Raw genomic sequence first — 55,624 nt, 5'->3', positions numbered from 1 at the left:
CACATTGCAGAACACGATCTCGTCTTTGGCAAAACGCAAGCGCACAACCTCGATGATCCCTTCGGGTTCAACGCGTTTGATTCCGCGGAAATCCTCGAGCGCAGCAGCAGGCACGAGAGCAAAGGGATCGCCATAGATCGCTTCGGCGGCATCGCTTTCGAGCATGATCGATTGCTGGGCGAGGATCACCATGTCTTCACGATTGCCGAGTGCACCGGCAGGCACATGAAGCGGCCAGTCTTCATAGGACTCGCCATGGGTTTCAGGGAATACAGTCAAGCGCTCGACCGCCACAACCGTCTGCATCCCGCCATCAAAGGTCAGAACCTGATCACCGGCGAAGACGCTTTCGACGGGACGCCAGCCGATGGGCGTGGCGACATTCGTGCCGGCGACGATACCATGGGCGACTTGGCTTAGTGCAAGTTCGGGTTGCGGGCGGCGGGCAACGCGATCTGCGGTCTTAAAGGCAGTGGTGTTCCAAGCAAACATTGTCTCTCATCCATTTTCAGCGGCGCGGGTTTTGCACTCTCGTTGGATTTGATTTGCGGGGATTCGTTGGGCCGAGATTGGGATGTATTCGGGCCGAATTGGGGCAATGACCCAAAAAGCGTAAAAATTGAATCAAACGGGATGGATTGTTGCACCCAACCGAAACAATGAGGGGGTGCCTCAGAAGGAATATCCGAAACGAGCGATGTCCTCGGCGCAATCCTCAGCGACGAGTCGCGCGAGGTCTTCGGTATAATAGGAGCGATAATCGGCGCGGCGCTCGGAACGGTTTACCGTCGGTAAGAGGAGCTGAAACCCCAAATGCGCCTCGAAGGGGGCGATGTCTTGGACAAAATGCTCGAGCCGCACGAAGTGGGCAGGCCATTCGATCCCGTCGCTCCGCTTCAGATAGCGGCCATAGGGATTTTGCCTGAGGCTCGTGCGGGTCTGCGGATGCGCGACAAAGCCCGCAAAGTCGAGCGTTTTGGCAAGCGTCACCGCAGGATGGTCAAAGCTCTGCATCCCGAGCCAATGGTAATAGCTCACCATCCGATCCCAAGGGTTGCGCACCAGCGCCACCTTGAACATCGAAGCAAGACGATCGGGCGCAACGACACCTTCGATATCCGCCATCGTCGAGTGCTTCCAGAGCCGCCCCCTTGGGCTTAGCTCTTTGAGCCGTCGCTTACGTTTCTGCGCTTTGGGTGTGTCACCGATCAGGATGTCGTCCTTGTGGGCGCGCTCCTCCAACGCAAGCGAAAGCGAGGTCCCCCCCGTTTTGGGGATATGCACAAAGATAAAGGAACGCGCGGGCGAAATGATCATGCGGCTTTCTAGCAAAGCCGAAATGACTTTGCACCTTGAGCGTGCGCCCGATGGGCTATTCAATCTCTCGCGGCTGGGTTAAGATAACGAAAACGCGAGAAGCGAGCAGATGACAGCACTCAAGCAATATGAACGGCTCGAAAGCCTCGGGCTTTGGCGCGAACACAGCGAGGCCCAACGACGCGAGGTCGTGGTGTCCTTCGGGAACGCCACGCTTGTGATTGCCGACAATGCGGAGCGTCCAATCGCCCATTGGTCGCTGGCTGCCATTGAGCGTCTCAATGCAGGGGAAATGCCCGCTCTTTTTGCCCCCGACGAAGAAGCAAGCGAAACGCTGGAAATCGAAGACGAGACAATGGTCAACGCCATTGAAACTGTTCGAAAATCCTTGCTCAAATCGCGGCCCAAGCCTGGTCGCTTGCGGCAGGTCAGCCTTGGACTTTCGGTGGCGGCTGTGCTTGCTTTGGGAGTCTTCTGGCTCCCCAATGCTCTGGTGCGTCAGACCATTTCGGTCGCGCCGATGACCAAGCGCGCGGAAATCGGCACCACCTTGCTGGGTCATTCACAGCGTTTGACAGGCTCCTCCTGTCGCAATCCGCTCGGGATGGCCGCACTCGAAAGGCTTCGGGTCCGCCTCTTTCCTGCGCAGCCGCGCCCGAGCCTTGTCGTGGTACCCGACGGCATTTCGGGAGCCATGCCGCTTCCCGGAAATATCATCATGATCAACCGCAAAGTGATCGAGAATACCGAAGATCCTGCGGTTACAGCGGGCTATATCCTTACCGCTCGGGCGATTGCCATGTCGGCCGACCCGCTCGAAGAAATGCTGCGCACGATGGGGATTAGAGCGACCTTCACGCTTCTGACCACGGGGAATTTGCCGCCCGATGCACTCAGCGATTACGCCGAGGCGTTGATCACCACCCCGCCAAGCAAGCTCGACAATGCGCTGCTCTACAAGCTCTTTGAAGAGACCCAAGTCGCAACGGGGCCCTTTGCCAAAGACATTGACCCCAGCGGTGCCAACACCCAAGAGTTGATCGAGTCCGACACATTGGGCGGAGAGCGCGGCCCCGTCATTTTGTCCGACGGGGATTGGGTCGCGCTTCAGGGGATTTGCGGCTAGCGCTTATTGCGTGACGTAAACCACGCCAAGATCACGCGGGCCGCGATCAGGGTTCAGCCGATCGTCTTTCCAGACATTGGCATAGCCTGCAGGCGGCTCTGCGGAAACAGGCGCAAGATAAGGCGCATTCGATGCGGGAACACTCGTGCCGAACAAACCTTCGGTCGAAGGGTTATAGGACGACTGGCTTGCGCCTTGGGACAGAGCTTGCCCCCCGCGCGGCGACCCACCCCACGGGCTCATCGCCTGAGGTCCGCAGCGCACACCCTCACCGCGAAGATAGGGCGACTGCGGGCAAACGGTAACTGCGGGTTCCGTGCTTCGGGTCGGTGTCGTGACAATCGTCGGCGCGACATAGGTCGGCGCAGTCGTCACCACAGGCGCAGAGACGATGCTCGGCTGCGCGGCGGTGATGGTCGGCACAATGATCTGCGGTGCGGTCACAGTCGGTGCAACGACAGTCGTCCCGATGCTGCCGCCTCCATAGCCCGAGGGGGACAGAACCTGAGGACCGCAGCGAACAGGAAGCCCGTCCGCAGTCGAATAGATCCGTGCGCTCGACCCCATATCCGCGCACATTTCCCTGCGGGTCATGGTCACGGGCGCAGCCGTTGCAACTGCGACAGGCGCGGTCGCGACAACAGGCGCAGGGCCGCAATCGATGGGTTGCCCAGTGCGCGAACCGATCAGGCTGCGCTGGATACCATAGCGACCTGCACAAGCCTCGGCCTTGGTCATCGTGGCGCGGGGCGCTTGGGTGACTTGGGGCGTTGCGATGATCTGGGGCGAAACGATAGCGGTCGTCGCAAGAGAGGCAACCGTGCGGATCGGGTCCTTGTTCGTGACGGGGAAGCTGGAATTCACGGTGCGCGTCGTCGGAATCTCGATCACAACAGGGGCAGTCGGGGTAACAGGCGCGCTCGCCGTGACGGTCGTTGTGGTCTCGGGCGTCGCTTGTGGAATGTTGATAATGAGGTCGCGGTCACTGGCCGACGCTGTCGAAGCTGCAGGTGCCGCCGACCCAAGCGAAGGCTGGAACCCGCATAGAGGCTTGCGGTCTCGCGACACGCGCGGCACCCAATTCACCATGCCGCTGATGCCCGCCCTGATAAAGACGCAGCCCTTGCTGTCGACATATTGGTTGCCGTCGAAACTCGACGGTGGGTATTCCGCCGGTGTCGCCGCATATTGGGCTTGCGCCACTGCGCCGCCCGCTTGGGAGATGAGTGCGACCACCGCCATGGCCACAAATGTTGCTCGCATCGTTCTGCGCCTCTTTTCTATTGGAGGCAGAATGCCAAACAATCACTATCCTGTAAAGCGATTGTCGATACGATATATGGCAAATTCTCCGTTATTTAGTGCCGAACATGCGGTCCCCCGCATCCCCTAGTCCAGGAACGATATAGCCTTTGTCATTGAGATGATCGTCCAGAGACGCGGTGACAATCGGCACATCGGGATGGGCCGCGCGCATGCGTTCTACCCCCTCGGGCGAGGCGAGAAGACACAAGAAGCGGATATTCGTGGCCCCCGCGGCTTTGATCTTGTCGATTGCGGCGACCGAGGAATTGCCCGTGGCCAGCATCGGATCAACCACAATGGTCAGGCGTTCGTCCAATGCATCGGGGACCTTGAAATAATACTCGACAGGCTCCAGCGTCACCTCGTCGCGATACAGGCCGACAAAGCCGACACGCGCTGAGGGGATGAGCTCCAGAATACCATCCAAAAGACCGTTGCCCGCCCGAAGGATGGAAATGAGCGCGAGCTTTTTCCCGTCGATCACAGGCGCATCCATCCGCATGAGCGGCGTCTCGATCTCGCGGGTGGTAAGCGGAAGGCTCCGCGTCACCTCATACGCCAGCAAGAGGCTGATTTCGCGTAGCAATTGCCGAAAGCCCGACGTCGAGCAACCCTTGTCCCGCATGAGCGACAGCTTGTGCTGAACAAGCGGGTGATCGACAATGGTAAGGTGCTCGGTCATAGTCTCTCCTCTATGCGTTTGGCCACGCGGGCGCGGGTCTCGTCATCGCAAAACGCAGCTTCGAGCGCGGTCTTGTTCAGCTCGGCAAAATCGTCCTCGTTCCACTGGAACGTCTTGGCGAGATGCTCGAATTCGGCCGTCATGGTGGTGTGGAAGAAAGGTGGATCATCGGTCGAAACAGTCACTTTCACACCGCGTTCGCGCAGCTTTTCGATGGGATGGGACTGCCACGAGGGGACGGCGTTCAGAAACACGTTCGAGCCTGGACACACCTCGAGAACGATCCCCTGTTCCGCGATCTGATCGACGAGGGCGAGATCCTTGATCGCATTGATGCCATGGCCGATCCGCTCGGGGCGCAGGTCGCGGATCGTGTCCGCCACCATGTCGGGCCCGCCCCATTCTCCTGCGTGGCAGGTGATCCGAAGCCCCGCTTCGCGCGCCATATCAAAGCTATAGGCGAAATCCTTGGGCTTTCCGACAAGCTCGGCACCGGCCATCCCGAAACCGCGGATAAACGGCCCCATCGTCTCGGCTGCACAAAGCGCAGCCTCTTTGGCCTTTTCCGGACCGAAATGTCGAATGCAGGTGATAATCCCGCGCAGGGAGATGCCCAACGTGCGCTCGGCCTGATCCGCAGCCTCGGTGATCGCGGCGAGATATTCGCGCCACGCCCCAAGATCACCACCGCCACAAAAATCGGGCGAAAGGAACGTCTCGGAGTAGACCACCCCATGCGAGGCACTTTCCTCCAGCACCGCGAGGGTCAGGCGATGGAAATCCTCGGGGGTTTGCAGGGTCGTGCAAGCGGCCTCGTAGACCTTGAGGAAATGGTCGAAATCCTCATAGGCAAAGCCACCCTGCTCATCGAATATCTTACTGATATCGATCGATTTTTCCTTGGCCAAACCGCGAATGAACGACGGTGGGGCCGCGCCTTCGAAGTGAAGATGCAGCTCGACCTTGGGATAGGACCTAAGGCTCATATGAAACTTCTCCCTGTTCCACGCGGCGCAATGCCGAGATGCTCGGCAACACTCGCCGCGACATCGACAAAGCCGACGTGTCCAAAATCCCGCACCCCTTTGCCATAGACAAGCACGGGGACGCGCTCGCGGGTGTGATCGGTGCCGATCCACGTCGGATCGTTGCCGTGATCGGCAGTAACGATCAACAAATCATCACTTTGCAAAGAACCGATCAAAGCACCCAGCTCCTTGTCGAACCATTCAAGATGCCGCGCATAGCCCGAAACGTCGCGGCGATGGCCGTATTCACTGTCGAATTCGACAAAATTGGCAAAGACAAACGAACCGTCCTCGGCCTCGCGGGCAAAATCCGAAAGATGCCGCATCAACTCGACATCCCGACCTTTGCGCACCTCTTTGATCCCGCGCATCGAGAAAATGTCGCCGATCTTTCCAACGGCATAGACCGAACGTCCCGCTTCGGCGGCCCAATCACAGAGCGTGGGCGCAGGGGGGGCGATGGCAAAATCCTTGCGGTTGGCGGTGCGTTTGAAATCGTCGGGACCGCTGCCCAGAAACGGGCGCGCGATCACACGGCCAAGGTTCATCTTGTGCAGGGTGGGCGCGATGTCCTTGCAAAGCGTGAGCAAACGCTCCAGCCCAAAGGTTTCCTCGTGCGCTGCAATCTGAAGGACGCTGTCCACCGAAGTGTAACAGATCGGTCGGCCGCTTTGCATGTGCTCTTGGCCGAAGGTCTTGAGCACTTCGGTGCCCGAGGCGTGACAATTGCCAAGGATGCCGTCCGTTCCCGCAAAAGCGCAGATCTGCGCCACAATGTCGGGCGGAAAGGAATTCGTCTTGTCGGGGAAAACATGCCAGTCCCACGGCACAGGCACTCCGGCAAGCTCCCAGTGACCCGAAGGGGTGTCTTTGCCTTTCGAGATTTCGGTCGCAACCGCAGCCCCGCCGATTTGGGGCACATGGCCAATCGGCGCGTCAAATCCGCTTGCCGCGCGCATGGCCTTCACCAGACCGAGCGAGGCCATGACAGGAACGGCAAGAGGACCCGAACGCCCCTCTTCTGCTCGGCCAGAAGCGCAGGCTTCGGCGATATGGCCGAGCGTATTTGCGCCGGTATCGGGCCGACCGTCATTAAAGAACTGATCCGCGTCGGGTGCACCGCCGATGCCGACCGAGTCTATGACAACCACAAACGCCCGCGCCATCAGTCGATCCTTTTCATGACGAGCGGCGTGATCTCGGGCACGTCCCCGATGGTAAAGGCCGCTTCGATCATCTCTGCGACCGCTTGGGCGGTTGTGTCGTCTGCGGCATGCACGATGCACAAAGGATCGCCCTTTTGCACAGGAGTGCCCTTGGGCGCGACACGATCCAGACCCGTGCGCGGGTCGATCTCGTCGGTTTCCTTGCGGCGACCGCCGCCAAGCGCGATCACGGCAAGCCCGAGTGCCTCGCCGTCGATCTCGCGGACATACCCCGCACCTTTGGCCTCGATGACCAAGGTTGCGGGCGCTTTGGGCAAATCGGTGCGCCATGACATGTCGAAATGCTTCGGGCCACCCATTTCGGCAACCATCTTGGCGAAATGCGCCATGGCCTCACCCGAGAGGATCGCCTCGTTCACCATCTCCTCGCCCTCACCCTCTGCCCAGCCCGCAAGCGCAAGGAGCCGCCCTCCGAGCGCAACGGTCAGATCGAACAGACGCGGTGCAGCGAGACGGTCTCCTTCGAGAAGCCGCATCACGGTCGCAACCTCGAGCGCATTTCCAAGCGTCGGGGCAAGCGGTTCGGTCATATCGGTCACAAAGGCCGCCGTTTTGCACCCTGCGCCCTTGGCGGTCGAGACAAGCGACTGCGCCAAAGCCTCGGCCTCGTCTTGGGTTTTCATGAAAGCGCCCGAGCCACATTTGACATCGAGAACAAGCCCTTCCAGACCTGCCGCCAGTTTCTTGGAGAGGATCGACGCGGTAATCAGGTCGATGCTTTCCACGCAAGCCGACACATCGCGGATCGCATAAAGTCGCTTGTCCGCAGGAGCGATTTCGCCCGTTGCGCCGACAATGGCACAGCCGACTTCGCGGGTAATCCGCTTGAGTTCGCTTTCGCTGATTTTGGCGTTCAGACCTGGGATGGCTTCCATTTTATCCAGAGTGCCGCCCGTATGGCCAAGCCCGCGCCCCGAGATCATCGGGACATAAACGCCGCAAGCTGCAAGCGCGGGGGCAAGAAGCAGCGAAACCGTATCACCGACCCCGCCCGTAGAATGTTTATCAAGAACCGGACCCGGAAGATCCCATTCGAGCACCTGCCCGCTGTCGCGCATCGCAAGGGTCAGAGCGACCTTTGACGGTTCGGTCAGGCCGTTGAGTAGAACAGCCATGGCAAAAGCCGCCGCTTGGGCATCCGTCACATCACCGTTGGCCAGACCCCGCGCATACCAACGCAATTCCTGCTCGGTCGGGGAAACACCCTCGCGGACTTTGGCGTTGATCGAACGGGCATCCATCAGGTGCGGCTCATGTGGTCTTGGCTGAACACACCCGGAAGAAGCGCGCCCACCGTTGTTTCCTGCAAAAGTCCGTCGGTCGTGGCGAGCGTGACCTTTACATCCGCCGAAGCGAATTCCGCCAGTTTCTGGCGACAGCCGCCGCAGGGAGAGACAGGCTCGGGACTGTCCGCGATGACGGCGACCTCTGCGATGCGGGTCTGACCCGCCGCGCACATGGCGGCTATCGCCCCCGCTTCGGCACAGGTGCCTTCGGGATAGGCGACGTTTTCGACATTGACCCCGACAAAGACCGACCCGTCGATGGTGCGCAGGGCGGCACCGACTTTGAACTTGGAATAGGGCGCATAGGCGTTCTCGCGCACCTTGCGCGCGTCATCGACCAAAGACATTGAAGCCACCTCTTTTAACCAGATGATCAAATATTTGCAGCCGCGCCGCGAGGGATGCAAGGGAAATGCGTTTTCATTTGGTAGCGCTAACTCCGCGTAATCGCGGAAATGACCCTAGGAAACCAATCAAAAATGGGCTAATGGGGAATTAGTTTAACACTAAACTATCTTTGCAAGGACATACTATGACCGATGATAGCCGCGATCTTCAGCGTCAGGCCGCACTCGATTATCACAAGTTTCCCAAACCGGGTAAGCTTGAAATCCGCGCCACCAAGCCGCTCGCCAACGGTCGCGACCTGTCCCGCGCCTATTCACCGGGCGTTGCCGAAGCCTGTCTCGAGATCAAAGCCAATGCCGATACGGCGCGCGACTATACCGCGCGCGGCAACCTCGTTGCGGTCGTCTCGAACGGAACGGCGGTTCTAGGTCTGGGAAACATCGGTGCTCTTGCCTCCAAGCCCGTGATGGAAGGCAAGGCGGTTCTTTTCAAGAAATTCGCCAATATCGATTGTTTCGACATCGAGTTGAACGAGCCCGACCCCTATAAGCTTGCCGATATCGTCTGCGCGCTGGAGCCGACCTTCGGCGCGATCAACCTCGAGGACATCAAGGCACCCGACTGCTTTATCGTCGAACAGATTTGCCGCGAGCGGATGGGCATTCCCGTGTTCCACGACGACCAACACGGCACCGCCATCGTCGTCGGGGCAGCCGCGACCAACGCGCTCCACGTCGCAGGCAAAAAGTTCGAAGACATCAAAGTCGTCTCGACCGGTGGCGGCGCAGCGGGCATCGCCTGCCTCAATATGCTGCTCAAGCTTGGGGTGAAGCGCGAGAATGTTTGGCTCTGTGACATCGCGGGTCTCGTCTATGAGGGCCGCACCGAAGAGATGACACCGCAAAAGGCGGAATACGCCCAGAAGTCCGACTTGCGCACGCTTGCCGATGTGATCGAGGGCGCAGATCTTTTCCTCGGGCTGTCTGGTCCCGGTGTTCTCAAACCCGAAATGGCCGCAAAGATGGCCGATCGCCCGATCATCTTTGCTCTTGCGAACCCCACGCCTGAAATCCTCCCCGAAGCGCTGAACGAGGTTGCGCCCGACGCGATCATGGCGACGGGCCGTTCGGATTATCCGAACCAGGTGAACAACGTCCTCTGCTTCCCGTTCATTTTCCGAGGCGCGCTCGACGTCGGTGCGACCGAAATCAACGACGAGATGAAAATCGCCTGTATCGAAGGGATTGCCGCCCTCGCCCGCGCGACAACCTCTGCCGAAGCCGCAGCGGCCTATCACGGCGAACAGCTCACCTTTGGCCGCGATTATCTCATCCCCAAGCCGTTCGACCCGCGCCTGATGGGCGTTGTCGCCTCGGCTGTGGCCAAGGCCGCGATGGAAACGGGTGTCGCAACGCGCCCGCTCGAAGACCTCAACGCCTATAAGCAAAAGCTCGACAGCTCGGTCTTCAAGTCCGCGCTGCTGATGCGCCCCGTGTTCGAGGCCGCACGCACCGCGGAGCGCAAGATCGTCTTTGCCGAAGGCGAGGATGAACGCGTCCTTCGTGCCGCCCAAGCCATCATGGAAGAGACCACGGATCTTCCGATCCTGATCGGCCGCCCCGAGGTCATCGAGCTGCGCTGCGAACGCGCAGGCCTGAGCATTCGCCCCGGCAAGGACTTCCAGATCGTAAACCCCGAGAACGATCCGCGGTATCGCGATTACTGGGGCACCTATCACGAGCTGATGGCCCGTCAGGGCGTCACTCCCGATCTGGCCAAGGCGATCATGCGCACCAACACAACCGCCATCGGTGCGGTCATGGTCCATCGCGGCGAGGCGGACAGCCTCATCTGCGGCACCTTCGGTCAGTTCCTCTGGCACCTCAACTATGTCAATCAGGTGCTGGGACGTGATGGTCTCCACCCTGTCGGCGCTTTGTCGATGATGATCCTTGAAGATGGGCCGCTCTTTATCGCCGACACACAGGTTCACCCCGAACCGACCCCCGAGCAAATCGCGGAGAGCGTCATCGGCGCAGCACGTCACGTCAAACGCTTCGGCCTCGTTCCCAATATCGCGCTTTGCTCGCATTCGCAGTTCGGCAACCTCGACACGGACTCGGGCCGCCGTATGCGGGCGGCTCTGGCGATCCTCGACAGTGCCCCGCGTGACTTCTGCTACGAAGGCGAAATGCACATCGATGCCGCCTTTGACGTCGAGCTGCGCAACCGCATCTTCCCGCAGTCGCGCATGACAGGTCCCGCCAACGTTCTGGTGTTCGCCAATACCGATGCCGCATCGGGCGTGCGCAACATCCTCAAGACCAAAGGCGGCGGCCTTGAAGTGGGCCCGATCCTTATGGGGATGGGCAATAAGGCGCATATCGTGACGCCTTCGATCACACCCCGCGGTCTCTTGAACATGGCCGCCATCGCAGGCACGCCTGTGACAACCTATGGCTAAGGCAATCGCGGCGCGGGTCAGACCTCTACGGTAAATGCGTTGCGGAAAGCGGCCAAGGCGGCCTCGGGGTCGCCTTTGGCAAAGGCTTCCATGCCGACGGGGCCGCGATAGCCCATGTCGTAGATCGCGCGGGCAATGTTCGGGTAATGCATCTCGCCTGTGCCGGGCTCAAAGCGGCCGGGATTGTCGGCAACCTGATATTCACCGACCCACGGCATGCAGGCCTCGGCCCAGCGGATCACGTCGCCCTCGCCGATCTGGGTATGATAAAGGTCCAGATTGATGCGTAGCTGCGGTCGGTTCACCGCCGATACGAGCGACAGAACATCGGCGGTCGAGCCGAACGGGCAGCCGGGGTGATCGACGGGATTGAGGTTCTCGAGCGTGAAGACCACGTCCAGTTCCTCGGCCATGTCGCAAATCCGGTGGAGCGTTTCGCGGGCACGAAGCTCCATCCCCGGCGCAAAGGCCGAAAGCTGCGGGATCGGAAGGCCGAAGTCTCCGAGACCCGTGCCGTGAAGGTTCAGGCGATCAACGCCCAGACGCTTGCCGACCAGTGCGGTTTCGCGGGCCGAAGCGAGCAGCATATCCGCGCCTTCCTTGTCGGACAGACGTCCAACGAGGTAACCGTTCATGATCGTGTAATGCGCACCGACCTTTTCAAGCTTGGCCAGATCGTGGTTCGGCCAATTCCAAAGGCCGACACCAAAGCCCATCTCGGTGAGCTTTGCGGCCCGCCATTCGATGGGCTTGTCCTGCCAGAGCATTTCGGCGCAAGCGGCAAGGGGAAAGGTATAACTCATAGTCAGATCTCGATCAGAACGCGGCCACTGTCCACCTTGACGGCGTAGGTGTGCAGGTTTTCGCAGGCGGGCGGGGTTTCGACCTCAGCTGTCTTGCAGTCAAAGATCGACGAGTGCTTGGGGCACGCTATCGTCGCTTCGACCATGAGACCATCCACAAGATGCAGACCATCGGTGCAATAGTAATTGTCCTCATAGTCGCGGATGATCGCCAAAGTCCGACCGTTGTGATCGAAGCGATTTTGTCACTCTTGGCGTTGATCCAATCGGATCAAAAAACGCCACGCGAGGGAGGCTCTACGCGGATTCGCAAAGCAATAGGGAAATTTTGCAAACTGTGCGTTGAATATTCAGAGAATAGCTAATTTACGCTAAGTTTGCAAAAATTTGCAGATAGCTGACCCACTATTCTGCAAATTTTCCGCGCCAATCTGACGCGCTGAACATCAAGGAACTTGTCCAGTGACGAGTGCATCCTCTAACACTTGAGCCAAGTGAGAGGAGAACCACCTATGACGTATAAAGAGGTCTACGAGAGCTGGAAGGCCGATCCGGAGGCATTCTGGATGGAGGCTGCCGAAGCCATCGACTGGGTCGAAAAACCCAGCAAGGCACTGTTTGACGAACATGCACCGATTTACGAGTGGTTTTCCGATGGCAAGCTGAACGCCTGTTACAATGCGGTCGACCGTCATGTCGAAAACGGTCGCGGCGAGCAGGCGGCGATCATCCACGACAGCCCGATCACCAAATCCAAGCACATCATCACCTATAGCGAGCTTCAGGCGCGCGTGGCTTCGCTTGCGGGCGCGCTGCGGGCCAAGGGTATCGAAAAAGGCGACCGCGTCATCATCTATATGCCGATGGTGCCCGAAGCATTGGAAGCGATGCTGGCCTGCGCCCGTATCGGTGCGATCCACTCGGTCGTGTTCGGCGGCTTTGCGGCCAACGAGCTTGCCGTGCGGATCGACGATGCAACCCCCAAGGCGATCATTGCAGGGTCTTGCGGGCTCGAACCGAACCGCGTGGTGCATTACAAGCCGCTGCTGGACGGTGCCATCGAGCTTGCCAAGCACAAGCCCGACTTCTGCGTCATTTTCCAGCGCGAGCAGGAAGTCGCCAAGCTGATCGAAGGGCGCGACTATGACTGGCACGGGTTCCAGGCGGATGTCGAGCCTGCAGAATGTGTGCCTGTCGAAGGCAACCACCCTGCCTATATCCTCTACACCTCGGGCACCACGGGTCAGCCCAAGGGCGTTGTGCGTCATACCGCAGGTCACTGCGTTGCGCTGCATTGGACGATGAAGAACGTCTATAACGTGAACCCCGGCGAGGTCTTCTGGGCGGCTTCCGATGTGGGCTGGGTCGTGGGGCACTCCTATATCACCTACGCCCCGCTTCTGAACGGCAACTCGACCATCGTCTTCGAAGGCAAACCCGTCGGCACCCCTGACGCCGGCACCTTCTGGCGCATCATCGAAGAATACGAGGTGCGCGCCTTCTTTACCGCCCCGACTGCCTTCCGCGCCGTGAAGCGCGAGGACCCCAAGGGCGAGTTCATCACGAAATACGATTTGTCCAAGCTGCGCACGGTTTATCTTGCGGGCGAGCGGGCCGATCCCGATACGATCATCTGGGCGCAAGAAAAGCTGAAAAAGCCGATCATCGACCATTGGTGGCAGACCGAGCTTGGCTATCCTGCGGTGTGCAACCCCGTCGGGATCGAGCTTTTGCCGGTCAAAATCGGATCGCCTTCGGTGTCGATGCCCGGCTATGACTTCAAAGTCGTCGATGAAACCGGCAAGGAACTTCCCCGCGGGGAACTTGGCGCGATCGTGACGCCGCTTCCGCTGCCTCCCGGCACCTTCCCGACGCTCTGGAATGCAGAAGATCGCTTCCGTAAATCCTATCTCAACAACTTCCCCGGTTATTACGAGACAGGGGATGCGGGTATCATCGACGAAGACGGTTATCTTTACATCATGGCCCGCACCGATGACGTGATCAACGTCGCGGGCCACCGTCTCTCGACGGGCGCGATGGAGGAAGTGCTTGCCTCGCACCCCGATGTTGCCGAATGCGCTGTGATCGGCGTTTCGGACGAGCTCAAAGGCCAGATGCCGCTTGGCTTTCTTTGCCTGAACAAGGGATGCAACCGCCCCCATGACGAGATCGTCAAAGAGGTGGTCAAGCTGGTGCGTGACAAGATTGGCCCCGTGGCCGCCTTCAAGCTTGCCGTTGTCGTCGACCGCCTCCCCAAGACGCGCTCGGGCAAGATCCTGCGTGCGACGATGGTCAAGATCGCCGACAGCCAAGAGTTCAAGATGCCCGCCACCATCGACGATCCTGCGATCCTTGATGAGATCCGCGAGGCGCTCAAACCTTTGGGTTATGCCAAATAAACAGAAACGGGCGGCAGGTGATCCTGCCGCCCGAATTCTTTGTAAAACAATAATTTAGTGCTTCAAAGACTCGGCGAATTCATCAACTTGGGCTTCGGCCTTGTCCTTGGCGATCCCGTATTTCAGCTGGATCTTGCCGATGAGCACGTCACGGTTGCCCTCGGCCTCGGCGATTTCGTCGTCGGTCAAATCGCCCCACTTGGCTTTGACGGTGCCGGTGAGCTGCTTCCAATTTCCTTCGATACGATTCCAGTCCATCATAATCTCCTTCTTCTTAATGCCGCCATCACTGGCGCTGTGATGAGACAACGCAGAAGAAACGGACGGGTTCCGAAATTAAGCAAGAAGGGCGAGCGAGACGAGAGAAAGGACCGATGTCCAGATGATCACGGGCGCGATCTGGTCGGTTCTGACGCCGTGCAACATGGCAAGCGCAAAGGCCATGGCGCCCGACGGTCCCGCCGATGTCAGAAGCACCAGATCATTCCACTCCTGCGGCCGCGTCCCGAGACGAAGCAAGAGCCAGACCACCAGCGGAAAGACCAGAATTTTGATCCCCGAAACCGTGAGGATCGTCGCGCTCGGCTTCATGGCATGGCCCGACAGGATCACACCCAGAGCAAAGAGCGTCAAAGGCGCGGCGGCGGCCCCTGCGAATTTCATCCCCGTCAGGATCGGTTCGGGCGTCGCGATGCCCAGCGCATTCGTGACCGCGCCGAGCAGGATCGCGATCAGCACGGGATTGCTCCCTACGCGCTTTAGGGACTGGAGCGCCGTTGCCTCGCGGTTCATCATAAGATCGGTTGTGACGATGAAGAAGGCGAACGAGAACGCAGAGTCCCATGCCACGATCCCCGTGATCGGAAGCACCGCCCCTGCCCCATAGATCAGGAACGAGATCGGCCAGACATAAAGCAACGTGTTCACAAAGATCGTCGCCATCGAAAGGAGCCAAGCTTCGGGCGTTTCGCGTTTGAAAACGCGGGTGGCAACGACAAAGGTAAGAACGAAGACGGCCACTTGCCCCAGCGCATAGAGGCCCAAAGCGTCAAGCCTGAACTCTTCCCAATGAAGACCGTTGATCAGCGGAAAGATGAGCGCGGGTTGAAGGACGAGAAAGGCCACACGGTTCACCGCCGCCGCCTCTTGGCGCGACACTTTCCCCAAGCGCCCGAGCAAAAAGCCGAGCGCAAGCATCGAAAAGACGGGGAGAATGTTGTGCGTGAGAACGTGAAGCATTGCGAACCTTGAACCGCTTATGCGCTTTCAAAGCATGCCCCGACTGGTATCACAAGTGCCTTAGACGAACTGTTCCTGCAACAGACGCTCTTCAAGCCCATGACCGGGATCAAAGAGAATGCGGTGGGTGATGTCCTTACGGCTCTCGATCTCGACCTTGACCACATTGCGGACCGAACGGCTGTCGGCATCGGCCATCACGGGCCGTTTGGCGGGGTCGATCACGTCAAAGACGACCTTGGCCGATTTAGGCAAGAGCGCGCCGCGCCAACGGCGGGGGCGGAATGCAGCCATTGCGGTCAGCGCGAGCACATCCGACCCGATCGGAAGGATCGGACCATGGGCCGAGTAGTTGTATGCGGTCGAGCCCGCAGGCGTCGCCACAAGAGCCCCGTCGCACACCAGCTCGGAGAGCCGCAAGCGGCCATCCACCGAGATACGCAGCTTGGCGGCCTGAGGACCCGCGCGCAGGAGGCTGACTTCGTTGATCGCCAAAGCCTCGTGCCGCGTCCCGTCGGTGGTATAGGCCACCATGGACAGGGGGTTGATCACCTCTTCTTCGGCGGCAGCGAGACGAAAAAGAAGATCGTCCTCGTGATATTCGTTCATCAAGAAGCCGACCGTGCCGCGGTTCATCCCATAGACGGGCGCAGGGAGCGCTTGGGTCGCATGAAGCGTCTGGAGCATGAAGCCGTCGCCGCCGAGCGCGACGATCACTTTGGCCTCTTCGAGCGGAACAGTGCCGTAGCGCTCGGTCAAAATCGCCGAGGCCTCTTGCGCGGCGGGCGCCTCGCTGGCGACAAAAGCGATCTTTTCCATGGGTCTAACTCCCCTGTGTTCCGATGCATGTGTAACAGCTTGGAGCAAACATTGAACACACGAAATCCGATCCCTTTTGTGACGATGGATGGAAATTTGTGCGGATAAGAACGAGGTTTTCCCAATTCACTTCGTTTTCATGAAGATTATGACGTTTTCTAGGGTTTATCCCGAAGCGAGTTGCCCATAATCAGGCGCAAACCAAACCCCTCAGCCAGAGGAATTCCAATGACTGCTACCGATTCCGGTTTCTTCACCGAAAGCCTTGAAACCCGCGATCCCGAGATCTTTGGCGCAATCCGCCAAGAGCTTGGCCGTCAGCGCCACGAGATCGAACTGATCGCGTCCGAAAACATCGTCTCTGCTGCCGTAATGGAAGCGCAGGGGTCGGTGATGACCAACAAATACGCAGAAGGCTATCCAGGCCGTCGCTACTATGGTGGCTGCCAGTTCGTGGACATCGCAGAAGATCTTGCGATCAACCGCGCCAAGGAACTCTTCGGTTGTGAATTCGCCAACGTACAGCCCAACTCGGGCTCGCAGGCGAACCAGGGTGTTTATACCGCGCTTCTCCAGCCCGGCGACACGATCCTCGGCATGAGCCTCGATGCGGGCGGCCACCTGACCCACGGTGCCAAGCCGAACCAGTCGGGCAAATGGTTCAACGCGATCCAGTATGGCGTGCGCAAGCAGGACAGCCAGATCGACTATGACCAGATCCAGGCGCTGGCCACCGAGCACAAGCCCAAGATGCTCATCGCGGGCGGCTCGGCCATTCCCCGTATCATCGACTTCCCCAAGATGCGCGAAATCGCGGATTCGGTCGGCGCGATCCTTTTGGTGGATATGGCTCACTTTGCGGGTCTCGTGGCTGCGGGCATCTACCCCTCGCCCTTCCCCTATGCGCATGTTGCCACCACCACCACGCACAAGACCCTTCGCGGTCCGCGCGGCGGCATGATCCTCACCAACGACGAGGACATCGCGAAAAAGATCAACTCGGCGATTTTCCCCGGCATTCAGGGCGGCCCGCTCATGCATGTCATCGCAGGCAAAGCCGTTGCGTTCGGCGAAGCGCTGCGTCCCGAGTTCAAATCCTATCAGAAGCAGGTCGTCGCCAACGCTCAGGCGCTTGCAGATCAGCTGATGAAGGGCGGTCTTGATATCGTCACCGGCGGCACCGACAGCCACGTGATGCTCGTCGACCTGCGCCCCAAAGGCGTCAAGGGCAACGACACCGAAAAGGCTCTGGGCCGTGCGCATATCACCTGCAACAAGAACGGCATTCCCTTCGATCCCGAAAAGCCGACCGTGACCTCGGGCGTTCGCCTCGGCACCCCTGCCGGAACCACCCGCGGGTTCGGCGAGGCCGAGTTCCGCCAGATCGCCGACTGGATCGTCGAAGTTGTTGACGGTCTTGCCGCCAACGGCGCAGACGGCAACGCCGAGATCGAAGCCAAGGTCCGTGCAGAAGTCGAAGCGCTCTGCGAAAAGTTCCCGCTCTACCCGAACCTCTAAGAGCAGCAACACACTAACGTTTAAGGGGGCTGACAGGCCCCCTTTTTCTATTTATGGCTGCACTATGCAGACAAGAACGCTCGAGAGGCGATTGGGCGACTGGCTCCGCGCCAAACTCCCGACCCCGATTACCGAATTCGTCATGTTCGTCGTCAAGATGGGCTGGGCCACGCTCTTTGGCGGTCTGCTTCTCGTCGGGATGATCGTCTCGAGCAAAATCTGGCAAGCCGATTGGCCGATTGCACGATACGACGCTCTGGTCGCCTATGCGTTGACGCTCCAGATCCTTTTCCTCGTTTTCAAGCTGGAGACCTTCTCGGAAGCCAAGGTGATCTTGTTGTTCCACCTTACAGGCACCATCATGGAGGTGTTCAAACTCCATATGGGGAGTTGGGATTACCCCGGAGCGGGCGTTCTCAAAATCGCGGGCGTGCCGCTCTTTTCGGGATTCATGTATGCGTCGGTGGGGAGCTTTATGGCGCGTGCCATCCGGCTCTTTGATATGCGTTTTGCACCCTTTCCGCCCTATGCGCTGACGCTCCTTTTTGCGGGGGTGATCTACCTCAACTTCTTTACCCACCACTTCATACCCGATCTGCGGATCGGTATTTTCCTCTGCTCCCTCCTTCTCTTCTGGCGCACGCGGATCTGGTTCGAGATCGGGCGCTGGTATTGGATGCCCCTTCCGCTTGCGGCTTTTCTGTCCTCATTCTTTCTCTGGATCGCCGAGAACGTGGGGACGGCCACGCAGACATGGCTTTATAACGGCCAATCCGCATCCGATCTGGTGAATTTCTCGAAGATGGGATCGTGGTATATGCTGCTCTATGTGGCGTTCGGCACTGTGACGCTTGTTCTGCGCGAACCATTGTCAAAAGGTCCGATCGACCCGAACAGACCCGCAGGCTGACCTTGCCGCCCAGAGGCGTCGCGCTAACTCTCTCCTTGCCAAGTCAGAGGGGAAGACGTGATCAACGTTGTCTGGTTCAAGCGGGATCTCAGGATCGAGGATCACCGGCCTTTGTTCAATGCGGCCGAGCGGGGCGCGGTGCTTCCCGTCTATATCGTCGAGCCCGAATATTGGCGGCTTGAAGACAGTTCCGCGCGTCAATGGGACTTTGTCCGCGACTGCCTGAGCGAGCTGCAAACAGCCCTGCGTGCAAGAGGCTCCGAGCTTTTCGTCCTGCAAATGGACGCAGTTGACGCGCTTGACCTCATCCACGCGCGGTTCGGTGGCGTCACCCTTTGGAGCCATGAGGAAACGGGCAACGCTTGGACCTATGCGCGCGACAAACGCGTGGCCGCCTGGACCAAAGGGCACCAAACCCCGTGGAATGAAATCACCCAGACCGGAGTGGTCAGACGGCTTGGGTCGCGTAACGGCTGGGCCAGCCACTGGGACCGCGTGATGGCCGAACCGATCACGCCCGCACCCAAGCGCCTCTCCACGCCGCAGTGTGACCTTCCCACCCATATTCCAAACGGGCGCGAACTTGGGCTCGCCTCCGATCCCTGCCCCGAACGTCAGAGCGGTGGGCGACAGGTCGCGCTCCGCACGCTGGACAGCTTCCTTCACGTGCGCGGGCGCAACTACCGTTTCGAGATGTCGAGCCCCGTCACTGCCTTTGACGCAAGCTCGCGGATTTCGCCGCATTTGACATGGGGCACGCTTTCGATGCGCGAGGCCGCGCAGGCTACATGGCGGAGGCTCAACGAATTAGAGCCGGGCCCCGCGACCAAGGCATGGCGGAACTCTCTGACCTCTTTTTCAGGTCGCTTGCACTGGCATTGCCATTTTATCCAGAAACTCGAAGACGATCCCGCCATCGAGTTTGCCAACATGCATTCGGCCTATGACGGGCTGAGACCCGAAACGGGCGACCCCGAACGACTTGCCGCGTTTATGGAGGGGCGAACGGGTTATCCCTTTGCCGATGCGTGCCTACGCGCCCTCGACCGACACGGTTGGCTCAATTTCCGCATGAGAGCGATGCTCATGTCGTTTGCGAGCTATCACCTTTGGCTGCCATGGCGGGAAAGCGGGCTTTTCCTTGCCCGCCGCTTTGTGGACTATGAACCCGGCATCCATTGGCCACAGGTGCAGATGCAGTCCGGCACAACGGGAATGAACACCGTCCGCATCTATAACCCGATCAAACAGAGCTATGACCACGACCCGCAGGGGGTTTTTATCCGCCGCTACGTTCCCGAACTTGACCGCGTGCCCGATGCCTTTGTGCACGAGCCGTGGAAATGGGGGGAACGGACGTCCTATCCCGTGCCCATCGTGGATCACTCCGCTGCGACCAAAGCGGCACGCGACGCGGTCTATGCGATCCGCAAGGCATCAAGGCACTCCGAGGAAACCGCGCGGGTCATCGCCAAGCACGCCAGCCGCAAATCGACTCCCCGCCGCAAGCCCTCCAAATCGGCAGACCCTTTGCAGCTTTCGCTCAAGTTCTAGACGAGATCACGCCAGACCATGACGCCGACCACCCCCGCGCCCGTCATGAGCACATAAAGCGCGATCAGAGCGGCAAGGTTCAAAAGACGGTTCTTGCGCTCTTGCGCGGGATCGAGATCGGCCAGATAGGCCGAGATTGCGCGGACTGCCCCCTGAAACCGCGTTTCACTGACCATGATGGCAAGATGGGGGTTCCGGGTCATGTAATCGGCCTGAAGGATGAACTCCACATCCTTGCGCAGACGCCGCGGGAGCCGATAACGTGCCTTTGACAGACGGTCGCGCAAATGTCCCGTCCTGAGGCGAAGCTTCTCCTCAAGCAGGCTCTCGAGCGGAATCAGATCGTTTTCGTAACTGGCGCGTTGCATGCGCCCAGATATCCTATCGGCGGTGATCCGCTCAAACCCTCTGGCTCCTTTTGCCGCTTATGACTATGGAGTGATGTATGTTGAACACGATCCGCCACGGCACCCCGACAGACCGACCGAACCTCCTGATTGCACATGGGCTTTTCGGTTCAGCCCGCAATTGGGGCGTGATTGCCAAGCGGCTTTCGGACGAGCGCGAGGTTGTCTGTGTGGACATGCGCAACCACGGCTCAAGCCCTTGGAAAGATACGCATTCCTATCCCGAACTCGGGGACGATCTGGCGGATGTGATCGACGGGCAATGGGATGTGGTCGGCCACTCGATGGGCGGCAAGGCGTCGATGCTCCTTGCGCTCCGTCATCCTGATAAAGTGCGCAAACTGGTGGTCGCGGATATCGCGCCCGTGGCCTACACCCACACGCAAACGGGCAATATCGACGCCATGCGCGCTGTCGATCTTTCCCGCGTGCAGAGCCGCTCGGACGCTGCCGAACAGCTTGAGCACCTTGGACCGGGGTTGCGGGATTTCTTTCTCCAGTCGCTCGATCTCAAGGAAAAGCGCTGGAAGCTGAACTTCGACGTGCTCGAGGCCGAGATGGACAAGATCGTCGGCTTTCCCGAGGTGACGGGCCAGTTCTCAGGACCGACGCTGTTTCTATCGGGGGCCGAGTCCGACTATGTCAAACCCGAATATCGCGCGCGGATCAAAGAGCTTTTCCCGAACAGCTATTTTGCGAAAATTCCGGGGACGGGCCATTGGCTCCATGCGGAAAAGCCCCGCGAATTCGAAGCCTCGGTGCGCAATTTCCTCAACGCCTAAAAGACCACCGACGAATAGACGGCCAAGCTGCTGAGCGTGGCGATCAAGGCGAGATAGATAACGGACAATCGGGTCATGGTAGCCTCCTGGTCTTGCAGGAGTGATACGCAGCACGCGGCATGTTCCGTCGCCTAGGCGGTCACGATCTTTTTCGCGACAATGAGCGAGGCAGGCACCGCCAGGAGAGCGCCAATCGCCGCCGCCGCCAAAATCGGCTCCAATGTGACCATCCCCATCGTCAGAGCCGCCACTACAAACGACCCCGCAAGCGTCGTCGCAATAAGGGAAAACAGAACAGTCGCAAGTCGAAGCATAGGCCTTCCTCCTCTACCGATTACCCTCAGTAGATCAGAGAACGGCAAAGAAGGGATTGATTTGAGTCAATCAGAGCTGAGCGAAGCCGAACAAGTGCAATAACTTGAATGGACCTAACTGGTTGGCTGGCCGTTCCCAAAGGCACTCTCTTCGATCGAATGCGGTTTGATCGCAGGACCACCTTTGTAATATGTGTCGGCAGGATTTTCGAGCGAGACGGTGTGATCTCTAATCCATAGTCCGTACTTTGCATTCGCCTTGGAGTAGCCGAGGATTGGACTGTAGACCCCCTTCGCCTCGTTCGCGTGAATCAGACCTTTTTCTTCATAGATGTAGATATACTTGTTGCGATCCAGAAGTTGGACAATCAAGGCTCGCATCTGGTTCTTGAGCATGTCGTTGCCGGGATAGAGCCAGGGTATACGGATCGTGATATCTTTCATCATTTGCGGATAGAAGTCTGCCGACTTTTGGGTATCCATATTGATAATTCGAACGTTCGAAGTCGTGGTATTCACAACGCGAACAATGTCGGTTGCGCTAAAGAACTCAGCATTCATTTCGTCTGACATTTCGTTCCCCAGTTCAAGATAAAGTGCAGCATTTCACCGCTTTCGGTGTTTTCTTTTAGCTACAACGTTCACCCCAATAGGCGGTCAGTCAACGATAATTTTCTCGTTAAAGTTACAAATCCGACAGCTTACCTCATCCCACTTCAAAAGATACTTAGGCCCAAACAAAAAGCCCCGCGTCTGCGGGGCTTTGTTTTAGTTGTCCATCTTGAGGGCCGAGATAAAGGCCTCTTGCGGGATTTCCACTTTGCCGAACTGGCGCATCTTTTTCTTACCCGCCTTCTGCTTGTCGAGCAGCTTGCGCTTTCGGGTGGCGTCGCCGCCGTAGCATTTGGCGGTCACGTCCTTGCGCAGGGCCGAAAGGGTCTCGCGGGCGATGACCTTGGCGCCGATGGCCGCCTGGATCGGGATTTTGAACATGTGGCGGGGGATGAGGTCCTTGAGCTTTTCGCACATGGCGCGGCCACGCATTTCGGCGCGGTCACGGTGCACCAGCATCGAGAGTGCATCCACAGGTTCGTCGTTCACAAGGATCGACATTTTGACGAGGTTATCCTCGCGGTAGCCCGTCACCGCATAGTCGAAGGACGCATAGCCCTTGGTCACGGATTTCAGGCGGTCGTAGAAGTCGAACACCACTTCGTTGAGCGGAAGGTCATATTCCACCATGGCGCGGGACACCCCTGCATAGGCAAGGTTGAGCTGCACGCCGCGGCGATCCTGACAGAGTTTGAGCACATCGCCGAGATATTCGTCGGGCACCATGATGGTGGCCTTGATGCGCGGCTCTTCGATGTGGTCGATGGTGGTCACTTCGGGCATGTCGGCGGGGTTGTGAAGCTCTTTAACTTCGCCCGACTTCATGTGGAGGTGATAGACCACCGAAGGCGCAGTGGTGATCAGGTCGATGTTGTATTCACGCTCGATGCGGTCGCGGATCACCTCGAGGTGCAAAAGACCGAGGAAGCCGCAGCGGAACCCGAAGCCGAGTGCGGCAGAGGTTTCCATCTCGAAGGAGAAGGAGGCATCGTTGAGCGCGAGTTTCTCGATGGCATCGCGCAGGTCCTCGAACTCGGAGCTGTCGACGGGGAAGAGGCCGCAGAACACAACGGGCTGGGACGGCTTGAAGCCGGGAAGCGCGACTTCGGCGCCCTTTTTCTCGCTGGTGATGGTGTCACCGACGCGGGTGTCACGCACCTGTTTGATCGAAGCGGTGAGAAAGCCGATTTCGCCCGGCCCGAGTTCCTCGACGGGGAGCATGCCGGGTTTGAAGACGCCGATGCGGTCCACATGGTGCACGGTGCCGTTCGACATAAAGCGGACGCGGTCGTTTTTCTTGAGCACGCCGTCGACGATGCGGACAAGCACGACAACGCCGAGATAGGCGTCATACCACGAGTCGACGAGCATCGCCTTGAGCGGTGCGTCACGCTCGCCCTTGGGGGCAGGAAGGCGGTGCACGATGGCTTCGAGCGTTTCCTTGATGCCGATACCCGACTTGGCCGAGACCTGAAGCGCGTTGGAGGCGTCGATACCGATCACATCCTCGATCTGGGCGGCCACGCGTGCGCAGTCGGCGGCAGGAAGGTCGATCTTGTTCAGAACGGGCACAATCTCGTGGTCAGCTTCGATCGCTTGATAGACGTTGGCGAGGGTCTGCGCTTCGACACCTTGGGTCGAGTCCACAACAAGAAGCGAGCCTTCGACCGCGCGCATGGAGCGCGACACTTCGTAGGCAAAGTCAACGTGTCCGGGAGTGTCGATCAGGTTGAGAACATAGGTCTCGCCATTATCCGCCTTGTAATCAATGCGGACGGTGTTCGCCTTGATCGTGATGCCGCGCTCGCGCTCGATGTCCATTGAGTCGAGAAGCTGGGCCTTCATATCGCGGTCGGCGACGGTGGCTGTGGACTGGATCAGACGGTCTGCCAGAGTGGATTTACCGTGGTCGATGTGCGCCACGATGGAAAAGTTCCGGATATGCGTAAGATCAGTCATTAACAGCAGCCCAAGAGCGAGAGTTTCAACGGCTGTCTATGTAGGGGAAACTGTTATTTTGCAAGTAGCAGAGCGCTCTTTCGCAGCGTTGTGAGGAAATGAGTGAGGGGATGCGCCTTGGCGCTTGTCCTTGCTCTCGCTAGAACAGCGGTCCGAGCAGAATCAAGGGGGGCCGAATGGCACAGGACACCGCACGTCGCATCGCACTCACGATTGCAGGGGAAATCGGCGCAAGGGGCGATCAGGTCGCAGCGGCGGTTGCTCTTTTGGACGAAGGCGCGACGGTGCCCTTTATCGCCCGCTATCGCAAAGAGGTGACGGGCGGGCTTGATGATACCCAGCTTCGCACGCTGGCCGACCGTCTCGGCTATCTGCGCGAACTCGAGGCACGGCGGGCTTCGATCCTCAAGGAAATCGGGGAGCAAGGAAAGCTCACCCCCGAACTTGAAAAATCCATCGTCGACGCCGAAACCAAGGCCACACTCGAAGATATCTACCTTCCCTACAAGCCCAAGCGCCGCACCCGCGCCACCATCGCACGCGAGGCAGGTCTCCAGCCTTTGGTCGATGCGATTTTGGCGGATCGGGGTGCCGACCCCGAGGTCTTGGCCGAGGGGTTCAAATGCGAAGCCTTTGCAGAAGCCAAAGACGTGCTCAATGGTGCGCGCGACATCATTGCAGAGGGGCTTGGCGAGAATGCCGAGCTTTTGGGTAAGCTGCGCAGCTACATGCAGGGCGCCGCAGTCCTCACCTCGACCGTGATCAGTGGCCAAGAGGAAAAGGGCGCAAAGTTCTCGGATTATTTTGCGCACGTCGAGAAATGGGCCAATGTCCCCAGCCACCGCGCGCTTGCCATGCTTCGTGCGTCGAACGAAGGGGTGGTCAGCCTTGATATCGCGCCGCCCGCCGAAGTCGGGGCAGAGGAAGCCGAAACGATGGTCCGCGCTGCGCTTGGTGTTCGCACGCAGGGCGCAGCCGATCTCTGGCTTGCCAAGGTCGCAGGCTGGACATGGCGCACCAAAATGTCGCTGACCATGATGCTCGACCTTATGACCGAGATGCGCAAACGCGCGCAGGAAGAGGCGATTGCCGTCTTTGCACGAAACCTCAAGGATCTACTGCTTGCTGCGCCTGCGGGTGCGCGCGCCACCATCGGGCTTGATCCAGGCATTCGCACTGGGGTCAAAGTGGCGGTCGTTGATGCGACCGGCAAGGTGCTTGAGACCGCGACGGTCTATCCGTTCCAACCCAAGATGGACCTTCGAGGTGCACAAGCAACGATTGCCGCTCTGATCAAACGGCATAATGTCGAGCTGATCGCCATCGGCAACGGCACCGCAAGCCGCGAGACGGAAAAGATGGTCGCCGACCTTTTGGCCCAGATCCCTGCGCCGAAACCCACCAAAGTCATCGTTTCCGAAGCGGGTGCCTCGGTCTATTCGGCTTCGGAACTTGCCGCCCGCGAATTCCCCGATCTGGACGTCTCCTTGCGCGGCGCGGTGTCGATTGCCCGCCGTCTTCAGGACCCGCTCGCCGAACTGGTCAAGATCGAACCCAAGTCGATCGGCGTGGGCCAATACCAGCATGACGTGGACCAGTTCCGCCTTGGCAAGTCGCTTGAAGCGGTGGTCGAAGACGCCGTGAACGCGGTCGGTGTCGATCTCAACATGGCCTCTGCCCCGCTTTTGGCTCAGGTCTCGGGTCTGGGTCAGTCGCTCGCCGAAGCCATTGTCGAATACCGCAATGCAAACGGTGCTTTTGCCACGCGCAAGGATCTCCTCTCGGTGCCGCGTCTTGGTCCCCGTGCGTTTGAACAGGCAGCGGGCTTCTTGCGGATTACGGACGGCGCAGAGCCGCTCGACGCCTCGGCCGTTCACCCCGAAGCCTATGATGTCGCTCGTAAAATCGTGGCGGCCTGCGGGCGCGATCTGCGCGAAGTGATGAAAGACCCCAAGCTCCTCGCCCGACTTGCTCCCGAAGAGTTCGTCACCGAGAAATTCGGGCTTCCGACGGTTCAGGATATTTTCTCGGAACTCGAGAAACCGGGACGTGATCCGCGTCCGACCTTCAAGACCGCGACCTTTACCGATGGGGTCGAGGACATCAAAGACCTCAAGGTCGGGATGAGCCTTGAAGGGACCGTGACCAACGTCGCGGCCTTTGGTGCATTCGTTGACATCGGCGTGCATCAGGACGGACTTGTCCACGTGAGCCAGCTTGCCGACCGTTTCGTCAAAGACCCGCACGAGGTCGTCAAAGCGGGCGACGTGGTGCGCGTCCGCGTGACCGAGGTCGATGTGCCGCGCAAGCGTATCGGTCTGACCATGCGCAAGGACGGCGGCGGCGAAAAGGCCCCCAAACAAGAGCGGGACAAACCGCTTCGTTCGAACGCCCCGCGTTCGGCAGCGCCGCAGAAAAAGAGCACCGAGACGACGGGAAGCTTCGGCTCGGCGCTCCTTGATGCGATGAAGAAGCGCTAGGCTAGGTCAGCCGCGCTTCGCAGGCACACGACAAAATAGGCAGCGCCTCGCTTTGGGCGCTGTCATAGAGATCTTCTGCTGCAAAGAGCAGCTGATCGCGTTTTTCGTCTTCGAGATCGGCGGCAAGCGCCAGAATGCTTTCAATCCGTGGGTCATTGCGCGCCTCGAGAAAGCTGCGCACAACGTCGGGATCATAACAGCGGACGATCTGCTCGACGAATTGTTCGACCAATTCGACCTGCGCACCGTTCAGGTTCGAGAGGGCATGTTTTACGCGTGCGGTATTCCCGTTCATGTCCAAAACAATGGTGTTCATTCCGTTTCCCAATCCGTTTTTAGGTCCTGCCCAAGCCGTTCAGCCTGACGCTTTCTTGTTCCGGTCACGATTGCAGCACAGGCAATAAGCGCGAGCGGATAGAAAATCCCCTCGACCCCGCGCGCAATCATCAGTCCCACTACCAAGGCCAGAGACAACACACCCAAAGCGCGGCTACCTTGACCGAGCGCAAGTTTCACAAGCGCGGCAGCTGCAATCCCGTAGATCAAAAGAAAGTTTTGCCCTGCCGCGACGAGAAGATTGCCCAAGTGGACGTCGCCAAGGCCCGAAATAACGGTGACAGTCAAAAGAACCGTGACAGTGAGCAAAACCGCTCGGTAAGGCACCCCATTGCGGAGCGTTCCGATCCAAGACGGAAACAGGCCCTCGGTCGCGCCCGAATAGACCATGCGCGACACAGCCCAGACCGCCCCCGAGAGGTTGGCAAAGACCATCAGGATAGACAGAACGCCGACCCCCGCACTTCCGACTGGGCCGAAATGTGCGCCGAAGATGGCCGAGAACGGCGCGGCATAGTTCGAAATGTTACCCGCGCCCGCGACGACCACCGCAAGAGCAACGTAGAGCACCACCGCAATCACGAAAGAAGCAGCAATCGCGGTCGGAAAATCGCGCTCGGGCCGTTTGAACTCGCCCCCGAGGTTCGCGCTCACTTCCCAGCCCGTAAAGGCGAAAAAGACCATCATGAACGCAACACCGAGGGTGGAGAGCGGCGGAATGTCACCCACCGACGTCGGAAGGATCGATGCATCGGGGCGGACAAAGGCCAGACCCAGACCCGCGATCACGACCAAGGCCAGAACCACGGTCGAGGCAATGATCGCATTCACGCGACCCGCAATTTCGGCCGAAAGGACATTGGCGAGCACCGCCAGCACCAGAAGGAGGACTGCATAGACATGGGCCGAGCCGCCAAAGGTCTGGGCGGCATAGTGGCCCCCCGTGATGGCGATGGCGGGAAGCCCGAAGATCACCGCCCCCAGCAAAAGAAAGGTGACGGTGACATAGCCGAAGCGCCCGAAGGCGATCTGCGCGATCGAGGCCAGACCGCCCGCGTCCGAATAGCGTCGACCAAGCAGGTAGAACACCGCCAACAAAGGGATCGCAGCAAGCGCACAGGCGCCCCAAACAAGGAGCGCCGACGAGCCGACTGTTTCAACGGCGAGACCGGGGAGGGACAAAAGCCCCGCCCCCAACACGATATTGAGCATCAAAGCCGTCCCGCGGCCAGCGCTCAGGGTTTTCGATAGTTCAGCCATTCTTGGGAAGGTCCACTTGATGGAATGCGATGAGATAGGTCGCCCCGCCGTCAAGCGCGACAGAACCATGAAGCGTGCCCGCAGGAAGCGTGATCACGGTGCCCGGGCCGCAAATCTTTTCGCCTTGGTCCCAATAGAAGCGCACGTTTCCTTCGAGGATGACGAGCGTTTCATCGGTGGTGTGACGGTGCCATGCGTGTTCCTTGCCCGCCACGTCCCGTTGCACCTCGATGCACCCCTGATCGGGGAGCATATGCGAGATCAGGGCTTTCCATTCGGTGGTGTCGATCTGGGTCGAGAAAATGCGGAAATCGCTTTCAACTGCGTCAGTGATATCAAGTGACATCCTAGGCTACCTTTCCTTTTGAACTTGGGTGAACGGCCGCATCGGGGCGCGGCATGTGATGGAAGGGGCACTTGGGTGCCTCGTTCGTATCTTCCAGGAAATACTGCTGGAACTCGCGGTTCTCGACATCGCCATAGGCCCCCAAATAGGGAGAGGTATCGATGGCATCGAACTTCTCGAGGCGCTCGCGCACGATCCGCAGCGACCGCAAGACCGCAGGATCTTCGCTGTCGGTGATCCCTTCGAAAACCCAGCGCGGTTGCAGGGTGATCATGAACGAGGTCGAGCGACGGCTCTGGCGCAGCACATGGGCGGGCGAATTGCAGACCACAAAGATCGGCTCTCCGTTGAAGCAGAACTCCCAGCTCGGGCTGTCCAGTTCGGGGCATATTTCGGCGGGGCGCGCTTTACCGTCGATGGCTTCAAGCCCAGCAAGGAGAGACCAGAACCGATCGCGGTAATCCTCCATCGGCGTGACGGGACCCGGTCGGCCAAAGACCACAAGCGAAGTCATCGTGCCGAAGCTTCTCGCGTTTTCGAGATAGTCCGCAAGGATCGGAGCAAGCGCCTCGGGCGTCATCGGATCGGGGAAGGCATAGCGCACATGCCCCGCCTTGAGCCCGCTCACACCAAAGACACACGGAAAAGGACGTGACTTACTGGTTAAAGTTGATTCAAACTCAGAGAAAACGACCCTCTGCCAGCTTGGCTCATTGAACGTGGTGAAAACGTCGTCTTTTGTGAAGTACCCTGTCATGGCGTTCCTCTATCTGCCGTTTTGTAAAGATTGAGATAGATTTCTTCGCCAATCATCTTTCGAATTGAAAAATCTTCTACGTTTTGTAAAATCTACCAAAGATTGTTTTAGCATTTTGGATTCCCGTTGAAGCTTACCCAAACAGATCGAGTGATTCTCGAGTTGCTCCGAGAGAACAGCCGCAGGTCGATCACCGAGATCGCCGCGTTGCTGGATTTGTCCCGCCCGACCGTGAAGCATCACGTCGAAAAACTTTGCGATGCCAATGTCATCAGGCGCTTTACCATCGAGGTGGATGCGCCCGAGGAGGAACGGCCTCAGGGGATCAGGGCGATGTTCGATGTGCGGCTGCGGCGCAATGTCTGCGGGATGGTTTATTCGTCGATCTCGCACTGGAGCGAACTCGTCAGTTGTTGGTCGACTTCGGGCTCCACCGACATGCGGGTTCTCGTCGAAGCGGCCAATCAAACAATCCTTGAGGACCTTAGAGACAGACTTGCCCGACATCCCGAAGTGGCTGCGCTGACAACAACTGTCGTTTTGAAAACCTGGTGTGAACGAATTTCCGGCATACAGGAACGCGCTCCAGAAGAATTTGTAATCACGCGCAAGGGGGTGCCAATCGCATGACAAATACTGCGAACCATATAGATCAGGCGATGGGTATGCTGCTTCGCATGCACCGCAAGGCCGCGGGCCTGAGCCAATCCGAGCTTGGGGAAGCGGCGGGAATCTCGTTCCAGCAGATCCAGAAATACGAAAGCGGCGGCAATCGCGTTTCGATCAGCCGTCTGTTCGTTCTGGCCAAAGCGCTCAAGATTTCGCCGACCCAACTCATCACCGAACTCGAAGAAAGCGTTGAGCGCGAGGAAAGCGGCGGCACTGCAATGGATTCACGTCTCGAATTCCTTGCGTCCGATGGCGGGCAGCGCGCGATCAACGCGCTCATGGCGATCAACAATCCACGTATTCACGACAGCTTTGCCGATTTCCTCTCTGCGCTTGTGAACGAACAGCAGCGGCGCACGCCCTAAGCCTTGCGACGCGCCTCGGCGCGCGTGACGAGCATGAGGCCCACCAGCAAAAGCCCTGCCCCTAGTCCCGTCGGCAGGGTGACGCTTTCCCCGAGCAGAAACACGGCAAGAAAGAACGCGGTCATCGGTTCGACCAGCGCAAGAGTAACGGCTGTCGAAGGAAGGACATGCCGAAGCCCCCACGTATAGAGCGCATAGGCCACACCCGTCGACAAAACGCCCAAACCCAAGAGCGGCCAAAGCGCCTCGGCCTGCCAGATCCAAGCGGTATCATAAAGGAAAAGCGCGGGCGCGGTGACGAGCGCGGCAACGGAAAAGGTCGCCGCGGCAATCGCGCTGCTGTCGAGATCGGTTTTGATTGCGCTCGTCGCTTGGGAATAAAAAGCATAGCTCGCCCCCGCCCCAAGGCCGAGAAGCACCCCGAGCGGGTCAGGGCGCACATCGGCACTGAGCCCCGCGAGAAGGACAACCCCGACAAGACAGAGCCCAAGGCCAAAGGATTTGGCCTTCGTCGGGATAATCCCGCGCAAGATTTCGTAGCCGATCACCCAAAGCGGCGCACTGCCGATGGTGATCGCGGTCCCGACCCCGACACCGGCAAGAGCGACACCGCGAAAAAAGAGAAGGTTATAGAGCCCGATGGAACATCCCGCGAGGAAGACGCCCCCTAAGGGCAACTGCGCGAGAGTGCGCGGGCGTGCGCCTGTTGCCAAGGCCAGAACGCAAAGCGCAATCGCCCCAATGACCAGTCGCACGACGCCGACCACCACAGGGATACGCTCTGCGGGCATCTGCGCCTGAAGCGTGCCTGTCGATCCCCAGAGGATGGCGGCAAGCACCACAGCGAAAACACCAAGGATCGCGGGTCTTTGGTTCATCTATTTTCCCTCGACAAGCTCTAGGAGCCTTGTGACGTTATCCCTGACATCGAATTTCGATTGCGCCAAGGCGCGGCTTCTCTCGCCCATAGTCCGATAGAGGTCTTCATCGGCAGCAAGCGCGGCGATAAAGGCAAGCGCTTCGGCCCTCCAGCCCGAAGAGCCGAGATCGACGGACACGCCGTTTGCTTCGCCGACGAGATCGTCACACCCTCTGATTTTGGACATGAGAATGGGACATCCCGCCGCCAAAGCTTCGATCAGGGACCGCGGTTTGCCTTCGCCATATTCCGAGAGCAGACATCCCACCGTCCGCCCCTGAAACAGTGGCCTGACGTCATCAAGCGCCCCGTGATAGGTGATCTCGCCGCGTGCCTCGGCCGCTTTGATTTCGGCAATGGGAAACCCGCCTTGGGTTTCGGGGATCGCAAAGCCTGCAAGGTGGAAGCGCGTCGCTAGCCCCTTCTCGCGGGCAATCTTGGCGAGCGAGAGGAAATGCCCGATGCCCTTGGCCCGCAAAAGCCTTGCGTGACAAAGGACGTTGATCGGGCCTTCGGCAGGATGCACGGGACGCCAAGCAGCAAGATCGACGCCCGATCCCGCCACAAGATGCGCGCGGTTGGGCGGCACCAGACCTGCATCGGTCCATTCGGCAAGATCGACCTCGTTCTGGAACACGACAGCGGAGGCCTTTTGCATCATAGGCCGAAGAAGCCCGAGGGTGAGCCTTTGGCGCAGTGCGCCATATTGGGCCAAAGCGCCCTGCCCCGCGATTACCGCAATCCAGCGGCTTGCTTTGGGACCCCAAAGCCCGACGTGCACATTGGCGAGCAAGGTAAATCCCAGAACGACATCAGGCCCGAAATCGTCCAGTTGGGACCGCAGCGCTCTTTGTGTTTGCCAAAGCGTTCCGATCCTGACCCGCCTTGGACCGAATTCCACATTCCGAACCTCAACCCCAAGACGCGAGAGCCGTTCGAAGTAATCGCGATTGCCGCAAAAACAAATCACCTCGTGCCCCGCTTCGCGCAGCGCAACAAGCGTCTCTTTGCGGAAATTCCAGAGATACCAGCTATTGGTGGCGACAACGGCGATTTTCAAACGGGGGCCTTTTTGCTTTTTCGGCACTCTAGCTCAGGCGGCATTGGATGTTCACCCGAATTGCATATACTTGCACAACTTTTTCCAAAGGACGCCATGGGTCTCGTTTTCCAGCATTCCGTGCACAGCCGTATTTTGATCGGCGACATTGCGCCCGTTTCCGCTTTGGCGGGAATGGATCATCTGTTGGTGCGCACGTCGGGCACAAGCGGACATCCCAAAGTGATCAAGCGAAGCGCGGCGAGCTGGATCGCAAGTTTCGAGGCGAACCGCACCCTGTTCGATCTTGAGCCAGACGACACCTATGCGGTGCTCGGCGGGTTCGAGACATCGCTCTCTCTTTATGCGGTGAGCGAGGCACTACATCTCGGGGCCGACGTCCTGGCCTTGGGCGGGCTCGGGGTCCACGCGCAGAAAAGCGCTTTATCGGACCATTCGGCGACGGTGCTTTATGCCACGCCCACCCAGCTCAGGCTTTTGGCACGGGACCGCTCGGAACCGATCCCCGCTCTGCGGCTGATCCTCTGCGGTGGCGGTCGGCTTGATCCGCACACACAAGCGATGACGCAAGACCTTTTCCCAAATGCAACCTTCTACGAGTTTTTCGGGGCCGCAGAGACGAGTTTCATTACACTTTCCGACATGAACACGCCCCAAGGCGCTGTCGGGCGTCCCTATCCAGAGGTCGAGATCAACCTCGAAGGCGGCGAACTTTGGGTGAAAAGCCCCTATCTCTTTGACGGTTACGCCCAAGGAGAGGCACCCGACACACGATGGCGGGACGGGTTTCTGAGCATCGGGGAAATGGCCGAGATGAGAGAGGGCTATCTTTTCCTCTTGGGCAGGAAATCCCGCATGGTGACGGTCGCCGACACGAACGTCTTTCCCGAAGACATCGAAGCCGTCCTTGCTTTTGCTTCGGGGGGCCGGCTCGTGGCGGCGGTCACGGCACTTGATGCGATGCGCGGCCATAGCATCATCGCGGTGATCGAAGGGGCCCCCGATCCCGACCTCCTTGCGGAACTTCAAAGCGCCGCGCGGGACGGTTTGCCGCCCGTTGCGCGGCCAAAGCGTTTCTTGTTCCATCCGAGCTTTCCATTGCTGGGGTCAGGTAAACCCGATCTCGCCGCCCTTACGATTTGGGCTAAGGACCAGTTATGAGCGTCATCGTTTCGGCATATCGCACGGCTGTTGTCCCGCGCGGCGGGGCATTCGCCGCATACGACGTCCATGACCTCGCCGCCCCCGTGATTGCGCGGCTCCTGCACGACGCTGGCCTTTCTACGGATCAGGTCGGTGAGATCATCGTTGCGAACGCCATTGGCGAAGGCGGCAATCCTGCACGTCGGGTTGCTCTTGCGGCAGGGCTTCCCGAGACCGTTGCGGGATTAAGCATCGACAGACAATGCGCAGGCGGGCTCGATGCGCTTTTGCTGGCTGATGCGATGATCCGCGCGGGACTGCATGACATTGTCATCGCGGGCGGGGTGGAAAGCTATTCCCGTCGCCCGCTTCGCTCGCGTGTGTTCGCAGATGGCCGTCCCCCCGAACCCTATGACCAAGCACCCTTTACCCCGTGGACGGATCGCGACCCGATGATGGCCACCGCCGCCGAGGCCTTGGCCCAAGAGCTTGGCATTTCCCGCGAGGATCAGGACCTTTATGCGGTTCAAAGCCATGCCAAGGCACTCGCCTCAAACCCGTGCAAGGAGATCGTCGCGATTGCGGGACAAGAGCGCGACCCCTTTGCCCGCGACTTGAGCCAAGCCCATTGCAGACGCGCCAAGGTCATTGACGGCACCATCACCGCCGCGAACACGGCCGTTGCTGCGGATGCGGCGGCCTTTTGTCTTGTCATGTCCGAGGCGCGGGCGGCTGCGCTCGGGCTCGGCGGCATGCGGATCACCAAAGGACTGACAATCGGCGGGCGGCCCGACCTTCCCGGACTTGCCCCTGTTGCGGCGATCGAACGCCTGCTGACCGAAACGGGATTGCGACCCGACCAGATCGACCGCGCCGAAATCATGGAGGCCTATGCGGTTCAGGCCATCGCCTGCATCCAAGGGGCAGGATTGCCGCAAGAGTGCGTCAACCGAAACGGCGGCGCTTTGGCGCGCGGGCATCCCATCGGGGCCTCGGGCGCGATCCTTGCGGTGCGGCTTTTCCATGATCTGGAACAGGGTGAAAAGGGCTTGGCCGCGATTGCCGCGGCGGGCGGCCTTGGCACTGCGCTTTTGGTCGAGCGTTAGTCAAAGCCCCGAAACGTGGCGAAGGTGCTGAGTTCGTCGCGCTCGGTTCGGAAGCCGTTGACGGGATGACCCGTATCTTCGCGACCGATGGCAATGCCGCACACCACAAGCTGATCCTCGCCCAATCCCAAAGCCTCGAGCGCGGTCGGACCGTAATTGGCAAGCGCGCCGATCCCTGTTGCGCCGTATCCAAGCTCTTTCGCCGCAAGAAAAAGCGCCATGAGTGACATGCCGAGGTCTATAAAGCACCCCGCCCCCATGTTGCGGTCAATCGTCACCACGATGCCGACGGGCGCATCAAAGAACCGATAGTTCAGCTCGAATTGGCGACGGCGACCTTCGAGGTCGCGTTTGTCGATGCCGAGCGCGTCATAGAGAGCAAATCCTGCCGCACGTTGCCGCGCCTTGCGATCTGCGGGCATCGGGTTCGGGAAATAGCTGTATTCCTGAACATGGGGCACATCCTGCGCAATCGCTTGCGCAAAGGCAGCGGAAAGCTGTTCGAGCGCCTTGCCCGTCAGCACATGGAAATGCCCGGGCTGAAGGTTCGCACCGCTCGGGGCACGCCGCGCCGCGCGAAGCATGCGTTCAAGATCGGCTCGCGCCACGGGCTCTTTGGTAAAGGCACGAACCGAATGCCGCTCCTCGAGCAGTTTTTCGAGCGGCGACGGGCTCATGCCCGCGAGAGCACGCTTGCAGGGCGCGCTTTGTAGAGCGTTGCGGTCAAAACGCCTGCGATGATCGCCTTGATCAAATCACCAGGGATAAAGACGCCCATGACCATCGTCGCCTCGGCCAATGTCTTTTGCGCGATAAGCGAGAAGCCGACGATCCCGAAGGCATAGAGGACCACGACACAGCCCACGATCGAGGCCGCGCCCGCAACCAGAGCAAGGTTCCCCGAGCGGAGCCTTTCGGTCACGAGGCCCGTTACGAATGCGGCAAAGGGAAAGCCGATAACAAAACCTGCCGAGGGTGCGGAGAAAACGCCAAGACCACCGCGACCGCCCGACAAAAGCGGCAGACCGAGCGCCACCAGCACCACAAAGAGCAACACGGCAAGACCGCCGCGCTTGGCCCCGAGCACTGTCCCGCAGAGCATCACCCCAAGGCTTTGCGCCGTGATCGGCACGCCGAAACCAAGCATGATCTGGGGCACAAGTCCCAAGACCGCGATGAGCGCTGCGAACAGCGCGACGAGTGTTACATTCTTTTCCAAATCAGTCTCTCCCCGACCGCGACACCAGCCCGCCACGGGCCTTGAGTGCTGCTGCCATATCATCTGCGTCGTCAATTGCCATGATCGCAAGCGGCAAGACAACCCTCCAGTTGCCCTTCGATTTGGATCGCGCGCGCCATGCATCGACGACGTGACGGCCCTTGAGTATCAAAGTGGGAACGAGACGGATGACCATGGCGATGGCGATCTCGATGGCGCGGGTGTTGATCCCGAGCGCCCTCAGCGGGGTCATGAGCCGCCTGAGCACCTCGATCATATCGGTCAGCCGCGTGGTCATGGTGACAAGGTTCGCCAAAGCGACGCTTGTGATCATCCGCATAAGGATCACAACGCCACTTTGCATCTCGCCTGTGACAAGATGCCAGACCGCGACGACAAGAACAAAAGGCCAAAGCACCCAAAGCCGTTTGACCCCCGTGCGCGAGAAAACCCCTCCTCCAAGCGCATAAAGCAGGCCTGTGACCACAAGGGCCACAAGTTGCGCCAAGGGAGACTCAAACGAAAAGAGCAGAACGCTTGCCACACACAGCCCGACAAGCTTTGCCCCCGCAGGCCAATCATGGGCACGGGTTCTAACGGGAGAGGTCAGCGATATCATCCGAAGCCCCAAGCTCTGTCATTGCCTCAAGATAAAGGGCAAGCGTTTCACCCGTCGGTCCCTTGTGGCGCAGCGTTCCACCGTCGATCCACAGCACCTCGTCATAATCGCGGATGTCGGCAGGATCATGACTGATGTGCAGAAGCTGGCCTTCGAACTTCGACAGATAGCGACCAAGCTGCAACTTGGTCGGAAGATCAAGCCCCGCAAAGGGTTCATCAAGGATGATCAGCTTGGGCTTCATCAGGACGACCGCCATAAGGCACAAAAGATGTTTTTGCCCCTGCGATAGCGTGTGCGTCGCGGCCTCTTCCCAATGGGCTTTGCCAAAATCCCGCAAGAGTGTGCGGGCCTCTTCGATGGCCGCACCCTTGGGCCGCCCGATCTGGATCAGGCCAAAGATCAGCTCTTCGATCACGGTCGGGAAAATGATCTGGTGATCGGGGTTCTGGAACAAGACGCCCACGGTCTCGATGGCCGTGGCGCGGTCGGCAAAGGGGTCGATGCCGCCAACTCTGATCTGACCCCGCGTCGGGGCCTCAAGACCCGAAAGGAGTTTGGCCAGAGTGGATTTGCCGGAGCCATTGCGCCCGACGACGCCGATCCGTCGCGCTTTGGTCGAAAACCCGACAGAGGTCAGAATGCTGCGGCCTTCGACTTCATACCCCAGATCGCGGATCGAAATCTCTATCAATTCGGGTTGGGTCAATGACGGCTCCGCACGAAACTTTGCGGCAACCTAAGTCGAAGCCCCCCCAAGATCAATGCGACCCAAATGCAGCAATTGCACAAATCCAAGCCGCGAACAGGCGATTTTCTTGGACCTGACACGAGCCAGAGGCTATCGCATGGGGCAATCAGGGCGGGCACAGAACCCGTTCGACAAGACGAGCAGACGGAAAAGGTGTCCACATGAAGATCGCAGTGGCAGGACTTGGCTATGTTGGATTGTCCAACGCAGCGCTTTTGGCCCAAAACCATCAGGTTGTTGCGACGGATATCTCGCAAGCGCGTGTGGATGCTGTGAATGCGCGGCGCTCGCCGATCATCGATCCCGAGCTCGAGGATTTTTTGGCGAACAAGGAGCTCAACCTTTCGGCCACGACCGATCCCGAGGACGCTTATTCCGCCGCCGATTTCGTGATTGTGGCGACGCCCACAAACTATGATCCCGAGACGAACTACTTCGACACCTCCAGCGTCGAGAGCGTGATCGGCTTTGTGCTGCGCTTCAATCCGCGCGCGACGATCGTCGTCAAATCCACCGTCCCCGTCGGCTTTGTCAGCGGCATCCGCGAGCGGCTCGACACCGACCGTGTGATGTTCTCGCCCGAGTTCCTACGCGAGGGACGTGCGCTTTACGACAACCTCCATCCCAGCCGTATCATCGTCGGCGACCAGAGCGGCGAGGCCCGCCGGTTTGCCGATCTCCTCCTCGAAGGGGCGGTCAAAAAGGATGTGCCCCTGCTCTTTACCGGCCCTGATGAAGCCGAGGCGATCAAGCTTTTCTCGAACACCTATCTCGCCATGCGCGTCGCCTATTTCAACGAGCTCGACAGCTATGCCATGGCCGGCGGGATGGACACGCGTCAAATCATCGACGGGGTGAGCCTCGATCCGCGGATCGGTTCGCATTACAACAACCCCTCCTTCGGCTACGGCGGCTATTGCCTCCCCAAGGACACCAAGCAGCTCCTCGCGAATTACTCCGAGGTGCCACAAAACCTCATCCGCGCGATTGTCGATGCCAACCGCACCCGCAAGGATTTCCTCGCCGACCAGATCATCGCGCGAAAACCAAAAGTCGTCGGGGTCCACCGCCTTGTGATGAAGGCAGGCTCCGACAACTACCGCCAATCCTCGATCCAAGGGATCATGAAGCGGATCAAGGCCAAGGGGATCGAGGTCATCGTCTATGAACCCGTGCTGACCGAGCCCGAGTTTTTCAAATCCCGCGTGGTGAGCGACCTCGCCGCCTTCAAGGCCGAGGCCGAGATCATCCTCGCCAACCGCCTCACCGACGAGATCCGCGATGTGGCGGACAAAGTCTTTACCCGCGATCTGTTCGGAGCCGATTGATGCCCACTGCTCTTGTCACCGGCGCGGCCGGCTTTATCGGGTTCTTTGCGGCGCAACGTCTCTTGAAAGACGGCTACCGCGTGGTCGGGCTCGACTGCATGTCGGACTATTACGATGTCTCGCTCAAGGAGGCGCGGCTTGCGCTTCTCGAGGCGAACCCCGACTTCCGTCATGTTTTCGGCAAGGTCGAGGACCCCGGTCTTCTGATGTCGCTCTTCGAGGAAGAGCGCCCCGATGTGGTCATCCACCTCGCCGCCCAAGCGGGTGTGCGGTATTCCATCGAGAACCCCCGCGCCTATATGGAAAGCAACCTGATCGGGACCTTCGAGCTTCTTGAAGCGGCCCGCGCCTTTCCGCCCCGCCATATGCTTCTTGCCTCGACTTCTTCGGCCTATGGCGCGAACACCGAGATGCCCTATCAGGAAACGCAAAAGGCCGACCATCAGGTGTCGTTCTATGCGGCAACCAAGAAATCGACCGAGAATATGGCGCATTCCTATGCCCATCTCTTCGATCTTCCGATCACGATGTTCCGCTTCTTCACGGTCTACGGACCTTGGGGACGGCCCGATATGGCGCCTTATAAGTTCACCAAGGCGATCCTCGCCGGCGAGACTATCGACGTTTACAATTACGGCGATATGAAGCGCGACTTCACCTATGTGGAAGACTTGGTGGAAGCGATCCGACTTTTGATAGACGCGGTGCCAGTGCGCCCCGCGGACGGCGTTGTGCCCCACGGCGACAGCCTCTCCCCAGTCGCGCCATGGCGCGTGGTGAACATCGGCAATTCCGACGCCGTGCAGCTTACCGATTTCATCGAAGCGATCGAAGAGGCAACGGGCCTTAAAGCCACCCGCAACCTCATGCCGATGCAGGCAGGCGACGTGCCCGCCACATGGGCCGATGCCTCGCTCCTCAAATCGCTCACGGGGTATCAGCCGAAAACCGACGTCCGCGACGGGATGAAGGCGTTCGTCAAATGGTATCGCGAATTTTACGGCAACTTGGGGCCCGAGGCCTAGCGCTTGCCTGGGATCACGAGGCTCGGATCATAGCGCTCGTTTAGCCATTCGGGAAAGGCGATCTCGGTCGCGAGATAATCGCGCTCATAGGCGTCGATCACCTCGTCCAGCACCGCTTTGCGGCCCCTGCGTAAGTGTAGATATTTCGCGCTGAGCTGGGCGCGGGCGTCGGCGATAGTGCCGCCCTTGTAGAGCACATAAAGAGCCGCCACGAGGCCCGTGCGATCCGCCCCCGATTTGCAATGGAAGATGAGGGGCTTTTCCGCTGTTTCAATCGCCTCGATCACCGCTTGGACCTCTGCGCGGGTCGGGGCGCGATGCGAGTCAATCGGCACATCAAGTAACGTCAGCCCAAGCTCTTTGCACAGTTCCACTTCGAAATAGTGTTGCGGCTGGCGCACCTCGCCCCGAAGGTTGATGACCGTTTGAAGCCCGTCGGCGGCATATTTGCGGAAACGCTTGTCCGTGGGGTGGTTGGTGCGCATCACGCCCGGAAAAATCTCGACTTCATTGGTCCAGATGTCGCGCAAAAACCCGTGGTCGATCCATTTGACGAAAAACCGCGCGCGCTCGATCTCGTGCGGGGCGTAGGTTTCGGCTTCGAAGCTTTGATGCCATTTCGCCTCGCAGGCCTGACCGTGTTTATAGAGCGTCGAGACGAGGGCTTTGATCTGGTCCCAAAGGCTGCTTTGTGCCGCCCGCAACCGATAGGCCGCGACCGCTTTGTCGGGATCATAGGCGGTCTTGACCCAAGTGAGGAAATCCACGCCTTCGCCCGCCTCGGCGTATTGATCGAGCACTTCGTCAAGGACGCCCGTATGACCCTCGCGGATATGCAGGTAAGCGGCCGAAAGCTGCTTACGCGCCTCGTCGAGAGGGAGCTTTTCCTGGGTCAATTGCCAGATGGCTGCAACAAGCCCCGTGCGGTCCGCGCCCGATTTGCAATGGATCAACAGCGGCTTTTCCCAGTTCGGCATCTCTTCGATGAGGGAGACGAGTTGTTCGCGGCTCGGAGCTTCACGCTGTGAAAAAGGGCGATTGAGATAGGTGATCCCGCGCTCTTTGCACTCCCATGCAACAAGCTGAGACGGTGAGCGGTCGGAGTCGTTGCGCAGATCGACAATGGTTCTAAGGCCGAGCGGCTCCAACTCTGCGAACCGCGCAGGGTTCGGGTTGTTCGACCTGTAAACCCCTTGGGCGATTTCCCATTGGTTGCGCCACTTGACCCGCAAGAACCCCGCATCAAGCCACTTGAGATAGGTTTCCGCCGAGGCGCGGTCTTCGAGGGTCTCGACACGATGGGTGAAACTGTTCTTCCAAGCGCGGATGGGATTGTAGGTCACAAGAAAGGTTCCGTTCAAAGAAGTCGTGCCGATAGCGCGTCAAAGCCGCTTTTGATGACGCTTGCTATCGTGTTCTCCCCTTTGGTGCAATCGAGTGGTCCTTTTGCATCCACAAAGCGCTGGCCTTTTCAGCGCTTTGCCGGAAAGATATGGCTGGTTCAGCCCATTTGCCGAAACTGTCCAAGCGCAACGGAGTCCCATGGCGGTCACACTTCAAGATGTAGCCAAACGCGCGGGCGTCTCGAAATCAGCGGCTTCGCGCACCTTTACGGTTGGAGCGTCTGTTTCCAAAGCCACGCGCGCCAAGGTCGAGAAGGCCGCCGCCGAGCTTGGCTATACACCCAATGTGCTGGCCTCGAGCCTGACCACGGGGCGCACCAAGTTGATCGGCCTGATCTCGAACAACTTTACCAACCCCTATTTCCTCGAGATTTTCGACCGCTTTACCTTTTCGCTTCAAAAGGCGGGACTGCGCCCTTTGCTTGTGAACCTGTCGCACACCAAAGACGCTGCCGAAGCCCTCGACATGCTCAGACAATATAGCGTCGACGGCGTGATCGTGGCCTCATCGACGCTCCCCCCCGATTTTGCCGAGACCTTTCAAGGCGCAGGGCTTCCTCTTGTTCACGCCTTCGGCTGGTCGCGGCCTTCGCCCGACACCTATCTCGTCAGCATCGACAACGTCGCGGCGGGGCGTTTTGCGGGCGAGGCTTTGGTTTCGCGCGGCTACGGATCAATCGGTTATATCGGCGGCCCCGAAAGCGCGACGACGACCCAAGACCGACTTGCCGGTTTGAAAGACGCAGTGCAGCGCCGATTTGCAGGCGCGTGCTTTGCCGAGGAATATTCCTTTCACGCGGGCCGCGCGGAAATGCAAAGTGTGATCGCGCGCGGCGAGGTGGCCGAGGCTTATTTTTGCGGCGATGACGTGATTGCCATCGGCGTGTTGAGCGCCTTGATCGATGCAGGCTACAAGGTGCCCGAGGATGTGGGCGTTCTGGGGCTTGATGATATGGAAATGGCGGGTTGGGCGAATATCGCGCTCTCCACCATTCGCCAGCCGACTGAGCAGATCGTCGAGACGGCGGTTTCCCTCATGCAACAGGCCGTCAACAAAGAAGACGCGACCGAGCGGACGCGTCTTCTTCCGTTTTCCTTGGTCGAGCGCGGAACGCTGCGCCCGCTGCCCTAGCGGAACATCGGCGGACGGGCGTCTTTCCAGACACCGTTTTCCTTGCCGCTTTCGGCAACCGCAAAGACCGCCGCCATGGAACGCAAGCCGTCCTCGGCCTTGGGAAAGAGGTTGGCAGCGGGGTCGATCTCGCGGCCCTCTTTGCGCGCACGGATCGCTTCGGAGAGGTCCGAATAGATGTTGGCAAAGGCCAACGGCATCCCCTCGGCATGGCCGATGGTGACGCGGGTGCTTCGGTCTGCCTCGGGCGAGAGGTTCGCCTCGCCGCGCTCGATCACTTCGAGACGCCCACCAAGCGGCATGTGGTAAAGCTGGTTCGGTTGTTCCTGCGCCCAGCGCAGACCGCCCTTTTCGCCAAAGACCTGAAGCGTGAGGCCATGCTGACGGCCGAGCGCGATGGACGAGGTCCAAAGCCGCCCGACGGTGCCTCCGTCGAACCGCAAGTTCACCATCGCATCGTCTTCAAGCTCGCGCCCTGCCACGCAGGCGACGGTATCGGCAGAGAGTTTCTCGACCTCTTGGCCGAGAACAAAGCTCGCCATATGGAGCGCATGGATACCGCAGTCCGCAAATTGCGCGCTCACGCCTGCCTGTTTCGGATCATAGCGCCAGCGCACGCGGGGGTTGTCCATGTCGGCCGCGTCCGAGTGGTGGCCATGGGCAAACTCGGCCTTGACCAATCGGATGGCTCCAAGGTCGCCGCGCTGCACCATTGCCCGCATGTGACGGACCAGCGAATAGCCTGTGTAGCCGTAATTCACTGCGCAAATATTGCCCGTCGACTTGGCCAGTCGGACGATCTCTTCGCCCTCTTCCACGGTCATGGTCATCGGCTTTTCGCAGAGCACGTGAAACCCTGCTTCGAGAAAGGCTTTGGTGATCTCGAAATGGGTCGCATTCGGGGTCGCCACAGTCACGAGGTCGATGCGATCCTCGCGGTTCCGCTCGCCTTCGAGCATCTCGCGCCAATCACCATAGGAGCGATCCGCCGCAAGTCCGAGGCGCTGCCCATAGGCGCGACCCTCGGCGGGGCGGTGATCCAAGGCCCCAGCAGTGAAGTCAAAGAGACCGTCTAGCCCAGCGCCAAGACGATGTGCAGGTCCGATCTGGCTGCCTTCACCGCCGCCGATCATGCCCCAACGTAGTTTTCCCATTCTTCGGGTCCTTCTCAGTTAAATCCGATGGAGTGTAGGTATTCGCGGTTGGCCCGCGCATCGTCGAGCGGGTTCACGTCCAAGGTCGGATCACAGTCCTGCTCGACCGTGCACCAGCCGTCAAAGCCGCTGTCGAGGAGCACTTGGCGCACTGCTTTGAAATCGACGTCACCGCGTCCGAGGTTGCAGAAGATCCCCTGCCCGCAGGCCTCGTAGAAATCCGTGCGGTTCTCGACGACCTTGGCTTTGACGACGGGATCGATGTCCTTGAAGTGCATATAGCTGATGCGGCCGACATGACGCTTCATAAAGGCAACGGGGTCGAAGCCCGCATAGGAATGGTGCCCTGTGTCGAAACAGATCTTGAGAACGTCCTCGTCGACCTCGTCCAAAAGGCGCTCGAGCTCGGGCTCGAAGTCCATAAAGCCGCCTGCGTGGGCATGGATACTCACCGTCAGACCGTATTCCTCTCGGCCCATGCGCGCGACATAGGCGATCCTGTCGCGAAAGGCCGCCCATTCGGCCGCGTCCATCTGCTCTGCCTCGTCTGCACGTCCTGCCGTCGGGGCGCGGCGCGGCGAAATGCTGTCGATGAGCACAAGATGTTTGGCCCCGTGACTGGCGAGCGATTTGCACGTGCGCCCCGCTGCGTCGATCACATCGGCCCATTGCGAGCGGTCATGAAACGGCTTGAAGACAACCCCGCCGATCAACGTCAGACCGAACTCGTCCAACGCATCGCCAAGCAAATTGGGGTCTTCGGGCATAAAGCCTACGGGGCCAAGCTCGATCCCGCGATAGCCTGCGGCGGCGCATTCCTCGAGCACCTTGCGCCAATTCGGATTGCGCGGATCATCCGCAAATTCGACACCCCATGAACAGGGGGCATTTCCGATACGTATCGTCATCTTTTAACCTCTACCCATTGGCCGCTTTGTGATGAGTCAAAGACCGCTTCCACCACTTCGGCGACGGCCAGCCCGTCGCGGAACGTCGGCCAAACACGGGCGCCCGTTTCAATTGCGGTGAGAAAGTCTTTGGCTTCAATGATGATCTGGTCCTGATAGCCCGTTCCATGCCCGGGCCCGAGACAGAAGGGTTTGTAGTCGGGGTGCTCTGGCCCCATCAGGATCTTGCGAAAGCCGCGTAGCGCTTCGGGACCTTCTGCTTGATAAAGCCAGAGCGCATTCTGATCCTCTTGATCAAAGCGGATCGCGCCTTTGGTGCCGAAAATCTCGTAGACATAGCCCATCTTGCGCCCTGTCGCGACGCGGCTCGAATAGATGTGGCCCATCACGCCGTTTTCGAAGCGGCACATGATCTGGGCGTGATCGTCGTTGGTCACTTCACCGCCTTCGCGGGTTTTGATCGTGGTCTCGCAGACCGCATTGACCCGTGCAATCGGCCCCATGAGCGCCATGGCCGCGTTGATCGGATGGGGGGCCAGATCGCCCATATTTCCCGTTCCGCGCCCATTACACCGCCAGCTATAGGGGGTTTCGGGATCGGCAAGGAAATCCTCGGTGTGTTCGCAGCGGAACCAGTTGATCTCGCCAAGCACACCTTCTGCGATGAGCTTGCGGGCGAATTGGGTGGCGGGCGTCCGAGCATAATTGAAACCGACCATATTCGGCACGCCGCTTGCTTCGGCGGCGGCGGTCATGGCGCGTGCATCCTCAATGGTTTCGGCCAGCGGCTTTTCGCAAAGCACAGGCTTGCCCAGCGCCAAGGCGGCTTCTGCGATCGGGCGATGGGTGTCTTGGGTCGAGGCGATGACAACCGCTTCGACCTTGGGATCGTTGACCAGCTCTTGCCAGTCCTTGGCCGCGCGCGCAAAACCGTAGGCATCTCGATAGCGCTCGGCGCTTTCAAGCGAGGTGGCAGCGACCATTTCAAGCCGCGGGCGGAGGGCTGTGTTGAAAATCGCACCCACCGAGGACATCGCGACCGCATGTGCTTTACCCATGTATCCCCCGCCCACGATGCCAATTCCAATCGTCTTCATCGCTCCCCCTCGACTCATATTGCAACCGGTTGCAAAATTTGTAACTTTGCTCAAACAGGACCGCAACATCAATTTAGGGGTGGAGGGATGGCGGATCTCACGCGGCTGCGCGGGCAGCGCTTTTTGATCATCGGACGGGCGGGGATGGACTTTTATGCCGATCCCCCCGGCACACGTCTCGAGGAGGCCACACGCTTTACAACCGCGCTCGGCGGGTCGTCGGCGAATATTGCGGCGGGGCTGACGCGACTCGGGTGCAAGGCCGCTTTGGTAACGCGGGTGTCCGACGATGCGGTCGGGCGGTTCTGCCTCAATCAGCTTGACCACTACGGGATCGATCGCCAGTTCGTTCGCCCCGTGGGCGGCGAGGCTCGCAATTCGCTCGCCGTTGTCGAAACACGCCTCGAGAACACACAGTCGGTGATCTATCGCAACAATGCCGCCGATTTCGCCATGTGCGCAGAGGATGTGCAAGGCATCCCCTATGATGAGTTTTCCGCGCTTGTGACGACGGGCACCGTCCTTGCGGCAGAGCCGTCTCGAAGCGCGACATTCGACGCCTTCGCGCGTGCGCGTGACGCGGGCCTGCCGCTGATCTTCGATGTGGACTACCGCCCCTATAGTTGGGCCTCGGCGGAAGAGGCCTCCGAGGTCTATTCCAAAGCCGCCGCGCTTTGCGATGTGATTATCGGCAATGATGTCGAGTTCGGCTTTATGGCGGGGCAAGGCAAGGATGGCCTTGAGAAAGCCCGCGATCTGGTGCGCGAGGGCGCAGGTATCGTCGTCTATAAAATGGGCGAGCTTGGCGCGATCACGATCACCAAAGAGGGCGAAACGCGCACAGGCATTTTCCCGACCGAGGCGCTCAAACCGACGGGCGCGGGGGATAGTTTCATGGCGGGGTTTCTCGCCGCTCTCGCCCAAGACCGCCCGCTTGCCAAAGCGGTGACACGCGGCTCGGCCGCGGCCGCGATGGTCGTCGCCCGCGTCGGCTGCGCCCCCGCAATGCCGACCCAAGACGAACTCGACCAGTTTATCGCTGGCGCGCAGATGCAGACCCCAACCTAGGAGGCCAAGATGCACATTCCGCCCTTTGACAACCATAACAAGCCCATCGTCGATGTGGGTCATGACCTTGTCCCGCTCAATTACTTCAACATCGTCAAGCGCAAGGCGGGCGAAGTGTTCGACTATCGGCTCGAGGGATACGAGACCTGCATCGTCCCCGCGACGGGCACTGTGACGGTGGAAACCTCTGGCGAGACCTTTGCCGATATCGGCAATCGCGGCGTCGATGTCTGGGACGGCGAGCCCGAGGGGGTCTATGTTCCTTCGAACACGGGTGCGCGGATCACGGCCCGCACCGATACCGAGGTCTTTGTCGCAGGTGCGAAGTTCGGCGAAACGCTCAAACCCTTTGCCGTGCGTGCTGCCGATCTCGACGTTGTTCAATACGGCTCGGACGACACGAAAACCCACCGCAAGATCAAGCATATCCTCGGTGCGGCCTATCATGACCGCGTGGGGCGGCTTTTGGTGTCCGAGCTCTTCACCGTCGGTGAAGGAGGTTGGTCGGGCTTCCCCTCGCATAAACACGATACCGACCGTCTCCCCGAAGAAAGCCGTCATGACGAAACCTATAACTTCCGCTTTCGCCCGAACTACGGCTCGGGGCTCCAGATGCTCCAGCGCATGGATAATGAACCGGGGGATGCCTATCATATCATGGATGGCTCCACGGTGCTGATCGACAAGGGCTATCATCCCTGCTGCGCCCTACCCGGTTACGAAATGTATTACTTCACGATCCTCGGCGGTCTCAGCCAGCGCTCTCTCAAGCAGTATTTCCAGCCGACGCACGCCGAGCAGCTTCACACGATCCCCGGGATTATGGACATGGTGGCCAAATTCAAATGACCCGCGCCACGCTCTCCGAGGTTCTGACGCCTGCGCTGCGCGAAGGTTACGCCGTGGTGGGGTTCGTCTGTCTGGGCTGGGAGGATACCCGCGCCTATCTGCGTGCCGCCGAGGCCGAAGGTCGCCCCGTGATCCTTCAGGTCGGACCAGGAGCGCGGGCGCATATGCCACTGTCGGTCTGGGCGGAAATGCTCAAGGTCCTTGCGGATGAGGCAAGCGTCCCAGTGGTCAGCCATCTCGACCATGGCATGACTGTTGCCGACTGCGAAGAGGCGATCGCGCTGGGGTTCACGTCGGTGATGTTCGACGGCTCGGGGCTGCCCTTGGCCGAGAATATCGCGACGACCAAACACGTCGCTGCGCTTGCCCATGCGAAAGGCATCTCTTGCGAGGGCGAGATCGGCTATGTCGGCTATGCCAGCGGCGCCAAGTCCGAGGGCACCGACCCCGAGGAAGCCGCGCGTTTCGCCGCCGAGACGGGCGTCGATGCCATGGCCGTTTCGATCGGCAATGTTCATCTGCAAGAGGGACAAAACGCGTCAATCGATCAGACGCGCCTTGACGCGATTGAGGCGCTGACCCGCACTCCTTTGGTCATCCATGGTGGATCGGGCATTCCATCCGCCGAGCGTCGACGACTTGCCCTTCACAGCAACATCTGCAAATTCAACATCGGCACCGAACTGCGACAGGTCTTTGGCCGCGCACTCCGCGCCAAGCTTGACGCTGAGCCATTGCTCTTTGATCGGATTGATATCCTGAGCGCCGTCGAAGCCCCGCTTGAACAGGCCGCGCGGCGTGTTTTGCGCGAACTGGGCTAGGCCCTAGGGCGTCAAACACTCTTGGACCAACCCGCGAAGCCAGCGATGGCCGAGCGAGTTTTCAGCGCGACGGTGCCAATACATCATCAGCGGGATTTCGGGACGCTCCACCGCCAGAGGATGACGCGTGAAATTGCGCCGCCCCCCAAGCGCGTCGACGGTGTGGAAGGGCAAAGTGCCGATCAGGTCGCTTGCGTTCACCACATCAATCACCGCAGAAAAGGTCGGAACCGTCGCATGGATTTTGCGGCGACGCCCCATCTTTGCAAGGATCTGGTCCATGTCGTCCGCCGTGCGTCCATCGGGCGAAAAATGCACATGTGCAAGATCGCAGACCAGATCCACAGGGATCGGATCACCGTCCTTGATCCCCGCCGACACAAGGCGGCTGTGGCCGATACGCGCGATATGCTGGAACTGGGTGGTGAAGAGATACTGCATTGACACCCATTTGGGCATGTCCACACGCGGCCAGAAGGCAAGATCGACTTTGCCGTTTTCAAGCTCGCCGAGCGTGGTGCCGAACACCTGATCGACGAACACGATCTTAACGCTCGGTGCCTCGAGCCTCAGCCTTTCCAGCAATTTCGGAAGGAGGAGTTGGCTGAAAAAGTCGGACCCCGACAGCCAGAAGGTGCGGTCGAGCCGCGCGGGATCAAAGACGGACCCTAGTTCGAGCATTCCCGCTACGCCTTCAAGCGTTTGTTCCACTTGCGACCGAAGATCGAGCGCCACCTGTGTTGGTTCGAGCCTTTGACCCGTCCGCACGAAAAGCGGATCGCCGAACACCTCTCGCAAACGCCGCAATGAAGCCGAGGCCGCGGGCTGCGTGACGCCAAGCCTTTCGGCGGCTTTCGTGACGGAGCCTTCGGCAAAGAGCGCCTGAAAGGTTTTCAAAAGGTTCAGATCAAAGGTGTTTATATTCATCAGACTTATGAACGGTATAAGGAATAGAAGTTAGAATTATACCAGAGCATTGCGTTAATCTGAAGTCACTCAAGAGAAACGAGAAACACACCTCTTCTTCGGCAGGCTTCGGTCCGCCGTCCCGAGAGGCGACTTTGGAGGAAAAACAATGCAAAACGGACGAACCGATACGGTCAACTGGAACGGCTCCAGCTACCGCACACTCCTGACGACCGAAGAAACCAACGGGGCGATGTCCATCGTGGATTCCACCACCCCCGCAGGCGAAGGCCCGCCGCGCCACGTGCACGCAAACGAAGACGAGGTTTTCATCGTTCTGACGGGCGAGATCGAAGTCTGGATCGAGGGCGAGACCCGCCGTCTCGGGCCAAGCCAATCGGGCTTTATTCCGCGCGGCAAAGAACACACCTACCGCGTTTGTTCGGACACGCCCTCGCGTCATCTTGTCATTCTGACGCCCGGTGGTTTTGAAGGCTTTTTCTACGAGGCCGCAGATGGCGCGTTGCGCATCCCCGAAGATATGCCCGCGATCATGGAGGCGGCGGCGCGGCATCACCTCACCTTTACCGGTCCGCCGCTTGGCGCAGAGGGGTAAGGCCATGAATAAAACCGCATCCGCTTTCTTTGCCGTCGGTGCCGTCTTTGCGCTGATCGGGATGGCTTGGGGCATCCAGATGTCGGCGAGCGGCGATCACAGCCTGTCGCCTGCGCATGGACATTTGAACCTGATCGGCTTTGTGGCCTCTTCTGTCTATGGCGCGTTTTATGCGCTGAACCCTGACGCCGCGGCGTCTCGCTTGGCCAAGCTCCATCTCGGCTCGGCCATCGTCGGTGTTCTTCTCATCGTGCCGGGCATTGTGATGGCGATCACCCAGCATGGCGAAACCTTTGCCAAGATCGGCTCGATTGTTGTGCTCCTTTCAATGCTGATCTTTTTTGTTCAGACGGTAAGAGCGTTTACCCGCGCGGCCTAATCAAGCCGCCCGAGCCAAAGGCCGCTGCCCATCATCCTGCGCACCAGCGCAGGTTGGCCCGAAATCCCGAGCCGCGCGAAAATCGCCTTTGAGGTGGTTCGCGCGGTTTCTTCTGTCCAGCCGAGAGCCATTGCCGCTTCTTTTATGCTTGCACCATCGCAAAGCTGCATAGCCAAACGCGCCTCGCTCTTGCTGATGCCGAAATGCGCGGCAACGGTTTCGGGGGCAACATCGGCGGCGGGTTGCGCCACGCGAAGTGTGCCGAGGATCGTTTGATCCTCCCCCTGAGTGAGCACCAGTTCCGTCAGAGGCTCCACCCCGATCACCGCCACATCCCGCGCTGCCCCCGCAAGAACCTGTTGAAAGGCAGCGCGAAACGCCTGCGCCGCGCCATCGTCGGCCAATTCGAACCGGCGCCGTTCCGAAAGTCGCATGCCCCGCTCCTCGGCCCAAGCGCCGACCATCGAGGAATAGCTTGTGATTATTGCGCTCCGCTCGAACTGAACCCAGCCGAGCCCCGATTGCATTGCAACGGCATCCGTGCGCGCCGCCTCACGCCGTGTCTCTAACAGACGAAGCCACATCTCGGCCCCCTGCCCCAAGAACGGCGTCAGCGCCGAGAGGAGCTGGCCGTCGACACTCCGAAAGTCCTTGAGATGCGCGCCACGGGTGATCCAAAGCGTTACAGTCGCCGCCTGATCGATCCGCACTTTGACCGCGCGCACAAACCCGTGTCGCCACTCGAAATTCGGAAGGCCGTCTTGGTCATAAACCCGTTCGACCCGCAGTTTCAGCCGTAGCTCTGCGTCCACCAACGGCGCATCCCCGAACAGGCGCGGGGTCTCCGTGTCGATGACAAGCGCCGCCCCATCAGCCTGAGTGATCGAGCGCAGAGCGTGCAAGAACCCCGCCCAAGCCTCACCCTCTGCCGAGGCGTCACCTGCAGAGGCAAAAAGAGCGCGGATCAGTTCGGTTTGATCGTCAAAACGGGCCATGGCGCAAGATACCTCCCATTTGGGAGGTTATCCAGTCCCCTCCTCGCGCTATCACCAAGAAAAACCAAGACTGAAACGATTCGAGTATGACCCAGAAAACCCTGACCCACCTGCAACGCCTTGAGGCGGAGAGCATCCATATCCTGCGTGAAGTCGTCGCCGAGGCCGAAAACCCCGTGATGCTCTATTCGGTCGGCAAGGACTCGGCCGTTATGCTGCATCTGGCGAAAAAGGCGTTCTACCCCGCGCCGCCGCCCTTCCCGCTTCTTCACGTCGACACCACGTGGAAGTTCCGCGACATGTATGCGCTGCGCGACAAGGCCGCCAAGGACGCAGGGATGGAGCTTCACGTCTATCAGAACCCAGAAGCGAAAGAGCGCGGCATCAACCCGTTCGATCACGGCGGGCTTCATACCGACATGTGGAAAACCGAAGGGCTCAAGCAGGCGCTCGACAAATACGGGTTCGACGTAGCCTTTGGTGGCGCACGCCGCGACGAGGAAAAGTCCCGCGCCAAGGAACGCGTGTTCTCTTTCCGCTCGGCCAACCACCGCTGGGACCCCAAGAACCAGCGCCCCGAGCTGTGGCGGCTCTATAACGCCCGCAAAGCCAAGGGCGAGAGCGTGCGCGTGTTCCCGATCTCGAACTGGACCGAGCTTGATATCTGGCAATACATCCACCTCGAAGGCATCGAGATCGTACCGCTCTATTTCTCGGCCCCGCGTCCGACGGTCGAGCGTGATGGCCTGACCATCATGGTGGACGACGACCGCTTCCCGCTGCGCGAGGGCGAGACGCCCGTCATGAAATCGGTGCGCTTCCGCACGCTTGGCTGTTACCCGCTTACGGGTGCGGTCGAGAGCACGGCGACCACGCTCCCCGAAGTCATTCAGGAAATGCTGCTGACCACCACCTCCGAGCGCCAAGGCCGCGCGATCGACCACGATCAGGCCGCCTCGATGGAGAAGAAAAAGCAGGAAGGCTATTTCTAAGCCCCTGCTTTCTCAGCGCTTTTCAACCCAATTTACACCCCCAAGGTGATCCGCATGACGAACGACCCGATTTACAAGACCGACGCCCTTATTGCCGAAAACATCGACGCCTATCTCGAAGCGCACCAGCACAAGACAATGCTGCGCTTCATCACTTGTGGCTCTGTTGACGATGGCAAATCCACCCTGATCGGCCGTCTCCTCTATGACAGCAAGATGATCTTTGAAGACCAGCTTGCCACGCTCGAAGCAGACAGCAAACGCGTCGGCACCCAAGGCGGCGAGATCGACTTTGCCCTTCTCGTCGACGGACTTGCCGCCGAGCGCGAACAGGGCATCACCATCGACGTCGCCTATCGCTTCTTCGCCACCGAAAAGCGCAAGTTCATTGTGGCCGACACCCCCGGTCACGAGCAATACACCCGCAATATGGTCACGGGCGCCTCGACCGCCGATCTCGCCGTCATTCTGATTGATGCGCGCAAAGGTGTTCTGACCCAGACCCGCCGTCACAGCTATCTTGTGAACCTGATCGGCATTCGCCACGTGGTCCTTGCCGTCAACAAGATGGACCTCATCGGCTATGACAAGGCGACCTTTGACCAAATCGTCGAGGAATACGGCGCCTTTGCCCGCTCCATCGGCATCGAAGAGTTCACCGCGATCCCGATCTCAGGGTTCAAGGGCGACAACATCACCGGCCCGAGCGCCCACACGCCGTGGTATCAAGGCCCTGCGCTGCTGCCGCATCTGGAAAGCGTCGAGGTCGATGTCACCACGGATCAGGACCTCCCCTTCCGTCTCCCCGTGCAATGGGTCAACCGCCCGAACCTTGATTTCCGCGGCTTCGCAGGCCTTATCGCAAGCGGCTCGGTGCGCCCCGGTGATGCGGTGCGCGTCCTGCCCTCGGGCAAAACTTCGACCGTTTCGCGTATCGTGAGCCTTGAAGGCGACCGCGACATCGCTGTTGCAGGCGAGTCCGTCACGATCACGCTCGCCGACGAAATCGACTGCTCGCGCGGTCAGGTCATCGTCGCGGCCCAAGCCCCGCTCGAAGTCGCAGACCAGTTCGAAGCCACGGTCGTCTGGATGGATGAAGCGCCCCTCGTTCCGGGCCGCGCCTATTGGCTCAAGATCGGAACCCAGACCGTTTCGGCCACGATCCAGCACCCCAAATACGAGATCAACGTCAACACCCAAGAGCATCTTGCCACCAAGACGCTCGATCTGAACGCCATCGGTGTCGCCAATATCACCACCGACCGCGAAATCCCCTTTGCCGCCTATCCCGAGAGCCGCGATCTCGGTGGCTTCATCCTGATCGACAAGATCACCAACCACACGGTTGCCGCAGGGATGATCCACTTCGCGCTCCGCCGCGCCCAGAACATCCACTGGCAGGCCACGGATATCGGCCGCGAGCATCACGCCTCGATGAAACACCAGAAGCCTGCCGTGCTCTGGCTCACGGGTCTATCGGGCTCGGGCAAATCGACGATCGCCAATATCATCGAGAAGAAGCTGGCACGTATGAACCGCCACACCTTCCTTCTTGATGGCGACAACGTGCGCCACGGCCTCAACAAAGACCTCGGCTTTACCGAAGCCGACCGCATCGAGAACATCCGGCGTGTGGGCGAGGTTGCCAAGCTGATGACCGACGCGGGCCTCATTGTGATTACCGCCTTCATCTCACCCTTCCGCTCGGAACGCGACATGGTACGCAGCATGATGCAGCCCGGTGAATTCGTCGAAGTCTTTGTGGACACCCCCCTCGAAGTCGCCGAAGCCCGCGACGTCAAAGGCCTCTACGCCAAGGCCCGCTCGGGCCAACTCAAGAACTTCACAGGCATCGACAGCCCCTACGAGGCCCCCGACAACGCCGAAATCCGCATCGACACAACACACGTGACGCCGGAAGAGGCGGCGGACCTGATTATCGCGAGGCTGATACCGTAACTTTTTATCACGATTGAGGCCCAAAACCCGCGCTCACTGAACGAGCGCGGGGTCCTTGGCAAACGATACGCTAAGGAAGTCGCTTTTCGGCATTATTTGGATCTGCACTTCACGGCCTAAGCCGCTAACGACCTTTTTTCCTATACTTTCCGAGTTGAGATGCTAAATGCGCTGCAAGTTGCAAATAGGAAGTTGTTATGCCGAAGGACTACATCGTCAAAGACATCACGCTTGCGGGTTTTGGTCGCAAGGAATTGGACATTGCAGAAACGGAAATGCCCGGGCTTATGGCGTGCCGTGCCGAGTTCGGGGAGAGCAAGCCTCTGAAGGGTGCGCGCATTGTGGGCTCGCTCCACATGACGATCCAGACGGCCGTTCTGATCGAGACGCTGGTGGCTTTGGGTGCGGATGTGCGCTGGGCTTCGTGCAACATCTTCTCGACCCAGGATCATGCCGCCGCCGCGATTGCCGAAGCCGGTATTCCCGTCTTTGCGGTCAAGGGCCAGACGCTGACCGAGCATTGGGATTATCTCGACAAATCCTTCATGTTCCCCGAAGGCGCGAATATGATCCTCGACGATGGCGGTGATGCGACGCTCTATGTTCTGCTGGGCGCCCGCGCCGAGGCAGGCGAGGACATCATTCCCGTGCCCCAGTCCGAAGAAGAAGAAGTCATCAAGGCGCAGATCTACAAGCGCATGAAAGCCAGCCCCGGCTGGTTCACCAAGACCAAAGAGGCCATCAAGGGCGTCTCGGAGGAAACCACCACTGGCGTGCATCGCCTCTATGATCTGCACAAGAAGGGCCAGCTCCCTTTCCCTGCGATCAACGTCAACGACTCGGTCACCAAGTCCAAGTTCGATAACAAATACGGCTGTAAAGAATCGCTCGTCGACGGCATCCGCCGCGCCACCGACACGATGATGGCGGGCAAGGTTGCCGTCGTTTGCGGTTACGGCGACGTGGGCAAAGGCTCTGCCGCTTCGCTACGCGGCGCAGGCGCACGCGTCAAGGTAACCGAAGTCGATCCGATCTGCGCGCTTCAGGCGGCGATGGACGGTTTCGAGGTTGTCGTTCTCGAAGACGTGGTCGCGAGCGCGGACATCTTCATCACCACCACGGGCAACCGTGACGTCATCCGCATCGAGCACATGCGCGAGATGAAGGATATGGCGATCGTCGGCAACATCGGCCACTTCGACAACGAGATCCAGGTCGCGGCTCTTCGGAACCACAAGTGGACCAACATCAAGGATCAGGTGGATATGATCGAAATGCCCTCGGGCAGCCGTATCATCCTTCTGTCCGAGGGTCGTCTGCTGAACCTCGGCAACGCCACGGGCCACCCCTCGTTTGTGATGTCGGCCTCTTTCACCAACCAGGTGCTCGCACAGATTGAGCTTTGGACCAAAGGCGAGGACTACGCCCCCGGCGTCTATATCCTGCCCAAGCACCTCGACGAAAAGGTCGCGCGTCTCCACCTCGACCGCATCGGCGTGAAGCTCACCCAGCTGCGCAAAGAGCAGGCCGACTACATCGGTGTCACCATCGAAGGTCCCTTCAAGCCCGAACACTATCGTTACTAAGTTACCCCTTACATTTTCCCCGTCACAACGGCTTCCTGGCGTGGCGGGGACATTCCAATGGAGCACTTCCCAATGAGCCGACAGAACTACATTTTCACTTCGGAATCCGTGTCCGAAGGCCACCCCGATAAGGTCTGCGACCGGATTTCCGACGCCATCCTCGATGCGTTTTTGTCCGAGGAACCCGAAGCTCGCGTGGCCTGCGAGACCTTTGCCACGACCAATCGCGTTGTGATCGGCGGTGAAGTGGGCCTCTCCGATCAGGACAAGTTGAG

At 59.5% G+C, this 55,624-nt stretch carries 56 protein-coding genes, 1 pseudogene and 1 riboswitch (2 of these 58 running past the window's edge); of the genes and pseudogenes, 24 read left to right on the top strand and 33 right to left on the bottom strand.

Features of this window, described 5'->3' with window-relative positions; genetic code table 11:
* Together QQG91_RS03250 and QQG91_RS03245 are read right to left on the bottom strand one after the other, a co-directional pair.
* Positions 1-492: the 5' portion of a Hint domain-containing protein gene (locus tag QQG91_RS03250; protein ID WP_285771551.1), read on the bottom strand. It extends 162 nt beyond the left edge of the window; 492 of the gene's 654 nt are visible here — the first part of the coding sequence; its start codon is at positions 490-492; the stop codon falls past the left edge of the window.
* Positions 493-672: 180 nt separating this feature from the next.
* Positions 673-1,317, bottom strand: coding sequence for a sulfotransferase family 2 domain-containing protein (locus QQG91_RS03245; RefSeq protein WP_285771550.1), 645 nt, complete (start codon positions 1,315-1,317; stop codon positions 673-675).
* 109 nt (positions 1,318-1,426) lie between these two features.
* Between QQG91_RS03245 and QQG91_RS03240 the strand changes: the two genes are divergently transcribed.
* The gene (locus QQG91_RS03240) at positions 1,427-2,443 is read left to right on the top strand and encodes a hypothetical protein (protein ID WP_285771549.1); all 1,017 of its coding nucleotides are present in this window, start codon (positions 1,427-1,429) and stop codon (positions 2,441-2,443) included.
* Between the two features lie 3 nt (positions 2,444-2,446).
* Here the strand turns inward: QQG91_RS03240 and QQG91_RS03235 are convergent, their stop codons facing one another.
* The 6 genes from QQG91_RS03235 to QQG91_RS03210 form a co-directional block, all read right to left on the bottom strand.
* A complete protein-coding gene (locus QQG91_RS03235; protein ID WP_285771548.1) occupies positions 2,447-3,706 on the bottom strand; it encodes a hypothetical protein in 1,260 nt (419 codons plus the stop codon).
* A 91-nt stretch (positions 3,707-3,797) separates the two neighbouring features.
* Positions 3,798-4,430: a uracil phosphoribosyltransferase gene (gene upp, locus QQG91_RS03230; protein ID WP_285771547.1), complete on the bottom strand. Its 633-nt coding sequence runs from the start codon at positions 4,428-4,430 to the stop codon at positions 3,798-3,800.
* Entirely contained in the window at positions 4,427-5,416 is a 990-nt protein-coding gene (locus QQG91_RS03225; protein ID WP_285771546.1) for an adenosine deaminase, read from the bottom strand. Before QQG91_RS03225 ends, upp begins: the two co-directional genes overlap by 4 nt.
* Positions 5,413-6,624 carry a phosphopentomutase gene (locus QQG91_RS03220; protein WP_285771545.1) on the bottom strand — a complete coding sequence of 404 codons (1,212 nt, stop codon included), beginning with the start codon at positions 6,622-6,624 and terminating at the stop codon, positions 5,413-5,415. The genes QQG91_RS03225 and QQG91_RS03220 overlap by 4 nt, the downstream gene beginning before the upstream one ends.
* On the bottom strand, positions 6,624-7,925 hold the full coding sequence (locus tag QQG91_RS03215) for a thymidine phosphorylase (RefSeq protein WP_285771544.1): 1,302 nt from the start codon (positions 7,923-7,925) through the stop codon (positions 6,624-6,626). Before QQG91_RS03215 ends, QQG91_RS03220 begins: the two co-directional genes overlap by 1 nt.
* Positions 7,925-8,317, bottom strand: coding sequence for a cytidine deaminase (locus QQG91_RS03210; RefSeq protein ID WP_285771543.1), 393 nt, complete (start codon positions 8,315-8,317; stop codon positions 7,925-7,927). The genes QQG91_RS03215 and QQG91_RS03210 overlap by 1 nt, the downstream gene beginning before the upstream one ends.
* Before the next feature lie 185 nt (positions 8,318-8,502).
* Between QQG91_RS03210 and QQG91_RS03205 the strand changes: the two genes are divergently transcribed.
* Complete coding sequence (locus tag QQG91_RS03205) at positions 8,503-10,782, top strand: NADP-dependent malic enzyme (RefSeq protein ID WP_285771542.1); 2,280 nt, start codon at positions 8,503-8,505, stop codon at positions 10,780-10,782.
* Between the two features lie 17 nt (positions 10,783-10,799).
* Here the strand turns inward: QQG91_RS03205 and QQG91_RS03200 are convergent, their stop codons facing one another.
* Together QQG91_RS03200 and QQG91_RS03195 are read right to left on the bottom strand one after the other, a co-directional pair.
* On the bottom strand, positions 10,800-11,585 hold the full coding sequence (locus QQG91_RS03200) for a TIM barrel protein (protein ID WP_285771541.1): 786 nt from the start codon (positions 11,583-11,585) through the stop codon (positions 10,800-10,802).
* Positions 11,586-11,587: 2 nt separating this feature from the next.
* Positions 11,588-11,809, bottom strand: a pseudogene (locus QQG91_RS03195) (Rieske 2Fe-2S domain-containing protein); the annotation flags it as partial.
* A 288-nt stretch (positions 11,810-12,097) separates the two neighbouring features.
* Between QQG91_RS03195 and QQG91_RS03190 the strand changes: the two are divergent.
* The gene (locus tag QQG91_RS03190; RefSeq protein WP_285771540.1) at positions 12,098-13,987 is read left to right on the top strand and encodes a propionyl-CoA synthetase; all 1,890 of its coding nucleotides are present in this window, start codon (positions 12,098-12,100) and stop codon (positions 13,985-13,987) included.
* 54 nt (positions 13,988-14,041) lie between these two features.
* Here the strand turns inward: QQG91_RS03190 and QQG91_RS03185 are convergent, their stop codons facing one another.
* From QQG91_RS03185 to QQG91_RS03175, 3 genes are all read right to left on the bottom strand, one after another.
* Positions 14,042-14,245 carry a CsbD family protein gene (locus QQG91_RS03185; protein ID WP_285771539.1) on the bottom strand — a complete coding sequence of 68 codons (204 nt, stop codon included), beginning with the start codon at positions 14,243-14,245 and terminating at the stop codon, positions 14,042-14,044.
* Positions 14,246-14,323: 78 nt separating this feature from the next.
* A complete protein-coding gene (locus QQG91_RS03180; protein WP_285771538.1) occupies positions 14,324-15,226 on the bottom strand; it encodes an AEC family transporter in 903 nt (300 codons plus the stop codon).
* 60 nt (positions 15,227-15,286) lie between these two features.
* Positions 15,287-16,045, bottom strand: coding sequence for an NAD kinase (locus tag QQG91_RS03175; protein WP_285771537.1), 759 nt, complete (start codon positions 16,043-16,045; stop codon positions 15,287-15,289).
* A 228-nt stretch (positions 16,046-16,273) separates the two neighbouring features.
* Here QQG91_RS03175 and glyA point away from each other — a divergent pair, with 228 nt between their 5' ends.
* The 3 genes from glyA to QQG91_RS03160 all read left to right on the top strand — a co-directional run bounded on the left by glyA (position 16,274) and on the right by QQG91_RS03160 (position 20,027).
* Complete coding sequence (gene glyA, locus QQG91_RS03170; protein WP_285771536.1) at positions 16,274-17,563, top strand: serine hydroxymethyltransferase; 1,290 nt, start codon at positions 16,274-16,276, stop codon at positions 17,561-17,563.
* Positions 17,564-17,627: 64 nt separating this feature from the next.
* Positions 17,628-18,473: a DUF817 domain-containing protein gene (locus tag QQG91_RS03165; RefSeq protein WP_285771535.1), complete on the top strand. Its 846-nt coding sequence runs from the start codon at positions 17,628-17,630 to the stop codon at positions 18,471-18,473.
* A 57-nt stretch (positions 18,474-18,530) separates the two neighbouring features.
* Positions 18,531-20,027, top strand: coding sequence for an FAD-binding domain-containing protein (locus QQG91_RS03160; protein ID WP_285771534.1), 1,497 nt, complete (start codon positions 18,531-18,533; stop codon positions 20,025-20,027).
* Here the strand turns inward: QQG91_RS03160 and QQG91_RS03155 are convergent.
* A complete protein-coding gene (locus tag QQG91_RS03155; RefSeq protein WP_285771533.1) occupies positions 20,024-20,395 on the bottom strand; it encodes a hypothetical protein in 372 nt (123 codons plus the stop codon). The genes QQG91_RS03160 and QQG91_RS03155 overlap by 4 nt on opposite strands.
* 77 nt (positions 20,396-20,472) lie before the next feature.
* Here QQG91_RS03155 and QQG91_RS03150 point away from each other — a divergent pair, with 77 nt between their 5' ends.
* Entirely contained in the window at positions 20,473-21,216 is a 744-nt protein-coding gene (locus tag QQG91_RS03150) for an alpha/beta fold hydrolase (RefSeq protein WP_285771532.1), read from the top strand.
* Between the two features lie 131 nt (positions 21,217-21,347).
* Here QQG91_RS03150 and QQG91_RS03145 read toward each other — a convergent pair whose 3' ends face one another.
* The 3 genes from QQG91_RS03145 to lepA form a co-directional block, all read right to left on the bottom strand.
* Positions 21,348-21,530 carry a CTP synthetase gene (locus tag QQG91_RS03145; protein WP_285771531.1) on the bottom strand — a complete coding sequence of 61 codons (183 nt, stop codon included), beginning with the start codon at positions 21,528-21,530 and terminating at the stop codon, positions 21,348-21,350.
* A 114-nt stretch (positions 21,531-21,644) separates the two neighbouring features.
* Entirely contained in the window at positions 21,645-22,103 is a 459-nt protein-coding gene (locus QQG91_RS03140) for a hypothetical protein (protein WP_285771530.1), read from the bottom strand.
* 195 nt (positions 22,104-22,298) lie between these two features.
* Entirely contained in the window at positions 22,299-24,101 is a 1,803-nt protein-coding gene (gene lepA, locus QQG91_RS03135; protein ID WP_285771529.1) for a translation elongation factor 4, read from the bottom strand.
* Between the two features lie 176 nt (positions 24,102-24,277).
* Between lepA and QQG91_RS03130 the strand changes: the two genes are divergently transcribed.
* Positions 24,278-26,581: a Tex family protein gene (locus tag QQG91_RS03130; RefSeq protein ID WP_285771528.1), complete on the top strand. Its 2,304-nt coding sequence runs from the start codon at positions 24,278-24,280 to the stop codon at positions 26,579-26,581.
* A gap of 1 nt (position 26,582) precedes the next feature.
* Here the strand turns inward: QQG91_RS03130 and QQG91_RS03125 are convergent, their stop codons facing one another.
* The 4 genes from QQG91_RS03125 to QQG91_RS03110 are packed head-to-tail and all read right to left on the bottom strand — an operon-like array spanning position 26,583 to position 29,280.
* Positions 26,583-26,897 carry a hypothetical protein gene (locus tag QQG91_RS03125; RefSeq protein ID WP_285771527.1) on the bottom strand — a complete coding sequence of 105 codons (315 nt, stop codon included), beginning with the start codon at positions 26,895-26,897 and terminating at the stop codon, positions 26,583-26,585.
* Positions 26,894-28,177: an APC family permease gene (locus tag QQG91_RS03120; protein ID WP_285771526.1), complete on the bottom strand. Its 1,284-nt coding sequence runs from the start codon at positions 28,175-28,177 to the stop codon at positions 26,894-26,896. Before QQG91_RS03120 ends, QQG91_RS03125 begins: the two co-directional genes overlap by 4 nt.
* Positions 28,170-28,523 carry a cupin domain-containing protein gene (locus QQG91_RS03115; RefSeq protein WP_285771525.1) on the bottom strand — a complete coding sequence of 118 codons (354 nt, stop codon included), beginning with the start codon at positions 28,521-28,523 and terminating at the stop codon, positions 28,170-28,172. The genes QQG91_RS03120 and QQG91_RS03115 overlap by 8 nt, the downstream gene beginning before the upstream one ends.
* Before the next feature lies 1 nt (position 28,524).
* A complete protein-coding gene (locus QQG91_RS03110; RefSeq protein ID WP_285771524.1) occupies positions 28,525-29,280 on the bottom strand; it encodes a YqcI/YcgG family protein in 756 nt (251 codons plus the stop codon).
* Between the two features lie 126 nt (positions 29,281-29,406).
* Between QQG91_RS03110 and QQG91_RS03105 the strand changes: the two genes are divergently transcribed.
* Both QQG91_RS03105 and QQG91_RS03100 read left to right on the top strand, forming a co-directional pair.
* Complete coding sequence (locus QQG91_RS03105) at positions 29,407-29,910, top strand: Lrp/AsnC family transcriptional regulator (RefSeq protein ID WP_285771523.1); 504 nt, start codon at positions 29,407-29,409, stop codon at positions 29,908-29,910.
* Positions 29,907-30,314 carry a helix-turn-helix domain-containing protein gene (locus QQG91_RS03100; RefSeq protein ID WP_285771522.1) on the top strand — a complete coding sequence of 136 codons (408 nt, stop codon included), beginning with the start codon at positions 29,907-29,909 and terminating at the stop codon, positions 30,312-30,314. The genes QQG91_RS03105 and QQG91_RS03100 overlap by 4 nt, the downstream gene beginning before the upstream one ends.
* Here the strand turns inward: QQG91_RS03100 and QQG91_RS03095 are convergent.
* Positions 30,311-31,192, bottom strand: a complete 882-nt coding sequence (locus tag QQG91_RS03095; RefSeq protein WP_285771521.1) for a DMT family transporter — start codon at positions 31,190-31,192, stop codon at positions 30,311-30,313. The two genes, QQG91_RS03100 and QQG91_RS03095, sit on opposite strands and share 4 nt — an antisense overlap.
* Positions 31,193-32,293 (bottom strand): glycosyltransferase, encoded by a 1,101-nt coding sequence (locus tag QQG91_RS03090; RefSeq protein ID WP_285771520.1) that lies wholly within the window; start codon positions 32,291-32,293, stop codon positions 31,193-31,195. It abuts the gene before it with no gap.
* 96 nt (positions 32,294-32,389) lie between these two features.
* On the opposite strand from QQG91_RS03090, the gene QQG91_RS03085 reads away from it, so the two are divergent.
* A complete protein-coding gene (locus QQG91_RS03085) occupies positions 32,390-33,454 on the top strand; it encodes an AMP-binding protein (RefSeq protein ID WP_285771519.1) in 1,065 nt (354 codons plus the stop codon).
* Positions 33,451-34,542: a thiolase family protein gene (locus tag QQG91_RS03080; protein WP_285771518.1), complete on the top strand. Its 1,092-nt coding sequence runs from the start codon at positions 33,451-33,453 to the stop codon at positions 34,540-34,542. The genes QQG91_RS03085 and QQG91_RS03080 overlap by 4 nt, the downstream gene beginning before the upstream one ends.
* On the opposite strand, the gene QQG91_RS03075 is transcribed toward QQG91_RS03080, so the two are convergent.
* From QQG91_RS03075 to QQG91_RS03060, 4 genes are read right to left on the bottom strand one after another with little or no spacing between them, the layout of a single operon-like run.
* The gene (locus QQG91_RS03075) at positions 34,539-35,219 is read right to left on the bottom strand and encodes a nitroreductase family protein (RefSeq protein ID WP_285771517.1); all 681 of its coding nucleotides are present in this window, start codon (positions 35,217-35,219) and stop codon (positions 34,539-34,541) included. The genes QQG91_RS03080 and QQG91_RS03075 overlap by 4 nt on opposite strands.
* On the bottom strand, positions 35,216-35,761 hold the full coding sequence (locus QQG91_RS03070; protein WP_285771516.1) for a biotin transporter BioY: 546 nt from the start codon (positions 35,759-35,761) through the stop codon (positions 35,216-35,218). Before QQG91_RS03070 ends, QQG91_RS03075 begins: the two co-directional genes overlap by 4 nt.
* Before the next feature lies 1 nt (position 35,762).
* Positions 35,763-36,380 (bottom strand): energy-coupling factor transporter transmembrane component T family protein, encoded by a 618-nt coding sequence (locus QQG91_RS03065; RefSeq protein ID WP_285771515.1) that lies wholly within the window; start codon positions 36,378-36,380, stop codon positions 35,763-35,765.
* The gene (locus QQG91_RS03060; RefSeq protein ID WP_285771514.1) at positions 36,355-37,089 is read right to left on the bottom strand and encodes an energy-coupling factor ABC transporter ATP-binding protein; all 735 of its coding nucleotides are present in this window, start codon (positions 37,087-37,089) and stop codon (positions 36,355-36,357) included. The genes QQG91_RS03065 and QQG91_RS03060 overlap by 26 nt, the downstream gene beginning before the upstream one ends.
* A 203-nt stretch (positions 37,090-37,292) precedes the next feature.
* On the opposite strand from QQG91_RS03060, the gene QQG91_RS03055 reads away from it, so the two are divergent.
* Together QQG91_RS03055 and QQG91_RS03050 are read left to right on the top strand one after the other, a co-directional pair.
* Positions 37,293-38,459: a nucleotide sugar dehydrogenase gene (locus QQG91_RS03055; protein ID WP_285771513.1), complete on the top strand. Its 1,167-nt coding sequence runs from the start codon at positions 37,293-37,295 to the stop codon at positions 38,457-38,459.
* Entirely contained in the window at positions 38,459-39,484 is a 1,026-nt protein-coding gene (locus QQG91_RS03050; protein WP_285771512.1) for a GDP-mannose 4,6-dehydratase, read from the top strand. The genes QQG91_RS03055 and QQG91_RS03050 overlap by 1 nt, the downstream gene beginning before the upstream one ends.
* Here QQG91_RS03050 and QQG91_RS03045 read toward each other — a convergent pair.
* Complete coding sequence (locus QQG91_RS03045) at positions 39,481-40,827, bottom strand: phosphatase domain-containing putative toxin (protein WP_285771511.1); 1,347 nt, start codon at positions 40,825-40,827, stop codon at positions 39,481-39,483. The two genes, QQG91_RS03050 and QQG91_RS03045, sit on opposite strands and share 4 nt — an antisense overlap.
* Before the next feature lie 199 nt (positions 40,828-41,026).
* On the opposite strand from QQG91_RS03045, the gene QQG91_RS03040 reads away from it, so the two are divergent.
* On the top strand, positions 41,027-42,019 hold the full coding sequence (locus QQG91_RS03040; protein ID WP_285771510.1) for a LacI family DNA-binding transcriptional regulator: 993 nt from the start codon (positions 41,027-41,029) through the stop codon (positions 42,017-42,019).
* Here the strand turns inward: QQG91_RS03040 and QQG91_RS03035 are convergent.
* The 3 genes from QQG91_RS03035 to QQG91_RS03025 are packed head-to-tail and all read right to left on the bottom strand — an operon-like array spanning position 42,016 to position 45,178.
* Positions 42,016-43,173: a Gfo/Idh/MocA family protein gene (locus QQG91_RS03035; protein ID WP_285771509.1), complete on the bottom strand. Its 1,158-nt coding sequence runs from the start codon at positions 43,171-43,173 to the stop codon at positions 42,016-42,018. The two genes, QQG91_RS03040 and QQG91_RS03035, sit on opposite strands and share 4 nt — an antisense overlap.
* A 14-nt stretch (positions 43,174-43,187) precedes the next feature.
* Positions 43,188-44,081 carry a TIM barrel protein gene (locus tag QQG91_RS03030; RefSeq protein ID WP_285771508.1) on the bottom strand — a complete coding sequence of 298 codons (894 nt, stop codon included), beginning with the start codon at positions 44,079-44,081 and terminating at the stop codon, positions 43,188-43,190.
* The gene (locus QQG91_RS03025) at positions 44,078-45,178 is read right to left on the bottom strand and encodes a Gfo/Idh/MocA family protein (RefSeq protein ID WP_285771507.1); all 1,101 of its coding nucleotides are present in this window, start codon (positions 45,176-45,178) and stop codon (positions 44,078-44,080) included. Before QQG91_RS03025 ends, QQG91_RS03030 begins: the two co-directional genes overlap by 4 nt.
* A gap of 87 nt (positions 45,179-45,265) precedes the next feature.
* Here QQG91_RS03025 and iolC point away from each other — a divergent pair, with 87 nt between their 5' ends.
* The 3 genes from iolC to QQG91_RS03010 are packed head-to-tail and all read left to right on the top strand — an operon-like array spanning position 45,266 to position 47,916.
* Positions 45,266-46,246 (top strand): 5-dehydro-2-deoxygluconokinase, encoded by a 981-nt coding sequence (gene iolC / locus QQG91_RS03020; protein ID WP_285771506.1) that lies wholly within the window; start codon positions 45,266-45,268, stop codon positions 46,244-46,246.
* 9 nt (positions 46,247-46,255) lie between these two features.
* Entirely contained in the window at positions 46,256-47,095 is an 840-nt protein-coding gene (locus QQG91_RS03015) for a 5-deoxy-glucuronate isomerase (protein WP_285771505.1), read from the top strand.
* Positions 47,092-47,916, top strand: coding sequence for a class II fructose-bisphosphate aldolase (locus QQG91_RS03010; RefSeq protein WP_285771504.1), 825 nt, complete (start codon positions 47,092-47,094; stop codon positions 47,914-47,916). Before QQG91_RS03015 ends, QQG91_RS03010 begins: the two co-directional genes overlap by 4 nt.
* Before the next feature lie 3 nt (positions 47,917-47,919).
* Here QQG91_RS03010 and QQG91_RS03005 read toward each other — a convergent pair whose 3' ends face one another.
* Positions 47,920-48,843 (bottom strand): LysR family transcriptional regulator, encoded by a 924-nt coding sequence (locus QQG91_RS03005; RefSeq protein ID WP_285771503.1) that lies wholly within the window; start codon positions 48,841-48,843, stop codon positions 47,920-47,922.
* A gap of 148 nt (positions 48,844-48,991) precedes the next feature.
* On the opposite strand from QQG91_RS03005, the gene QQG91_RS03000 reads away from it, so the two are divergent.
* Positions 48,992-49,438, top strand: a complete 447-nt coding sequence (locus QQG91_RS03000) for a cupin domain-containing protein (protein ID WP_285771502.1) — start codon at positions 48,992-48,994, stop codon at positions 49,436-49,438.
* Between the two features lie 4 nt (positions 49,439-49,442).
* Positions 49,443-49,817: a hypothetical protein gene (locus QQG91_RS02995; protein ID WP_285771501.1), complete on the top strand. Its 375-nt coding sequence runs from the start codon at positions 49,443-49,445 to the stop codon at positions 49,815-49,817.
* Here the strand turns inward: QQG91_RS02995 and QQG91_RS02990 are convergent.
* Positions 49,814-50,812 (bottom strand): helix-turn-helix transcriptional regulator, encoded by a 999-nt coding sequence (locus QQG91_RS02990; protein WP_285771500.1) that lies wholly within the window; start codon positions 50,810-50,812, stop codon positions 49,814-49,816. The two genes, QQG91_RS02995 and QQG91_RS02990, sit on opposite strands and share 4 nt — an antisense overlap.
* 86 nt (positions 50,813-50,898) lie before the next feature.
* Between QQG91_RS02990 and cysD the strand changes: the two genes are divergently transcribed.
* The 4 genes from cysD to metK all read left to right on the top strand — a co-directional run.
* Positions 50,899-51,804 (top strand): sulfate adenylyltransferase subunit CysD, encoded by a 906-nt coding sequence (gene cysD / locus QQG91_RS02985; protein WP_285771499.1) that lies wholly within the window; start codon positions 50,899-50,901, stop codon positions 51,802-51,804.
* Positions 51,805-51,858: 54 nt separating this feature from the next.
* Positions 51,859-53,763, top strand: a complete 1,905-nt coding sequence (gene cysN / locus QQG91_RS02980; protein WP_285771498.1) for a sulfate adenylyltransferase subunit CysN — start codon at positions 51,859-51,861, stop codon at positions 53,761-53,763.
* 197 nt (positions 53,764-53,960) lie between these two features.
* Positions 53,961-55,349 carry an adenosylhomocysteinase gene (gene ahcY, locus QQG91_RS02975; RefSeq protein WP_285770890.1) on the top strand — a complete coding sequence of 463 codons (1,389 nt, stop codon included), beginning with the start codon at positions 53,961-53,963 and terminating at the stop codon, positions 55,347-55,349.
* Between the two features lie 16 nt (positions 55,350-55,365).
* Positions 55,366-55,414, top strand: a riboswitch (SAM-SAH riboswitch).
* 7 nt (positions 55,415-55,421) lie between these two features.
* Positions 55,422-55,624 carry the 5' end (the start) of a methionine adenosyltransferase gene (gene metK / locus QQG91_RS02970; protein WP_285771497.1) on the top strand. The gene runs 979 nt beyond the window's last position, so the window shows 203 of its 1,182 coding nt (coding positions 1-203); the start codon lies at positions 55,422-55,424; its stop codon lies off the right edge, out of view.

Origin of the sequence: Marivivens sp. LCG002 (assembly GCF_030264275.1) — a bacterium.
In the GTDB taxonomy this organism is placed as follows: Bacteria; Pseudomonadota; Alphaproteobacteria; order Rhodobacterales; family Rhodobacteraceae; genus Marivivens.
The sequence above is the reverse complement of the archived record's forward strand: the minus strand, read 5'-3'. Positions and strand labels throughout refer to the sequence as shown.

Bases quoted from the DNA above. Each gene is read 5' to 3' on its own strand.
- QQG91_RS03245 (WP_285771550.1), bottom strand. From the start codon at position 1,317: ATGATCATTTCGCCCGCGCGTTCCTTTATCTTTGTGCATATCCCCAAA.
- QQG91_RS03240 (WP_285771549.1), top strand. From the start codon at position 1,427: ATGACAGCACTCAAGCAATATGAACGGCTCGAAAGCCTCGGGCTTTGG.
- QQG91_RS03235 (WP_285771548.1), bottom strand. From the start codon at position 3,706: ATGCGAGCAACATTTGTGGCCATGGCGGTGGTCGCACTCATCTCCCAA.
- upp (WP_285771547.1), bottom strand. From the start codon at position 4,430: ATGACCGAGCACCTTACCATTGTCGATCACCCGCTTGTTCAGCACAAG.
- QQG91_RS03225 (WP_285771546.1), bottom strand. From the start codon at position 5,416: ATGAGCCTTAGGTCCTATCCCAAGGTCGAGCTGCATCTTCACTTCGAA.
- QQG91_RS03220 (WP_285771545.1), bottom strand. From the start codon at position 6,624: ATGGCGCGGGCGTTTGTGGTTGTCATAGACTCGGTCGGCATCGGCGGT.
- QQG91_RS03215 (WP_285771544.1), bottom strand. From the start codon at position 7,925: ATGGATGCCCGTTCGATCAACGCCAAAGTCCGCGAGGGTGTTTCCCCG.
- QQG91_RS03210 (WP_285771543.1), bottom strand. From the start codon at position 8,317: ATGTCTTTGGTCGATGACGCGCGCAAGGTGCGCGAGAACGCCTATGCG.
- QQG91_RS03205 (WP_285771542.1), top strand. From the start codon at position 8,503: ATGACCGATGATAGCCGCGATCTTCAGCGTCAGGCCGCACTCGATTAT.
- QQG91_RS03200 (WP_285771541.1), bottom strand. From the start codon at position 11,585: ATGAGTTATACCTTTCCCCTTGCCGCTTGCGCCGAAATGCTCTGGCAG.
- QQG91_RS03190 (WP_285771540.1), top strand. From the start codon at position 12,098: ATGACGTATAAAGAGGTCTACGAGAGCTGGAAGGCCGATCCGGAGGCA.
- QQG91_RS03185 (WP_285771539.1), bottom strand. From the start codon at position 14,245: ATGGACTGGAATCGTATCGAAGGAAATTGGAAGCAGCTCACCGGCACC.
- QQG91_RS03180 (WP_285771538.1), bottom strand. From the start codon at position 15,226: ATGCTTCACGTTCTCACGCACAACATTCTCCCCGTCTTTTCGATGCTT.
- QQG91_RS03175 (WP_285771537.1), bottom strand. From the start codon at position 16,045: ATGGAAAAGATCGCTTTTGTCGCCAGCGAGGCGCCCGCCGCGCAAGAG.
- glyA (WP_285771536.1), top strand. From the start codon at position 16,274: ATGACTGCTACCGATTCCGGTTTCTTCACCGAAAGCCTTGAAACCCGC.
- QQG91_RS03165 (WP_285771535.1), top strand. From the start codon at position 17,628: ATGCAGACAAGAACGCTCGAGAGGCGATTGGGCGACTGGCTCCGCGCC.
- QQG91_RS03155 (WP_285771533.1), bottom strand. From the start codon at position 20,395: ATGCAACGCGCCAGTTACGAAAACGATCTGATTCCGCTCGAGAGCCTG.
- QQG91_RS03150 (WP_285771532.1), top strand. From the start codon at position 20,473: ATGTTGAACACGATCCGCCACGGCACCCCGACAGACCGACCGAACCTC.
- QQG91_RS03145 (WP_285771531.1), bottom strand. From the start codon at position 21,530: ATGCTTCGACTTGCGACTGTTCTGTTTTCCCTTATTGCGACGACGCTT.
- QQG91_RS03140 (WP_285771530.1), bottom strand. From the start codon at position 22,103: ATGTCAGACGAAATGAATGCTGAGTTCTTTAGCGCAACCGACATTGTT.
- lepA (WP_285771529.1), bottom strand. From the start codon at position 24,101: ATGACTGATCTTACGCATATCCGGAACTTTTCCATCGTGGCGCACATC.
- QQG91_RS03130 (WP_285771528.1), top strand. From the start codon at position 24,278: ATGGCACAGGACACCGCACGTCGCATCGCACTCACGATTGCAGGGGAA.
- QQG91_RS03125 (WP_285771527.1), bottom strand. From the start codon at position 26,897: ATGAACACCATTGTTTTGGACATGAACGGGAATACCGCACGCGTAAAA.
- QQG91_RS03120 (WP_285771526.1), bottom strand. From the start codon at position 28,177: ATGGCTGAACTATCGAAAACCCTGAGCGCTGGCCGCGGGACGGCTTTG.
- QQG91_RS03115 (WP_285771525.1), bottom strand. From the start codon at position 28,523: ATGTCACTTGATATCACTGACGCAGTTGAAAGCGATTTCCGCATTTTC.
- QQG91_RS03110 (WP_285771524.1), bottom strand. From the start codon at position 29,280: ATGACAGGGTACTTCACAAAAGACGACGTTTTCACCACGTTCAATGAG.
- QQG91_RS03100 (WP_285771522.1), top strand. From the start codon at position 29,907: ATGACAAATACTGCGAACCATATAGATCAGGCGATGGGTATGCTGCTT.
- QQG91_RS03095 (WP_285771521.1), bottom strand. From the start codon at position 31,192: ATGAACCAAAGACCCGCGATCCTTGGTGTTTTCGCTGTGGTGCTTGCC.
- QQG91_RS03085 (WP_285771519.1), top strand. From the start codon at position 32,390: ATGGGTCTCGTTTTCCAGCATTCCGTGCACAGCCGTATTTTGATCGGC.
- QQG91_RS03080 (WP_285771518.1), top strand. From the start codon at position 33,451: ATGAGCGTCATCGTTTCGGCATATCGCACGGCTGTTGTCCCGCGCGGC.
- QQG91_RS03075 (WP_285771517.1), bottom strand. From the start codon at position 35,219: ATGAGCCCGTCGCCGCTCGAAAAACTGCTCGAGGAGCGGCATTCGGTT.
- QQG91_RS03065 (WP_285771515.1), bottom strand. From the start codon at position 36,380: ATGATATCGCTGACCTCTCCCGTTAGAACCCGTGCCCATGATTGGCCT.
- QQG91_RS03055 (WP_285771513.1), top strand. From the start codon at position 37,293: ATGAAGATCGCAGTGGCAGGACTTGGCTATGTTGGATTGTCCAACGCA.
- QQG91_RS03050 (WP_285771512.1), top strand. From the start codon at position 38,459: ATGCCCACTGCTCTTGTCACCGGCGCGGCCGGCTTTATCGGGTTCTTT.
- QQG91_RS03040 (WP_285771510.1), top strand. From the start codon at position 41,027: ATGGCGGTCACACTTCAAGATGTAGCCAAACGCGCGGGCGTCTCGAAA.
- QQG91_RS03035 (WP_285771509.1), bottom strand. From the start codon at position 43,173: ATGGGAAAACTACGTTGGGGCATGATCGGCGGCGGTGAAGGCAGCCAG.
- QQG91_RS03030 (WP_285771508.1), bottom strand. From the start codon at position 44,081: ATGACGATACGTATCGGAAATGCCCCCTGTTCATGGGGTGTCGAATTT.
- QQG91_RS03025 (WP_285771507.1), bottom strand. From the start codon at position 45,178: ATGAAGACGATTGGAATTGGCATCGTGGGCGGGGGATACATGGGTAAA.
- iolC (WP_285771506.1), top strand. From the start codon at position 45,266: ATGGCGGATCTCACGCGGCTGCGCGGGCAGCGCTTTTTGATCATCGGA.
- QQG91_RS03015 (WP_285771505.1), top strand. From the start codon at position 46,256: ATGCACATTCCGCCCTTTGACAACCATAACAAGCCCATCGTCGATGTG.
- QQG91_RS03010 (WP_285771504.1), top strand. From the start codon at position 47,092: ATGACCCGCGCCACGCTCTCCGAGGTTCTGACGCCTGCGCTGCGCGAA.
- QQG91_RS03005 (WP_285771503.1), bottom strand. From the start codon at position 48,843: ATGAATATAAACACCTTTGATCTGAACCTTTTGAAAACCTTTCAGGCG.
- QQG91_RS03000 (WP_285771502.1), top strand. From the start codon at position 48,992: ATGCAAAACGGACGAACCGATACGGTCAACTGGAACGGCTCCAGCTAC.
- QQG91_RS02995 (WP_285771501.1), top strand. From the start codon at position 49,443: ATGAATAAAACCGCATCCGCTTTCTTTGCCGTCGGTGCCGTCTTTGCG.
- QQG91_RS02990 (WP_285771500.1), bottom strand. From the start codon at position 50,812: ATGGCCCGTTTTGACGATCAAACCGAACTGATCCGCGCTCTTTTTGCC.
- cysD (WP_285771499.1), top strand. From the start codon at position 50,899: ATGACCCAGAAAACCCTGACCCACCTGCAACGCCTTGAGGCGGAGAGC.
- cysN (WP_285771498.1), top strand. From the start codon at position 51,859: ATGACGAACGACCCGATTTACAAGACCGACGCCCTTATTGCCGAAAAC.
- ahcY (WP_285770890.1), top strand. From the start codon at position 53,961: ATGCCGAAGGACTACATCGTCAAAGACATCACGCTTGCGGGTTTTGGT.